At 71.9% G+C, this 56,781-nt stretch carries 50 protein-coding genes, 2 pseudogenes and 1 riboswitch (1 of these 53 only partly in view); of the genes and pseudogenes, 26 read left to right on the top strand and 26 right to left on the bottom strand.

Features of this window, described 5'->3' with window-relative positions; translation table 11 throughout:
• Positions 1-2,070, bottom strand: the 5' portion of a protein-coding gene (locus tag Acy02nite_RS41150) for a LuxR C-terminal-related transcriptional regulator (RefSeq protein ID WP_239175722.1). The gene continues 438 nt to the left of window position 1, outside the view; the window shows 2,070 of its 2,508 coding nt (coding positions 1-2,070); its start codon is at positions 2,068-2,070; its stop codon lies beyond the left edge, outside the window.
• 179 nt (positions 2,071-2,249) lie between these two features.
• Here Acy02nite_RS41150 and Acy02nite_RS41145 point away from each other — a divergent pair, with 179 nt between their 5' ends.
• From Acy02nite_RS41145 to Acy02nite_RS41120, 6 genes are all read left to right on the top strand, one after another.
• Positions 2,250-3,740, top strand: a complete 1,491-nt coding sequence (locus tag Acy02nite_RS41145; RefSeq protein ID WP_203754196.1) for a dynamin family protein — start codon at positions 2,250-2,252, stop codon at positions 3,738-3,740.
• Positions 3,728-5,533, top strand: coding sequence for a dynamin family protein (locus tag Acy02nite_RS41140; RefSeq protein WP_203754194.1), 1,806 nt, complete (start codon positions 3,728-3,730; stop codon positions 5,531-5,533). Before Acy02nite_RS41145 ends, Acy02nite_RS41140 begins: the two co-directional genes overlap by 13 nt.
• Positions 5,530-5,994, top strand: coding sequence for a hypothetical protein (locus Acy02nite_RS41135; RefSeq protein WP_203754192.1), 465 nt, complete (start codon positions 5,530-5,532; stop codon positions 5,992-5,994). Before Acy02nite_RS41140 ends, Acy02nite_RS41135 begins: the two co-directional genes overlap by 4 nt.
• A 72-nt stretch (positions 5,995-6,066) precedes the next feature.
• The gene (locus Acy02nite_RS41130) at positions 6,067-7,443 is read left to right on the top strand and encodes an MFS transporter (RefSeq protein WP_203754190.1); all 1,377 of its coding nucleotides are present in this window, start codon (positions 6,067-6,069) and stop codon (positions 7,441-7,443) included.
• Positions 7,444-7,445: 2 nt separating this feature from the next.
• A complete protein-coding gene (locus Acy02nite_RS41125; RefSeq protein WP_203754338.1) occupies positions 7,446-7,802 on the top strand; it encodes a GntR family transcriptional regulator in 357 nt (118 codons plus the stop codon).
• 431 nt (positions 7,803-8,233) lie between these two features.
• Positions 8,234-9,094 carry an NAD(P)H-binding protein gene (locus Acy02nite_RS41120; RefSeq protein WP_203754188.1) on the top strand — a complete coding sequence of 287 codons (861 nt, stop codon included), beginning with the start codon at positions 8,234-8,236 and terminating at the stop codon, positions 9,092-9,094.
• Here Acy02nite_RS41120 and Acy02nite_RS41115 read toward each other — a convergent pair.
• Positions 9,072-9,698 carry a TetR/AcrR family transcriptional regulator gene (locus Acy02nite_RS41115; RefSeq protein WP_203754186.1) on the bottom strand — a complete coding sequence of 209 codons (627 nt, stop codon included), beginning with the start codon at positions 9,696-9,698 and terminating at the stop codon, positions 9,072-9,074. The genes Acy02nite_RS41120 and Acy02nite_RS41115 overlap by 23 nt on opposite strands.
• 65 nt (positions 9,699-9,763) lie before the next feature.
• Here Acy02nite_RS41115 and Acy02nite_RS41110 point away from each other — a divergent pair.
• From Acy02nite_RS41110 to Acy02nite_RS47560, 3 genes and pseudogenes are all read left to right on the top strand, one after another.
• Positions 9,764-10,402: pseudogene (locus Acy02nite_RS41110) on the top strand (MFS transporter); the annotation flags it as partial.
• A gap of 170 nt (positions 10,403-10,572) precedes the next feature.
• Positions 10,573-11,184, top strand: a complete 612-nt coding sequence (locus Acy02nite_RS46930) for an MFS transporter (RefSeq protein WP_239175716.1) — start codon at positions 10,573-10,575, stop codon at positions 11,182-11,184.
• A gap of 214 nt (positions 11,185-11,398) precedes the next feature.
• A pseudogene (locus Acy02nite_RS47560) lies at positions 11,399-14,443 on the top strand (Tn3 family transposase).
• 97 nt (positions 14,444-14,540) lie between these two features.
• On the opposite strand, the gene Acy02nite_RS41100 reads toward Acy02nite_RS47560, so the two are convergent.
• Positions 14,541-15,542 carry an NADP-dependent oxidoreductase gene (locus Acy02nite_RS41100; protein ID WP_203754182.1) on the bottom strand — a complete coding sequence of 334 codons (1,002 nt, stop codon included), beginning with the start codon at positions 15,540-15,542 and terminating at the stop codon, positions 14,541-14,543.
• A 130-nt stretch (positions 15,543-15,672) separates the two neighbouring features.
• Between Acy02nite_RS41100 and Acy02nite_RS41095 the strand changes: the two genes are divergently transcribed.
• The 3 genes from Acy02nite_RS41095 (at position 15,673) to Acy02nite_RS41085 (ending at position 18,411) form a co-directional block, all read left to right on the top strand.
• Positions 15,673-16,257, top strand: a complete 585-nt coding sequence (locus Acy02nite_RS41095) for a TetR/AcrR family transcriptional regulator (RefSeq protein WP_203754180.1) — start codon at positions 15,673-15,675, stop codon at positions 16,255-16,257.
• Between the two features lie 142 nt (positions 16,258-16,399).
• The gene (locus Acy02nite_RS41090) at positions 16,400-17,266 is read left to right on the top strand and encodes an alpha/beta fold hydrolase (RefSeq protein ID WP_203754177.1); all 867 of its coding nucleotides are present in this window, start codon (positions 16,400-16,402) and stop codon (positions 17,264-17,266) included.
• 65 nt (positions 17,267-17,331) lie between these two features.
• A complete protein-coding gene (locus tag Acy02nite_RS41085; protein WP_203754174.1) occupies positions 17,332-18,411 on the top strand; it encodes an alkene reductase in 1,080 nt (359 codons plus the stop codon).
• Positions 18,412-18,490: 79 nt separating this feature from the next.
• Here the strand turns inward: Acy02nite_RS41085 and Acy02nite_RS41080 are convergent, their stop codons facing one another.
• The 4 genes from Acy02nite_RS41080 to Acy02nite_RS41065 form a co-directional block, all read right to left on the bottom strand.
• Positions 18,491-19,030, bottom strand: coding sequence for a GNAT family N-acetyltransferase (locus Acy02nite_RS41080; RefSeq protein ID WP_239175712.1), 540 nt, complete (start codon positions 19,028-19,030; stop codon positions 18,491-18,493).
• Positions 19,031-19,246: 216 nt separating this feature from the next.
• Positions 19,247-19,615: a hypothetical protein gene (locus Acy02nite_RS41075; RefSeq protein WP_203754171.1), complete on the bottom strand. Its 369-nt coding sequence runs from the start codon at positions 19,613-19,615 to the stop codon at positions 19,247-19,249.
• A 40-nt stretch (positions 19,616-19,655) separates the two neighbouring features.
• Positions 19,656-20,420, bottom strand: a complete 765-nt coding sequence (locus tag Acy02nite_RS41070) for a lysophospholipid acyltransferase family protein (protein WP_425548251.1) — start codon at positions 20,418-20,420, stop codon at positions 19,656-19,658.
• 35 nt (positions 20,421-20,455) lie between these two features.
• The gene (locus Acy02nite_RS41065) at positions 20,456-21,160 is read right to left on the bottom strand and encodes a DinB family protein (protein ID WP_239175710.1); all 705 of its coding nucleotides are present in this window, start codon (positions 21,158-21,160) and stop codon (positions 20,456-20,458) included.
• A gap of 38 nt (positions 21,161-21,198) precedes the next feature.
• A riboswitch (guanidine-III (ykkC-III) riboswitch) is annotated at positions 21,199-21,263 on the top strand.
• A gap of 19 nt (positions 21,264-21,282) precedes the next feature.
• Between Acy02nite_RS41065 and Acy02nite_RS41060 the strand changes: the two genes are divergently transcribed.
• Positions 21,283-21,597, top strand: coding sequence for a DMT family transporter (locus tag Acy02nite_RS41060; RefSeq protein WP_203754164.1), 315 nt, complete (start codon positions 21,283-21,285; stop codon positions 21,595-21,597).
• 11 nt (positions 21,598-21,608) lie between these two features.
• Here Acy02nite_RS41060 and Acy02nite_RS41055 read toward each other — a convergent pair whose 3' ends face one another.
• Positions 21,609-22,316, bottom strand: coding sequence for a response regulator (locus Acy02nite_RS41055; protein WP_239175708.1), 708 nt, complete (start codon positions 22,314-22,316; stop codon positions 21,609-21,611).
• Positions 22,309-23,541, bottom strand: a complete 1,233-nt coding sequence (locus Acy02nite_RS41050; RefSeq protein ID WP_203754162.1) for a sensor histidine kinase — start codon at positions 23,539-23,541, stop codon at positions 22,309-22,311. The genes Acy02nite_RS41055 and Acy02nite_RS41050 overlap by 8 nt, the downstream gene beginning before the upstream one ends.
• 131 nt (positions 23,542-23,672) lie before the next feature.
• Here Acy02nite_RS41050 and Acy02nite_RS41045 point away from each other — a divergent pair, with 131 nt between their 5' ends.
• On the top strand, positions 23,673-24,197 hold the full coding sequence (locus tag Acy02nite_RS41045; RefSeq protein WP_203754159.1) for a hypothetical protein: 525 nt from the start codon (positions 23,673-23,675) through the stop codon (positions 24,195-24,197).
• 75 nt (positions 24,198-24,272) lie between these two features.
• Positions 24,273-24,401 carry a hypothetical protein gene (locus Acy02nite_RS47385; protein WP_264653390.1) on the top strand — a complete coding sequence of 43 codons (129 nt, stop codon included), beginning with the start codon at positions 24,273-24,275 and terminating at the stop codon, positions 24,399-24,401.
• A gap of 12 nt (positions 24,402-24,413) precedes the next feature.
• Here the strand turns inward: Acy02nite_RS47385 and Acy02nite_RS41040 are convergent, their stop codons facing one another.
• Both Acy02nite_RS41040 and Acy02nite_RS41035 read right to left on the bottom strand, forming a co-directional pair.
• A complete protein-coding gene (locus Acy02nite_RS41040; protein ID WP_203754156.1) occupies positions 24,414-24,929 on the bottom strand; it encodes an RBBP9/YdeN family alpha/beta hydrolase in 516 nt (171 codons plus the stop codon).
• A gap of 134 nt (positions 24,930-25,063) precedes the next feature.
• Positions 25,064-25,657: a TetR/AcrR family transcriptional regulator gene (locus Acy02nite_RS41035; RefSeq protein ID WP_203754154.1), complete on the bottom strand. Its 594-nt coding sequence runs from the start codon at positions 25,655-25,657 to the stop codon at positions 25,064-25,066.
• Between the two features lie 120 nt (positions 25,658-25,777).
• On the opposite strand from Acy02nite_RS41035, the gene Acy02nite_RS41030 reads away from it, so the two are divergent.
• Positions 25,778-26,827, top strand: coding sequence for an aldo/keto reductase (locus tag Acy02nite_RS41030; RefSeq protein WP_203754152.1), 1,050 nt, complete (start codon positions 25,778-25,780; stop codon positions 26,825-26,827).
• Positions 26,828-26,842: 15 nt separating this feature from the next.
• On the opposite strand, the gene Acy02nite_RS41025 is transcribed toward Acy02nite_RS41030, so the two are convergent.
• The 3 genes from Acy02nite_RS41025 to Acy02nite_RS41015 all read right to left on the bottom strand — a co-directional run bounded on the left by Acy02nite_RS41025 (position 26,843) and on the right by Acy02nite_RS41015 (position 35,717).
• The gene (locus Acy02nite_RS41025; protein WP_203754150.1) at positions 26,843-27,130 is read right to left on the bottom strand and encodes a hypothetical protein; all 288 of its coding nucleotides are present in this window, start codon (positions 27,128-27,130) and stop codon (positions 26,843-26,845) included.
• 65 nt (positions 27,131-27,195) lie between these two features.
• Positions 27,196-34,518, bottom strand: coding sequence for a LamG-like jellyroll fold domain-containing protein (locus Acy02nite_RS41020; RefSeq protein ID WP_203754148.1), 7,323 nt, complete (start codon positions 34,516-34,518; stop codon positions 27,196-27,198).
• An 860-nt stretch (positions 34,519-35,378) separates the two neighbouring features.
• Positions 35,379-35,717 (bottom strand): hypothetical protein, encoded by a 339-nt coding sequence (locus Acy02nite_RS41015; protein ID WP_203754146.1) that lies wholly within the window; start codon positions 35,715-35,717, stop codon positions 35,379-35,381.
• Between the two features lie 1,042 nt (positions 35,718-36,759).
• On the opposite strand from Acy02nite_RS41015, the gene Acy02nite_RS41010 reads away from it, so the two are divergent.
• On the top strand, positions 36,760-37,056 hold the full coding sequence (locus Acy02nite_RS41010; protein ID WP_203754144.1) for a hypothetical protein: 297 nt from the start codon (positions 36,760-36,762) through the stop codon (positions 37,054-37,056).
• A gap of 386 nt (positions 37,057-37,442) precedes the next feature.
• Here the strand turns inward: Acy02nite_RS41010 and Acy02nite_RS41005 are convergent, their stop codons facing one another.
• Positions 37,443-38,678: a beta-ketoacyl-[acyl-carrier-protein] synthase family protein gene (locus Acy02nite_RS41005; protein WP_203754142.1), complete on the bottom strand. Its 1,236-nt coding sequence runs from the start codon at positions 38,676-38,678 to the stop codon at positions 37,443-37,445.
• Between the two features lie 49 nt (positions 38,679-38,727).
• On the opposite strand from Acy02nite_RS41005, the gene Acy02nite_RS41000 reads away from it, so the two are divergent.
• On the top strand, positions 38,728-39,354 hold the full coding sequence (locus Acy02nite_RS41000; protein WP_203754139.1) for a TetR/AcrR family transcriptional regulator: 627 nt from the start codon (positions 38,728-38,730) through the stop codon (positions 39,352-39,354).
• Here Acy02nite_RS41000 and Acy02nite_RS40995 read toward each other — a convergent pair whose 3' ends face one another.
• The 5 genes from Acy02nite_RS40995 to Acy02nite_RS40975 form a co-directional block, all read right to left on the bottom strand.
• The gene (locus Acy02nite_RS40995; RefSeq protein WP_203754136.1) at positions 39,355-39,918 is read right to left on the bottom strand and encodes a hypothetical protein; all 564 of its coding nucleotides are present in this window, start codon (positions 39,916-39,918) and stop codon (positions 39,355-39,357) included.
• Positions 39,919-40,037: 119 nt separating this feature from the next.
• Entirely contained in the window at positions 40,038-40,661 is a 624-nt protein-coding gene (locus tag Acy02nite_RS40990; RefSeq protein ID WP_203754133.1) for a hypothetical protein, read from the bottom strand.
• 130 nt (positions 40,662-40,791) lie between these two features.
• The gene (locus tag Acy02nite_RS40985; RefSeq protein ID WP_203754130.1) at positions 40,792-41,382 is read right to left on the bottom strand and encodes a MerR family transcriptional regulator; all 591 of its coding nucleotides are present in this window, start codon (positions 41,380-41,382) and stop codon (positions 40,792-40,794) included.
• A 778-nt stretch (positions 41,383-42,160) separates the two neighbouring features.
• Positions 42,161-42,580, bottom strand: coding sequence for an organic hydroperoxide resistance protein (locus tag Acy02nite_RS40980; protein WP_203754127.1), 420 nt, complete (start codon positions 42,578-42,580; stop codon positions 42,161-42,163).
• Positions 42,577-43,026 (bottom strand): MarR family winged helix-turn-helix transcriptional regulator, encoded by a 450-nt coding sequence (locus Acy02nite_RS40975; RefSeq protein WP_203754124.1) that lies wholly within the window; start codon positions 43,024-43,026, stop codon positions 42,577-42,579. Before Acy02nite_RS40975 ends, Acy02nite_RS40980 begins: the two co-directional genes overlap by 4 nt.
• 79 nt (positions 43,027-43,105) lie before the next feature.
• On the opposite strand from Acy02nite_RS40975, the gene Acy02nite_RS40970 reads away from it, so the two are divergent.
• Positions 43,106-43,612, top strand: a complete 507-nt coding sequence (locus Acy02nite_RS40970; protein ID WP_203754121.1) for a GNAT family N-acetyltransferase — start codon at positions 43,106-43,108, stop codon at positions 43,610-43,612.
• Between the two features lie 445 nt (positions 43,613-44,057).
• On the opposite strand, the gene Acy02nite_RS40965 is transcribed toward Acy02nite_RS40970, so the two are convergent.
• The gene (locus Acy02nite_RS40965; RefSeq protein WP_203754118.1) at positions 44,058-44,828 is read right to left on the bottom strand and encodes an endonuclease/exonuclease/phosphatase family protein; all 771 of its coding nucleotides are present in this window, start codon (positions 44,826-44,828) and stop codon (positions 44,058-44,060) included.
• A 217-nt stretch (positions 44,829-45,045) separates the two neighbouring features.
• On the opposite strand from Acy02nite_RS40965, the gene Acy02nite_RS40960 reads away from it, so the two are divergent.
• The 3 genes from Acy02nite_RS40960 to Acy02nite_RS40950 are packed head-to-tail and all read left to right on the top strand — an operon-like array spanning position 45,046 to position 47,303.
• Positions 45,046-45,807, top strand: coding sequence for a sulfite exporter TauE/SafE family protein (locus Acy02nite_RS40960; RefSeq protein WP_203754115.1), 762 nt, complete (start codon positions 45,046-45,048; stop codon positions 45,805-45,807).
• A complete protein-coding gene (locus tag Acy02nite_RS40955) occupies positions 45,807-46,280 on the top strand; it encodes a heme-degrading domain-containing protein (protein ID WP_203754112.1) in 474 nt (157 codons plus the stop codon). The genes Acy02nite_RS40960 and Acy02nite_RS40955 overlap by 1 nt, the downstream gene beginning before the upstream one ends.
• 57 nt (positions 46,281-46,337) lie before the next feature.
• Positions 46,338-47,303 carry a Rossmann-fold NAD(P)-binding domain-containing protein gene (locus Acy02nite_RS40950; protein WP_203754110.1) on the top strand — a complete coding sequence of 322 codons (966 nt, stop codon included), beginning with the start codon at positions 46,338-46,340 and terminating at the stop codon, positions 47,301-47,303.
• A 17-nt stretch (positions 47,304-47,320) separates the two neighbouring features.
• Here Acy02nite_RS40950 and Acy02nite_RS40945 read toward each other — a convergent pair whose 3' ends face one another.
• Positions 47,321-47,692, bottom strand: a complete 372-nt coding sequence (locus Acy02nite_RS40945; protein ID WP_203754108.1) for a hypothetical protein — start codon at positions 47,690-47,692, stop codon at positions 47,321-47,323.
• A gap of 182 nt (positions 47,693-47,874) precedes the next feature.
• Positions 47,875-49,545 (bottom strand): FAD-binding dehydrogenase, encoded by a 1,671-nt coding sequence (locus tag Acy02nite_RS40940; protein ID WP_203754332.1) that lies wholly within the window; start codon positions 49,543-49,545, stop codon positions 47,875-47,877.
• A gap of 152 nt (positions 49,546-49,697) precedes the next feature.
• On the opposite strand from Acy02nite_RS40940, the gene Acy02nite_RS40935 reads away from it, so the two are divergent.
• The 3 genes from Acy02nite_RS40935 to Acy02nite_RS40925 are packed head-to-tail and all read left to right on the top strand — an operon-like array spanning position 49,698 to position 53,750.
• Positions 49,698-51,077, top strand: a complete 1,380-nt coding sequence (locus Acy02nite_RS40935) for an IucA/IucC family protein (protein WP_203754106.1) — start codon at positions 49,698-49,700, stop codon at positions 51,075-51,077.
• Positions 51,074-52,621: an IucA/IucC family protein gene (locus Acy02nite_RS40930; protein WP_203754104.1), complete on the top strand. Its 1,548-nt coding sequence runs from the start codon at positions 51,074-51,076 to the stop codon at positions 52,619-52,621. The genes Acy02nite_RS40935 and Acy02nite_RS40930 overlap by 4 nt, the downstream gene beginning before the upstream one ends.
• Positions 52,614-53,750 carry a type III PLP-dependent enzyme domain-containing protein gene (locus Acy02nite_RS40925; protein ID WP_203754102.1) on the top strand — a complete coding sequence of 379 codons (1,137 nt, stop codon included), beginning with the start codon at positions 52,614-52,616 and terminating at the stop codon, positions 53,748-53,750. The genes Acy02nite_RS40930 and Acy02nite_RS40925 overlap by 8 nt, the downstream gene beginning before the upstream one ends.
• A 5-nt stretch (positions 53,751-53,755) precedes the next feature.
• Here the strand turns inward: Acy02nite_RS40925 and Acy02nite_RS40920 are convergent, their stop codons facing one another.
• The 3 genes from Acy02nite_RS40920 to Acy02nite_RS40910 are packed head-to-tail and all read right to left on the bottom strand — an operon-like array spanning position 53,756 to position 55,466.
• Positions 53,756-54,175, bottom strand: a complete 420-nt coding sequence (locus Acy02nite_RS40920) for a DUF6086 family protein (RefSeq protein WP_203754100.1) — start codon at positions 54,173-54,175, stop codon at positions 53,756-53,758.
• The gene (locus Acy02nite_RS40915; RefSeq protein ID WP_203754098.1) at positions 54,172-54,798 is read right to left on the bottom strand and encodes a hypothetical protein; all 627 of its coding nucleotides are present in this window, start codon (positions 54,796-54,798) and stop codon (positions 54,172-54,174) included. The genes Acy02nite_RS40920 and Acy02nite_RS40915 overlap by 4 nt, the downstream gene beginning before the upstream one ends.
• A 23-nt stretch (positions 54,799-54,821) precedes the next feature.
• Positions 54,822-55,466 (bottom strand): class I SAM-dependent methyltransferase, encoded by a 645-nt coding sequence (locus Acy02nite_RS40910; protein WP_203754095.1) that lies wholly within the window; start codon positions 55,464-55,466, stop codon positions 54,822-54,824.
• Positions 55,467-55,613: 147 nt separating this feature from the next.
• On the opposite strand from Acy02nite_RS40910, the gene Acy02nite_RS40905 reads away from it, so the two are divergent.
• A partial coding sequence (locus tag Acy02nite_RS40905) for an erythromycin esterase family protein (RefSeq protein WP_203754092.1) occupies positions 55,614-56,781 on the top strand: 1,168 nt, incomplete at its 3' end.

The raw sequence follows: 56,781 nt of genomic DNA, 5'->3' as shown, positions 1-56,781 counted from the left end.
CCCGGCGGCGATCAGGCAGCGGATCTGTTCGCGCAACGCGACCGGTTCCCAGCTGTCGGCGGCGGCGCCGAAGCCGTTGCCGACGGCCCAGGCGGTCAGGGTGCGCCGGGCCGGGCCGGGCAGCCCGGTCGGGATCGGCGCGTTGTCCCGGACGCCGAGGTCGTGTGCCGCCCACCGGGCGGTGATCGCGTGCAGCCCGGCGAGCAGGCCGTCACCGGCGTCGCCGGTCTCCCCGCGTTCGGGTTGCCCGTCGAGCCAGGCGGCTTCCCGGGCGACCCAGTCGGCGGCCGGGTGCCGGGGCACGTCCTTGAGCCGGGCGCGGGCCGCGGCGAGCAGCCCGGTGTCGGCCTCGATCAGGGCGGTGGCCGCGGTCGCGTACGCCCGGGCCTGCTCCGGCAGGGCCAGGTCGGTCAGGTTCGCGGCCTGCCGGACGACGGTGTCGGTGCCGGCGCTGGGCCCGTGCAGGGCCAGGGCCCAGTCGGCGGCGGCCAGGAACCGGGTCTGCCAGCCGTAGGCGAGGGCCTGCCCGGCGGCGTCGGCGGCGCGGCGCGCGGCGGCGGCGGACTCGGCGAGGCGCCCGTCGGCGGCCAGATGCTCGACCAGCAGCCACGCGCTCCACCGGCTGATCAGCGGATCACCGGCCGGGTCGGCGGCCGCGGCCAGGTCGGTGTCCCAGCCGGGCACGCGGTGTGCGGCGCGCACGGCCGCGATCGCCGCGGCGACCCCGGGCAGCGGTTGCGGGTGCCGGGCGGCGACCTTGTCGGCCAGGTCGAGGGCCGACATCGGCGCGGTGTCCAGGGCGGACAGCAGCAGCACCCGGTCGCGGGCGGCGACGACCGCGGCCGCGGCGGCGTCCGGCACGCCCCGCACGGCGCGGACCGCGGCGTCCGGGTCGCCGGCCTGCAGCAGCGCCTCGCCGTGCAGCACGGCGACCTCCAGGGCCAGGGGTGCGGCGGCGCCGGTCGGCCGGGCCCCGGCGGCGGCGAGCACCGCCGCGGCGTCGCGGGCACGCCCGGCGACCAGCAGCGCGTCCGCGGCGGCCAGGCGGACCCGCAGGTCGACGGGGGTGTTCAGGCCGCAGGCGAACAGCAGCAGCGCCGCGCGTTCGCCGCCGCCGGCCTGGTCGGCGGCGAGCAGGGCCTGCCGGTACGCCCCGGCGTCGTCGCCGGCGGCGGCCAGGTGCCGGGCTGCTTCGGCGGGCGGCGTCAGCTGTGCCAGGCGCTGGTGCATCTCGGCGCGGGCACCCGGGTCGAGCAGGCCCGCGGCGGTCTCGGCGACGTAGGCCGACACCGGGGACAGCGCCCCGCCGGGGTCGGCGTCGACCAGGCCGGCGGCTTGCAGGTCGGCGGCGCCGGGACCGAGCAGTCCGGCGGGGGCGGGCCGGCCGAGCAGCCCGAGCGCGGCCAGCGCGGTCCGGGCGGGGCGGGGCAGGTCGGCCAGGGCGGTCGCGATCGCGTACGCCAGCTGGTCGACGTCCTGACCGGCCGGGGCCTTGCCGGCGGCTGCCTGCCGGGCCAGCGCGATGATCGCCAGGGGGTTGCCGCCGGCCCGGGCGACGACCGCGGTCAGCGCCGGGTCGTCGAGGCGGGCGGCGGTGCGCCGGGCCAGGGCCAGGGCTTCGTCACCGGTCAGCGCCGGCACGCTCAGCCACGCGGTGGCGGCCTCGCGCAGCGCCTGGTGCGTCTCGTCGGGGATGCGGTGCGGGGTGCGCAGCGCGACCAGGACCCGGCAGGTGCGGGCCAGGTGCGGCAGCGCGGCGACGGTGGCCGGGTCGCAGTGCTGCACGTCGTCGAGCACGAGCAGCCCGCCGCGGACCCGGGAGCGGACCGCTTCGGCGAGCAGGTGCACGTCGTCGCCGGGCAGGCGGGCGCGCACGGCCCGGGACAGGGCCAGGGCGGGAACTCCGGCGAGCATGGCCAGGCCGCCGCCGGCGTGCACGGGGCCGGGGACCGCGGCGGCGATGCGCTGCAGCAGGGTGCTGCGGCCGCAGCCGGGCGGGCCGGTGAGCACGACGAGGGCCGGGCCGTGACGCAGAGTGGAGGATGCGGCCAGGTAAGGCTCGTCCGCCACTAGTGGTCCTCCTTCTCTGGCACGAACACGGGATCCCCCAGGCGGCACCGGCATCCGTAGTCTGTGCTGCGAACGAAGAACCGAACCTGCTTCCCGTGCGAGAAAGGTCCCCGTTGCGTGACGCCGACTGCCGCCTTCCGCACATTGTCGCTGACAGTGTGCTTCGCTGACGAGTCACGGTGACCGGACCACTCAGCCAACGTTTGGCTACTCTGTGTCACGAGATCGTTACGGATTTCGACTCCGATGCTGGTGGCCAGGTACGACAGATCGGCAACCGTCTCCACGAACCGTTACGGGTCGCTATCGCCGGTCGCTTGAAAGCCGGAAAGTCGACACTAGTAAACGCTCTCATCGGCAGGCGTGTCGCCCCGACCGCGGCCGGGGAGTGCACTAGAGTCGTCACCCGGTTCCGGTACGGCCCCGCCGACCGCGTCGACGTCGTCACCCGCGACGACCAGCGGCACAGCCTGCCCCTCGACGACGACGGCATGGTCCCCGCCCGCCTCGGCGTGCCCGCCACCCGCATCGCCTACGTCGACGTCACCCTCACCAATGACCGATTGCGGACACTGACCGTCGTCGACACCCCCGGCCTGTCGTCGACCGACACCGCCTCCAGCGACCGCGCCGCCCAGGTCGTCGGCGACGCCCCGTTCGACGAGCACATCGACGCCGACTCCGCCGCCGAGGTCGCCGCCGCCGAAGCCGTCGTCTACGTCTTCACCCAGGCCGTGCGCGCCGACGACGTCCACGCCCTCGACGCGTTCCACGACGCGTCCGCCCGCCTGGCCGCCGGCCCGATCAACGCCCTCGGCGTCCTGGCCAAGGTCGACACCCTCACCGGCGGCGCCGACGACCCCTGGCCGGTCGCCCTGCCCCTGGCCCGCCAGCAGGCCGGGCTGCTCGCCCGCACCGTCGGCGACGTCGTCCCCCTCGCCGGGCTGCTCGCCGAGACCGCCGGCGCCGGACGCCTCACCCGCGCCGACCGCGACGCCCTCGCCCAGCTCGCCGCCCTGCCCGCCGACGACCTGCAACTGCTGCTCGCCTCCGTCGACCTGTTCCGCACCCTGCCCGCCCCCGTCCCCGCCGAACGCCGCGAACGGCTGCTGGGCCGCCTCGACCTGTACGGCATCGGCTTCGCCTGCGCCCAGCTGACCACCGACCCGCGCCTGGGCACCGGCGAACTCGAACGGCGCCTGCTCACCGCGTCCGGCCTGCCCCGGCTGCAGCAGAGCCTGGACCGCTCGTTCGGCTGGCGCGCCGACGCCATCAAAGCCGGCTGGGCCCTGACCCGCCTGGAACGCCTCGCCGGGCACACCGCCGACCCCCGGCTGCGCACCACCGTCCGCGACGCCCTCGAAGACGTCCTGCGCGACCCCGCCTACCACCGGCTGCGCCTGCTCGACGCCGCGCAACGCGCCGCGTCCGGCGCCGTCCGGCTGCCCGCCGACCGGGAGAGCGAACTGATCCGCCTCGCCACCAGCGACGACCCCCGCCACATCCTCGACCTGCCCGACGCCGGGGAGAAAGAGCTGATCGCCGCCGCCGCCCGCTGGCGCGCCTACGCCGTCGACGGCGCCGGCCCCGCCCAGGCCCGCATCGCCCACATCGCCCACCGCGGCCTGCAACTGCTCGCCCAGGAGGTCCGGACCCGATGCGCGACCTGACCCCGCTGATGGACGCCGCCGTCCGCGACACCCTCGCCTACCTGCGCACCGTCGACATGGACGCCGCCGCCGACCTGGCCCAGCTGCGCCGCACCCAACTCACCCGGCCCGGCGTGGTCGTCGTCGGCGAAACCAAACGCGGCAAGAGCTCCCTGGTCAACGCCCTGCTCGGGGTGCCCGGCCTGTCCCCGGTCGACGCCGCCGTCACCACCGCCACCTACCTGAGCTTCGTGCCCGGCGACACCTACCACGCCCGGGCCTGGCTGCCCGAGGGCGGCGAACCCGTCGACGTCGACGACCTCACCGACTGGGCCGCCGGTAAACGCCGCGCCCGCCGCATCGAGGTCACCCACCCCGCGCCGCTGCTGCAATACCTCACCCTGCTCGACACCCCCGGCGCCGGCGGCCTCGACCCCGCCCACGCCACCGTCGCCCTCGACGCCGTCCGCCGCGCCTCCGCCCTGCTGTTCGTCGCCGACGCGTCAGCACCGCTGTCCGAACCCGAACTGCGCTTCCTGGCCGAGGCCGCCGAACGCGTCGACGCCGTCGTCTTCGCCCTCACCAAGATCGACGCGTTTCCGCAGTGGCGGCGCATCGCCGACGACAACCGCGCCCTGCTGCAGGCCCACGCACCCCGCTTCGCCGCCGCCCCCTGGTTCCCCGTCTCCGCCCGCCTCGCCGAACTGGCCCTGGCCGCCGGCGGCACCCGCCAGGACACCCTCGCCGACGCCTCCAAGATCCCCGGCCTGCAGCACGCCCTGATCGAACTCGCCGGCCGCGGCCACCAACTGCAACTGGCCAACGTGCTGCGCGCCGCCCGCGGCGAACTCGGCCGCCTCGAAACCCAGGCCGAGGCGAAACTGCAGACCGCCACCGCCGACCCGGCCCGCCAGGCGCAACTACGCGCCGACCGGGCCGCCCTGGCCGCCCGCAAACGCACCGAGAGCCGCCAATGGTCACTGCTGCTCGGCGCCGAGGTCCAGCGCGCCCGCGTCGAAACCGTCGGCGCGCTGCGCAGCCGCATCGCCGAACTCCAGCAGGACCTGTCCACCGGCATCGACAAGATGCGCGGCCCCGACCTGGCACACCTGCCCGACCACGTCGACACCCAGCTGCAAGCCGTCGCCGCGCAACTGTCCGAACGACTCGAGACCACCTTCACCCAGGTCGCCGCACACGTCCTCGACGAAGCCTTCGACGACGACGACCGCGACACCGTCCTCGGCAAGGTCAACGCCACCCTGCGGCACGCCCTCGCCGCCACCCCGCCCCGCGACGGCTCCGGCGACAACCTGCTCATCGCCCTGTCCGCCGGCGGCATCGCCTTCATGGCCGGGCGCGGCGCCGCCCTCGGCCTGTCCGTGCTCGGCGCCGCCGGCGGGCTGCTCGTCCCGGTCGCCGGCCTCGGCCTCGGCCTGGCCGCCGGCGGCTACGTGCTGTACCGCCGGCGCGTGCACACCGACCGCCAGCACGCCCGCACCTGGCTGCGCGACGTGCTCGCCGAAGCCCGCGCCGCCCTCGCCGACGAGGTGTCGGTCCGCTTCACCGACCTGCAGTACGCGCTGTCACTCGCCCTCGACGACGCCGCGGAACGACGCCTCAAGGACCTCGACGCGCAGATCGCCGAGATCGACGCCGCCGCCGCCGAGGACGCCGGCGGCCGCGCCCGCCGCCGGGCAGCGGCCCAGCAGGAGCTTGACACGGTACGCGTACGGGTACGGCAGGCCGACGAGGCCCTGCTGCGGGCGCGTGCCCTGACCCCGGCGCCGATCGACGACGAGAGGAACAGATGAGCGACCACTGGGGCGGCTTCGACCACCACGACGACGACCACCACGACCTGCCGGACCTCCCGGACGGCCCCGACCTGCCCGAAACCCACGAACTCCACACCCCCGACCTCGACCAGCACGACGACTGGGACCACCACGACACCCCCGCCGCCGAGCACGACACCGCCCCGCCCGACCTGCCCGAGACCCACGACACCCTCACCACCGGCGACGACTTCCCCCCGCACCTCGACGTCGGCGACCTGCCCGAACCCGTCGACGGCTTCCCCTGGGTCGACGCGTCCACCCTCGGCGCCCCCGCCGCCTGGACCGCCGGCACCGACCCGATCGACGCCCACGACCTGGCCGCCTACGCCGGCATCGACATCCCCGACGGCGCCGACCCGTGGACGATCCTGGCCGCCTCCGACGACCCCGCCGTCGCCGCCCTGGCCCGCTGGTGGACCCCCGATGAACAGTGACGCGGGTCTCCCGTGAACGAGCACCGGATGGCATCATGTGCGCGCACCGACTGACACCCAGGAGCGCACACGATGGCCGTCACCGGCACCCCGACCCCCGCCACCGCCGGTAAGCGGGAACGCCGAGGCTGGTACCTCTACGACTGGGCCAACTCGGCGTTCCAGAGCACCGTCATCACCGTCTTCCTCGGCCCGTTCCTGACCAGCGTCGCCGAACAGGCCGCCGGCTGCCCCCTCGGCACCGACGACTGCGACGGCGTCGTGCACCCCCTGGGCATCACCGTCGCCGCCGGCAGCTACTACCCGTACCTGGTGTCGCTGTCGGTGTTCCTCACCGTCTTCGTCCTGCCCGTCATCGGCGCCATCACCGACCGCGCCCCCCGCAAGAAACCCCTGCTCGCCGGCGCCGCGTTCCTCGGCGCCGCCGCCACCATCGCCATGGGCCTGGTCACCGGCCAGCGCTACCTGCTCGGCGGCATCCTGTTCCTGATCGCCAACATCGCGTTCGGCGCCGCCATCGTCGTCTACAACTCGTTCCTGCCCCAACTCGCCGAACCCGACCAGCGCGACCGCGTCTCCAGCCGCGGCTGGGCCATCGGCTACCTCGGCGGCGGCCTGCTCCTGGCCCTCAACCTCGTCGCCGTCACCCTGCTCAGCGAGGACGACAACCCGCAACGCACCCTCGACCTGGCCCGCTGGTCCATCGTCTCGGCCGGCGTCTGGTGGGCCGCGTTCACCCTCCTGCCGCTGCTGTGGCTGCGCGACCGCCCCGGCGCCCAGAGCACCACCACCCGCGGCAACGTGCTCACCGACGGCTTCCGGCAACTCGGCCACACCGTCCGGCACATGCGCGCCTACCCGCTCACCCTCGCCTTCCTCGGCGCCTACCTGATCTACAACGACGGCATCCAGACCGTCATCACTCTCGCCAGCCAGTTCGGCACCGAAGAACTCAAACTCGAACAGTCCACCCTGATCATCACGATCCTCATCGTGCAGTTCCTCGCCTTCGGCGGCGCCCTGCTGCTCGGCGCCGTCGCCACCCGCCTCGGCGCCCGCAACACCATCCTGATCAGCCTCGCCCTGTGGCTCGCCGTTGTCGCCGCCGCCTATTGGCTCCCCGAAGGCGAACCGATCCCGTTCATGATCCTCGGCGCCGGCATCGGCCTGGTCCTCGGCGGCAGCCAAGCCCTCAGCCGCAGCCTGTTCTCCCAGCTCATCCCCGAAGGCCGCGAAGGCGAGTACTACGGCTTCTACGAGATCAGCGACAAAGGCACCAGCTGGCTCGGCCCCCTGCTGTTCGGCCTGATCTTCCAGCTCACCACCAGCTACCGCCTCGGCATCGTCTCCCTCGTCGTGTTCTTCCTCCTCGGCGGCCTCCTGCTCGCCCTCGTCCCGATCCGGCGGGCCATCGTCGCCGCCGGCAACACACCACCCACAATCGTCTGATGCTGCACATCCCCATCGACCCGGACGCGCCGACCCCGCCCTACGAGCAGGTCCGGCTGCGCATCGCCGCCCTCGCCGCCGACGGCACCCTCGCCGCCGGCACCCGGCTGCCCCCGGTCCGCCAACTCGCCACCGACCTCGGCCTGGCCGCCAACACCGTCGCCCGCGCCTACAAAGAGCTCGAACAGGCGGGCCTCGTCGAAACCCGCGGCCGCCTCGGCACCGTCATCACCGCCCGCGCCACCGGCACGTCCCTGCGCGCCCAGAACGCCGCCAAGACCTACGCCGACACCATCCGCACCCTCGGCATCCCACCCGAGACAGCATTGGCCCTGGTCAAGGCCGCCCTGGAAACCTGAGAACCGACAACCTTTCCTTGCCTGCCTCCGCTGTGGTCCGGACCGTCGCTCCCGCGGGGACCCTTGCGGGCTCCGCAGGGCGCTGACGCGCCCAGAACGCGAAACCCTCCAGGGCGACCTGCGCGGTGGGGCACGCTCACCCCGAACACCAACCCCGGCGCCGCGCCACCGCACTGCCCGCCGGTGCCGCCTCCCGGCTGGCGCTCACGGGTGCCTCACCGCGGCGAAGCACCCGTGAGCACCAGCCGGGACCGCGACGCCGCTGCCACCCCGGCCCGAAACGCGCTCCCGCCCCTCGGCTGGTGCTCACGGTCGTTATCCATCCCTCATGACAACCGTGAGCACCAGCCGGAAACCGCGACGCCGCCACAAACCGGGGCCCCGCCGGCGGTCACCGGATTTTGTCGTACCCCACGGGTAGGCAGTAAGGCATGAACATCGCCGTCACCACTCCCACCGGCAACGTCGGCTCCCGCGTCACCCAGCTGCTCGTCCAGGCCGGCATCCGCCCCCGCCTGCTGCTGCGCGACCCGGCCACACTCGACCCCGCCCTGCACGACCTGACCGACCTCGCCGTCGGCGACCTGCGCGACCCCGCCTACGTCCACGCCGCCACCGAAGGCATCGACGCCCTGCTCTGGGCCACCCCGGAAAACGTCTTCGCCGACGACCCCCTCGCCGAGATGGCCACCATGGTCGACGCCGGCACCGCCGCGGTGCGCGCCCACGCCGTGCCCCGCGTCGTGCTGCTCAGCAGTGTCGGCGCCGAGCTCGGCACCGGCGCCGGCCTGATCGACGGCCTCGCCCGCAGCGAACACGAGTTCACCGCCACCGGCGCCCGCGTCCTTGCCCTGCGCAGCGGCTACTACTTCACCAACCTGCTGGCCTCCGCCGACGAGATCCACGCCGGCACCGTCACCACGACCAAACCCGCGGACGAGCCGATGCCGTGGGTCGACCCCCGCGACGTCGGCGACATCGCCGCCGCCCGCCTGCTCAACCCTGCCTGGCCCGGCGGCGTCCAGGCCGTCCACGGCCCCGCCGACCTCACCTGGGCCGACGTCGCCGGCCAGCTCGGCGCCACCCTGACCGTCATCCCCGACACCGAGATGGCCGACCGCCTCACCCTGGCCGGCATGCCCCCGAAAGCCGTCACCGCGGTCCTCGCCATGACCTCGGGCCTGCGCGACGGCTTCACCCCGGAACAACCCCGCACCCCGCTCACCACCACCCCCACCACCCTGAAGGCGTGGGCCGCCGCGGCGCTGACTACTCCGGCAGCAGGCCGCTGATCAGGGCACGCAACCCCATCTCGTAGGTGTCCTGCGCGGCCAGGGCCGGCCACCGCTCACCGATCGCCGACAGGTGCGGGGTGTCCGCCGGCGCGAACACCACCGGCGGCCGCGCCCGCGAACGGATCCGGACCAGGATCTCGCCGACCGTGTAATACCAGAGACTGCGGAACACGTGCACGGCCCGCTCCGGCGTGCACCCGCACTCCACCGCCGCGCCGACGATCACCTCGACCAGCTGCACCGCCGGCCCGCCGAGGCGCCCCAGCAACCCGTCCGTGGTGAACTCCGCCGCCGCCCACGGCCACCCCGCCAACGCCTGGCGGATCGTGGTCGCCGCCACCACGATCCGCTCCCGCGGATCCTCCGGCAGCACCGGCAGCGGCACCTGCCGCGCATACTCCGACAGGACCAGGACCAGCAGCTCGTCCTTGTCCCGCACATGGTGGTACAGGGTGGTCGCCCCGATCCCGAGCTCGGCCGCCAGCCGCCGCACCGTCACCTTCTCCCACCCGTCCGCATCGATCAGGCGACGCGCGGCGGCCAGGATCTCCGGGCGGGACGTGACCGGTGGCCGGCCGGTACGGCCGTGGGTGGCGGGCATCGCCCCATTCTTCCTGGCACATCGGCGGCCCTCACCCGCCGGGCCTTCCCTGCTATTTTCGGAACATGTTCCGAAAGTCGAGTGACACCCTCACCCTCACCGCCGCCGCCACCGTCCAATTCCTGATCTCACTGGACCTGTCCGTCGTCAACGTCGGCCTGCCTGACATCGCCACCGGCCTGCACTTCAGCCCTCTCGGCCTCACCTGGGTCATCCACGCCTACGCCCTCACCTTCGGCGGCCTGCTCCTGCTCGGCGGAAAAGCAGCCGACCGCTACGGCCGCAAGACCGTCCTCCTCACCGGCCTCACCCTCTTCGCCACCGCCTCCCTCGCCGGCGGCCTCGCCCAGCACCCCGCCGCACTCGTCACCGCCCGCGCCGCCCAGGGCATCGGCGCTGCCGCCCTCGCCCCCGCCGCCCTCGCCCTGCTCACCGCCACCTTCCCCACCGGCCGCCGCCGCGTGCGCGCCTTCGGCATCTGGGCCGCCACCAACGCCGCCGGCGGCGCACTCGGCGTCCTCATCGGCGGCCTGCTCACCCAATACGCCGGCTGGCGCTGGATCATGTTCATCAGCGTCCCCCTCGCCACCACCGCAGCAGCCCTCACCTGGCGCGGCGTCCCCGCCGACACCCCCACCGTCGCCACCGGCCGGCCCGACATCCCCGGCGCGCTGCTCGGCACCGCCGGCATGACCCTGCTCGTGCTCGGCATCGTCCGCACCGACCCCGCCACCGTCGCCGTCGCGGTGGCAGTGCTCGCCATGTTCGTACGCACAGAGAAAAGAACCCACCGCGAGCCACTGATCAGACCCGGACTCCTCACCAACCGCGCGGTCACCGCGCCAACCTCTACAACCTCCTCCTCGGAGCAGCCATGGCCGCCTCCTTCTACTTCGCCTCCCTCTACCTGCAACACGTCCTCGGCCACGGACCAGCACGAACCGGCATCGAATTCCTGCCCTTCGCCCTCGCCGTCATCCTCGGATCCGTCGCCGCGATCAAGCTCGGCTACCGGCTCCCGCCCCGCACCCTGCTGATCATCGGCGGACTCCTCACCGCCGCCGGCTTCCTCTGGCTCGGCCGGATCAGCCCCGGCGGCACCTACCCGCACGACGTCCTCGGCCCGTCGCTCCTGGCCGGCACCGGCTTCGGCCTCAGCCTCGCCCCGGTCGTCTCCCTCGCCACCGCCGGCGTCGCCACCCACGAAACCGGCACCGCCTCCGGCCTGCTCAACAGCTCCCGCCAGCTCGGCGCGTCCCTCGGCCTGGCCGTCCTCGGCACCGCCGCCGACCACCGGCCCACCCTCAACGACGGCTACGCCCTCGGCCTCACCCTCGCCGCCGGGCTCCTGCTCGCCGCCGTCCTCGTCGCCACCCTCGTCCTGCCGAGAAGCACACCGGCCCCCGCCGGCGTACCCGGCAACGAAAGAGCCCGACACAGCCGACGAGGCGTACCCGGCGACGAGAAGGCCGGACACCGCCCTTGAGAGGACGTCGCGGGCGGCCGGTGCTCACCGTGGTCACCGGGCACGAAACAACGACGGTGAGAACCAGCCCGCGAGCTCGCGGCGACGCGCCCTCCCGGGCCTGCCCGTAGTTTTCAGACCAAAACAACGGTAAGAACTGAGGGTTGATCAAGGTCTGTCCCGAGCCCTAGCGTGCCGTCCGTTTGGTGACGGTCGATGCTCAGGCGGTGGGTTCGTGGCGACTCAGGATGTGTTCTCGGCGGAGGAACTGGCGCGGCTTCGGGGCTTCCCGGAGATCAACCGGGCGGAGCTGATCCGGTACTTCACGTTGACCGGTGCGGACGAGGCGTTCGTGCGCCAGTTCCGGACCGGCCGCAACGTGCTGGGTGTGGCGGTCCAGCTGTGCACGCTGCCGTGGCCCGGGTTCGTACCCGATGAGGTGGCGTTGGCGCCGGACGCCGTGGTGGGCCGGTTGTCGCAGCGGCTCGGGATCGCGATGGGTGAGCTGCGCGGGTACGGCGAGCGCGAACAGACACGTACGGATCATCTGCGGGAGGTGGTCGGCTACGCCGGCTGCCGGTCGATGGACAACGCCGTGTGGAAGGACCTCGACGAGTTCCTGTTCGCCCGGGCGATGGAGCACGACTCGCCGAAGCTGCTGTTCCGGCTGGCCTGCGAGTACCTGCTGTCGTCCCGGGTGCTGCGGCCCGGGGTGATCCTGCTGCTGCGACGGGTGGCCGCGGCTCGGGCTCACGCGAGGACGGAGACCTGGGCGCGGGTGAAGCACCTGCTCTCCGGCCGGCGGTGCGCCGAGCTGGATCTGCTGTTGGTCCCGGACGCCTATCTCGGCCGGACCCCGCTGGCCTGGCTGGGTGTGGGGCCGACGTCGTCGAGCCCGGCCGCGGTGAAGACGGAGCTGGAGAAGCTGGCCTACCTGCGGCGCCTGGACGCGCACACCGTGGATTTGTCGATGCTGCCGGCGGAGCGGCGCCGGTTTCTGGCCGGGGTGGGCCGCCGGTTGACCGGGCAGGCGTTGCAGCGGCGCGAGCCGGAACGCCGGTACCCGATCCTGCTCACGCTGCTGTCGCGGTCGGCGGTCGACGTGCTCGACGAGACGCTGCTGCTGTTCGACCAGGCGATCAGCGGCCGGGAGGCCGCTGCGAAGCAGAAGGTCGCCGAGGCCCTGGCCGAGCGGGCCAAGGGCGGCGAGAACCGGCAGGCGTTACTGGACGAGATCCTGACCATCGTGCTCGACACCGCGATCGGCGACGAGCAGATCGGCAGCATGCTGCGCACCAGTATCGGCTTGGACCGGATGCGCGCGGCGTGGGCCGAGCGCCGTGAGCGGCCGCCCCGCGATCACGGTCAGCTCAGCATGTTGGACGCGTCGATGTCGTACCTGCGCCAGTTCGCCCCGGCCGTGCTGGCCGCCGTCGAGTTCGACGGCGGGCCCGGCACCGAGCAGCTGATGCAGGCCGTCGGGATCCTGACCGGTCTGTACGCCACCGGTGCCCGGAAGGTCCCGGCCGACGCGCCGGTCGGGTTCGTGCCGACGAAGTGGGCCGGCTACCTGGTCGCCGCGGAGCAGGCCGGCGACGTCACCGCGTACCGCCGGTACTGGGAGCTGGCCGTGCTGGTCGGCCTGCGCGACGGGCTGCGCTCCGGCGATATCTTCGTGCCCGGCTCGCGCCGGTACGCCGATCCCGCGTCGTTCCTGCTCACCCCGCAGGCATGGGCGCCGCAGAAGGTGGAGTTCTGCCATCTGGTCGGCAAACCGGTCGAGGCCGCCGACGCGCTCGCCCAGGCCCGCGACGAGCTGCACACCGCGCTGGCTGACCTGGAGACCTAGCTCGCGAAGGGCAACCCGGGCGAGGTCCGGCTCACCGACGACGGCGAGCTGATCATCCCGCCGCTCACCGCCGAGGACGTACCAGCCGAGGCCGACGCGCTGCGCACGGAGTTGGCGGGGATGCTGCCGCGGGTGCCGATCGCGTCGGTGCTGGTGGAGGTCGACGCCCGGACCGGGTTCACCGACCACCTGGTGCACGCCGGCGGGAAGGTCGCCCGGCCGGCCGAGCTCAAACGCAACCTGATGTACGTGATCATCGCGGAGGCCACGAACATGGGCCTGTCCGCGATGGCCGAGTCCTGCGGCGTGCCGTACGACGTGCTCGCCTGGACCGCCGAGTGGTACTTCCGGCCCGAAACCCTGGAAGCGGCGAACGCCGCGGTGGTCAACTACCACCACCGGCTGCCACTGACCCGCGCGTTCGGGTCGGGAACACTCTCGTCGTCGGACGGGCAGCGGTTCCCGGTCAAGGGCAAGAGCATCACCGCCCGCCACCTGTCCCGGTACTTCGCCCGCGGGCAGGGCGTCTCCACCTACACCCACGTCTCCGACCAGCACTCCACCTTCGACACGAAGGTCATCGTGGCGACCGCGCCGGAGTCGCACTACGTCCTCGACGGGCTGCTGGGCAACGAGACCGACCTACCGGTCTTCGAGCACGCCACCGACACCCACGGCGCAACCCTGGCCAACTTCGCCCTGTTCGACCTGGTCGGCAAGCAACTCTCGCCGCGGATCCGGGACCTCGGGAAGATCACCCTGTACCGGACCGGGCCCCGCGCCGACTTCCTGGACCGGTACCCGCGCGCCGGGGCGCTGCTGACCCGGCGGCTGAACCCGGACCTGATCACGGACATGTGGGACGACCTGCTGCGGGTCGCCGCGTCCGTGCAGGGCGGGCACGCCACCGCGGCGCTGGTCGTCGGGAAGCTGTGTTCCTCGAAACGGCAGCAGAACGCGCTGACCAGCGCGATCAAGGAGTACGGGGCGCTGCGTCGCACGGTCTACGCGGCCCGGTACCTGGCCGACGAGATCTATCGGCGGCGGATCTCCCGGCAGCTGAACAAGGGCGAGAACCTGCACGCCCTGCGCCGCTCCCTGGCCTAAGCCGGCGAGGGAGCGCTGCGGCGCCGGCACCACGAGCAGCAGACCGAGCAGATGTGGTGTCTGACTTTGGCGACCGACGCGATCGTCTGCTGGTCCACGGAGTACCACGGCCTCGGCGTGGCCGCCCTGCGTAGAGGCGGCCGCGACGTCGACGACGAGGTCCTGGCGCACATCTGGCCAACCCACCACGAGAACGTGCACTTCTACGGCACCCATTCCGTCGACATCGACGGTGAACTCGCCCAGCTCGACACCGACGGTTACCGGCCCCTGCGGTTGCCCGGGTATGGGGTTGGCGAAGATCGGTACAACGGTCAGCACTGATAATGATCTTGTCGGGTGGGGCTACGTAGACATTGCGTTCCCGATGGACCGCCCGGGAGGATTTGCAGTGGCGTCGTTCGGGATGCCGTGGCGGCGATCAGGTCATCGCGATGACGATCTTTCCCCGGGCGGCGCCCTTCGCGATGTGGGCAAGGGCTTCCGGGGTGGAGGCGAACGGGTAGACGCGGTCGACGACCGGGCGGATGGTCCCGTTCTCCACGAGGGCGGTGATCTCGCTGAGCTGTTTGCCGCTGGCCCGCATGAACAGGAACGAGTAGTCGACACCGAGCTTCGCGGCGGTGCGCCTGGTCTGCAGGCTGAGCAGGCGGGTGGCGATCTTGAGGACGGGGTTTCCCCCGATCTCGCGGGCGAACTCCGGGTCGGGAGGGCCGGCGATGCCGATGACCTTGCCGCCGGGCTTGAGGATGCTCATCGACTTCGCCACGCTCTTGGGGCCCTGACTGTCCAGGACGACGTCGTAACCCTCGAGCACCGTCGCGAAGTCCTGGGTGCGGTAGTCGATGACGATGTCCGCGCCCAGATCTTTGAGGGAGTCGGCATTCTTGGCGCTCGCGGTGGTGGCCACCGTGGCGCCGAGGTGTTTGGCGAGCTGGATGGCGATGGTGCCGACCCCGCCGGAGCCGGCCTGGACGAGTACCTTCTGGCCGGGCCGCAGGTTCGCGCGTTCGACGAGCGCCTGCCAGGCGGTCAGGGCGACCAGGGGCAGCGAGGCGGCTTCGGTCATGGTGAGGTTGGCCGGTTTGAGTGCCAGGTCGTCCTGGCTCACGGTGAGGAACTCGGCGAAGGTGCCGATCCGGTCCTTGTCGGGACGGGCGTAGACCTCGTCGCCGGGCTGGAACGCGTGGACCCCGGCGCCGACCCGGACGACAACGCCGGCCAGATCGTTGCCCAGGACCAGGGGCAGGCGGTAGGGCAGGATGAGCTTGAACTCCCCTTCTGCGATCTTGGTGTCGAGCTGGTTGACGCCGGCCGCGTGGATACGGACTAGGACTTCGTCGGCGGCGACTCCGGGCTCGGGCAGGTCGGCGAGCCGGAGGTTCGGCTTCTTGTTGTAGCGGTCGATGACGTATGCCTTCATGGCGTTCTCCGGGTGAGGTCGTGGGTGCAGGTGACGGGCGCTACAGGGTTCGCTGAGCCAATTGTAGTATGGTCGTAATCCTAAAGGGTCGGAACATGACATGCAGCACCCGTCGGGCGAGGGAGGAACCGTGGCGCGCTACGGCACGGAGCACAAGGAGGCGACGCGGCGGCGCATCATAAAGGTCGCCGGCCGACGCTTGAAGAAAGACGGCCTCGATGGCTCCGGCGTGACGACGTTGATGGCCGACGCCGGGTTGACCAACGGCGCCTTCTACGCACACTTCGCGTCCAAGGATGCTCTGGTCGCCGCGACCATTACCGATCAGCTCCAGGAGCAGCAGGCGTTGTTGCGGCAGCTCGCGGACGAGCCGGACGGGTTCGCGCGCTTCGTGCGGGCGTATCTCTCACCCGGGCACCGCAACGACGCCGAAAGTGGCTGCCCGTCCGGAGCCCTGCTCGACGAAGTGGCCCGCAGCTCGCCGGAGATCCGCCGGGCCTACAGTGCCGGCATCCTCGGCGTGGCCGACGACCTGGCCACGCTGATGGCGCCGGGCGCCCCCGGGACCGGGCGGCGCCGAGCTCTGGGATGCATCGCCATCCTCGTCGGGACGCTGCAGCTCGCCCGGGCGATCGATGACCCACAGGAGTCCGAGGCGGTGCTCGCCGAAGGAGCGCGAGCCATCTCCGCCCTGCTCGCGACCCCCGAGCACTGACTGACGCGGGTCGCCGGATCGCACTTCGGCAGGTGTGCGATCCGGCACCCTTACGCCGCCATAGAAGTATGGTCATAATATAACCAAAGGTGACGACGATGTCGGGTGTCACCGGGGCGATCAGCACACGGAGGACACGCTCATGACAATCTCGTCCGGCCACACCGAGGGCATCAGCGCCGGTTACCGCACCGCCCCGACACGGACACTGACCGCCGGAGGCGTCACCTGGGCCTATCGCGTCCTAGGCACTCCTGGTGACGTTCCGTTGATCCTGTTGCCGCACCTGGCTGCGGTTCTGGACAACTGGGACCCTGCGGTGGTCGACGGGCTCGCCGCCGGGCGGCAGGTGATCGCCTTCGACAACCGCGGGGTCGGCGCCACCACCGGCGAGACACCGAACAGCGTGGAGGCCATGGCACGCGACGCGGTGACCTTCATCCGCGCGCTGGGCCACCAGCAGGTGGACCTGCTGGGCCTGTCCCTCGGCGGCATGGTCGCCCAGGTGATCGCCCACCGCGAAGCGCACCTGGTCCGCAAGCTGATCCTCGCCGGCACGGGCCCGGCCGGCGGCACCGGCATCACCAAGGTGACCCGCCTGTCGAACCTGGCCCTGCTACGCGGTGCTCTGGCCCGCCAGGACCCGAAGAAATACCTGTTCTTCACCCGGACCGCAAACGGGCGGCGCGCCGCGGACGAGTTCCTCGCCCGGCTACAGGAACGCGCCCAGGACCGGGACACCCCCGTCGCGCTGAGCACCTACCGGGCACAGCTGCGCGCCGTCAGCCGGTGGGGCCGGGCCCGCGCCACGGACCTCTCCCTGATCCATCAGCCCACCCTGGTCGCCAACGGCGAACAAGACGTCATGGTGCCCACCGCGAACTCCGTCGACCTGGCCGAACGGCTGCCGAACAGCGAACTCGTCCTCTACCCCGACGCCGGGCACGGCGGCATCTTCCAGCACCATGCCGCCTTCACCGCCACGGCCTTGGCCTTCCTGGCCCGCTGACCACCCCCACCCCATGGCATCGCCAGGCTGGCGATGACCGTCCGATCGCGCAAAGGACCCCCGCTATGACCTCGTCCTCCGCTCTGTGGCAACCGTTCACCCTGGGCAGACTCCAGCTTGCTCATCGGCTCGCGCTGGCGCCGATGACCCGCAGCCGCGCTAACGCCGACGGCACCCCGGGAGAGCACGCCGCGGACTACTACGGCCAGCGCGCTTCCTTGGGTCTGGTGATCACCGAGGGTGCCCAGCCGTCCGAGGACGGCCAGGGGTACCTGAACACCCCGGGTATCTACACCGCGGAGCAGATCGCCGGCTGGAAGCCGGTCGCCGACGCGGTGCACGACAACGGCGGGCACTTGTTCATCCAGCTGATGCACGTGGGCCGGATGTCTCACCCGGACAACACGCCGCATCACCGCCAGCCGGTGGCGCCCTCCGCGATCTCGGCCGAGCAGGACATGTTCACCGCGACAGGTCCGCAGAAGACTCCGGCGCCGCGGGAACTGAGCACGGCGGAGATCCACGACGTGATCGGTGAGTTCCGTCATGCCGCGGCCAGCGCGATCGCCGCAGGTGCGGACGGGGTGGAGATCCACGCCGCCAACGGATACCTCCTGCACCAGTTCCTCTCCCCGAACGCGAACAAGCGCACCGACGAATACGGCGGATCGGTCCAGAATCGGGCCCGGTTCGTCATCGAAGTCGCCAAGGCCGTCGCGCAGGAGATCGGCGCCGACCGCACCGGGATCCGCATCTCCCCGGCCTTCCCCCTCGGCGGACTCGACGAGGGCGACACCGAATCGGTCCGCGCCCAGTACCGGTATCTCGTGGGTGAGCTGGCCGAACTGGGTTTCGTCTACCTCCACGTCCATCACCTCGGTGACGACGAACTACTGCGCTCGTTGCGCGACACCTGGCCGACCGCTGTTCTCGTGGTCCGTTACGGCCGCGAGCGGGAGCAGATCGCGGCGGACATCGACGCAGGCCTCGCCGACATCGCACCGCTCGGACGATTCGCACTGGCGAACCCCGACGTCGTCGAGCGGCTGCGCACCGGCGCCGCCCTCAACGAGGTGGACCCGGCCACCATCTTCGGCGGCGGCACGGCCGGTTACACCGATTACCCGGCTCTCACCGAAGCCTGACTCCACCCAGGCCGTCAAGCCGATCGATCCTCGACCCGCGACCAGAACAAGGGAAAACACACCAACGGTCGTCACGCCGCTACCCGGTGACACCGATCGGCTTACGCATCCGCACCAGCGGGACCGGAGCACCACCCGCATCGTCGGCCAACCGCTCCACCGCCACGAACCCCGCCGCCCGATACAGCGGCTCCCCCGACAACGTCGCCATCAACTCGAGCACCGCGAAACCCTCCGCCGCGGCCGCCGCCTCACTCAACGCCAGGATCAACCGCCCGACACCCCGGCGCGCGAAACCCGGACGCGTGTACATCGCCCGTACCTTCGCAGGCTCCCTGCCCGGATCCAGCAGCGCCGCATCCCGGCCCACCAAATGATCACCGCCGTAGAGCGTCGCCCGCCGGCTCCACCCGCCACACCCCACGATCAGGCCCTCGGCCTCGACCACGAAATACGTCCCGTCGTCGATCAGCGCCGTGTCCAACCCCATGATCGCCTGGCTCGACGCGATCTGAGCCTCGTCCAGGAACCCCTTCTGCAGTTCCCGGATCGCCGCCCCGATCAGCACCTGCAACTCGGCGAGATCATCCCGGACAGCCAAACGATGCGTGAGCTCCACGACCGGCAGTCTGCTCACCTCGCCGACTTCGCGCCAGCCGATTTCCCCCTGCCGCCGCGATGGCGTCATCACCCGGCAACGCGACGACCGACACCCGAGCCGCGCCGCTCCCGGACCAACGCCGAAACCAAAAGGTTGTCCCGTCGGCGAAGCCGGCCTTTTCAGGTGTTGAGTGCGGCTTGCCGCACTGCCTCTACGGCATCCTAGGATGCCGCGTCACGGGCCCCAGTCGAGCTGCGCATCCGGGACACCGACCGCGCGGCCGTACGCCACCGCCTCGTCCCGCCCCGCGACATCACCCACCGCATACCGGAAGATCCGCCCCGCGAAGACCACGACGTGCTCCCCACCCGAGCGGAAGTCCGCATACCAGCCGCCCTCCGCCGACAGCCCCGCGCTCAGCGCCGCCGCCAACTCCTCGGCACGCTCCGCCGGCGCGGCCACGTCCAGCAACGTCCACACCCCCGGCTGCCCCGGCCCCGGCGCGGACACCGCCACCCGCGACACCCGCGTCAGCTCCAGCCCCGGCACCACCAGCGCAGCCCCGGGACGAAGACCCTCGGCGACGATCCGACCCTTCACCATGCCGCCGATCCTGCCACCGCGGCAGGATCGGCGGACCCGCTCAGGGCCGAGGACGCACCCGCGAACTGTCCGCCGGCCGCGACCTGTCGACGTACCGCGGAACCTGCATCTCCCCGGCCCGCAGCGGCGCGAGAGCCGCGTCGATCCCCTCCATGATCAGCCTGGTCGCGCGCATGGCCTGCGCCCCGGGCGTCCCCGTGACAGCGGACAGATCCACCGGCTCCCCGAAACCCACCGTCACCACCGGCCGGCGCACCAGAGCCCGCAGCAACGCCCGCCCGAGGTTCTTCGGCGCCTCGTACGGCAGCACCGCGTGCGCACCCCACTGCGCCACCGGCAGCACCGGCGCACCGGTCAGCGCCGCCATCCGCGCCACCCCGGTCTTCCCGCGCTCCGGCCACATCCACGGGTCCAGCCCGATCCGCCCCTCCGGGTAGACCAGCACCATCGCCCCGTCCTTCAACGCCTGCGCGGCCGCCGGCAGAGCATCCGCCACCTGCGCCTTCCCGCGATCGACCCGGATGTGCTCGCAGGCGCGCATCGCCGCGCCCACCACCGGCGTGTCGAACACCCCACCAGTGATCATGATGCGCGGCGCGATCCCCGCCTTGTGACACGCCGCCACCATCACCAGCGGATCGAACGGGCTGACATGGTTCGCCGCCAGGATCACCGGCCCGGCACGCAACTGCGCGGGAACAGTCCCGCGCACCCGCAACCGGCACACCGGGGCGATCACCACACGGGACAGGGCGAGCAGGAACCGCCACAGCAGGGGCGGTCGCCAGGTAGTCGACATCTCCATAGGCGGGCCATGATGGCAGACCCGCGCACCGACATCTACCGGCCGGTCAGCGCATCCAGGTCACGCTCGGCGAACAATCGGTGCTCCCACTCCTCGGTCAGGATCGCCCCCAGGCACCGCCGCACCGGATAGGCCGCCGGCGGCGGATACCCGGGCGCGTCCACCGGCGTCGTCACCCCCTCCAGATCAAAGTCCTCGAGCAATTGGCGTACGACGTCAGCCCGCTCCCGCCGCACCACCAGCACCTCGTTCAGCGACGGCCGGACCGACCGGTCCCACGGCACCACGCCCGGCATCTCCTCCATCTCGTCGTGCGGCAACCCCAGCGGCGAATACGGCGACGGATCACCCAGCACCGCCCGCAACACCCACACGTCCGTGGCGAAGATCAAATGCCGCAACGTCTCGATGAACGAGAACTCCCCGTCCACCCGCTCGTGCAGCAACTCCGGCCGCAGCGCCCGGGCCCGTTCCACCGTGCCCGCCCACAGCCGCTCCAGAATCGCGTACGCCTCCCGGAAGCCCTGCGCGTCGACCGGCTTCATCCTCGCCCGCTCCGGATACCGCCGGTTCAGCTCCGCCTCCACCAGCGGCGCCACGTCCACCCCGTTGACCCGCAGACCCCGGATGTCCCCGTCGATCTCCGCGTTCACCAGGTACGCACCCCGGAACCGCGCCCCCTCGAACAGGCCGTTACGGAACCACGCACCGGAGAAGTCCTGGTTGATGAATTCGGTCACGGACACATCCTCCCGGCGGTGCTAGCGTTTGTCACGACACCGCGACAGGCGGCTGTCCCGGACGAGTTGCGCGTCGTACCCGGCCTGACAAGACGACCGCCTTGAAAGAGGTGCCCGTCGTCATGGCCTGGATCGTGCTCGTCGTCTCCGGTCTGCTGGAAACCGTCTGGGCCATCGCCCTCGACCGCAGCGCCGGCTTCACCAAACCCCTGCCCACCGGCATCTTCGCGGTCGCCATCGTGCTCAGCATGCTCGGCCTCGGCTACGCGCTGCGCACCATCCCGGTCGGCACCGGATACGCCGTGTGGGTCGGCATCGGCGCCGTCGGCACCGCCGTCGTCGGCATGGTCGCCCTCGGCGAGAACGCCTCCCTCCCCCGCATCCTCTGCCTGCTCCTGGTCGTGGGCGGCGTGGTCGGCCTCAAGTACGCCCACTGACCGGCCGCCGGTCACCGTCCGGGCACCACCAGACCAGCCTCGTAGGCGCACACGACGAGCTGAGCTCGATCGCGGACCGCCAGTTTGAACAGCAGCCGGCTCACATGGGTCTTCACCGTGTTGAGGCTGACGGTGAAGTGCTCGGCGATCTCCGCGTTCGACCTGCCCGCCGCGACCTGGACCAGCACCTCACGTTCGCGCTCGGTCAGTTCGCCGAGCGCTTGCGGTGCGGCCGCCACGGTGTCACGGCCGGACGTGCCTCGCACGAACTCCGCGACCAGCCGGGTGGTCACCCGCGGGGTCAGCAGCGCCTCGCCACCGGCGACGATCCGGACAGCGCTGAGCAGGTCTTCCGGCGGGGTGTCCTTGAGGACGAAACCGCTTGCTCCGGCACGCAACGCGGCGAAGACGTGCTCGTCCTCGCCGAACGTCGTGACTATCAGTACGCGGGCGTCGATGCTGTCGTCGTCGGCGATGTGCCGGGTGGCTTCGAGACCGTCCATGACAGGCATGCGGATGTCCATGAGCAGGACGTCCGGCTGCAGCGCGCGGCTCTGCCGGACCGCCGTGGCACCGTCGGCGGCCTCCCCGACCACCGTGAGCCCCGGTGCGGTTTCCAGCAGCACCCGGAAGCCGGCTCGCACCAGCGCCTCGTCGTCCACGACCAGAACCCGGATCGGCTCAGTCGTGCCGCCGGAGTCGACCACCAGGTCAGCCACGGCGCTTCCCCTCGGCGCGATCAGCGGGTGCCGTCCGGTTCACCGGTCGTGCGGGGAAATGAACGCGCACCGCGTAACCACCGTCCGGGCATGGGCCCGCCGCGACGGTGCCCTCGTACAACGCGACACGGTCCCGCATCCCGGTCAGACCGTGCCCGCTGCCCGGCCCGGCCCCCGGCGAACCGCCGGCCGGGGCAGCGTTGAGCACCGAGATGCTGAGCCCTTCCGGGTCGCCGGCGACCTCGACGGAGGTCGCCACCCGACCGGCATGGCGCACCACATTTGTCAGCGCCTCCTGCACGACGCGATAGGCCGACTCCTCGACCGGTGGCGGGGCACCCGCCTTCTCCGACAGGGCAAGCGTGATCGGATAGCCGTCATCGCGCAGATTGCCGACCAGCGACCGGAGGTGGGCCAGCGTCGGTCGTTCGACGGCCGGGCCGGCCGCCAGCGCACCCGCCGTGCGCAACGGATCGCCCGGAGCGTCCCGCAACGACTGCAACACTGCTCGCAACTCGTCCAAAGCGCCGCGGCTGGCCGTCTCGATCGCCGACAGCGCGGCCAGCGCCTCCTCCGGCCGCTGCTCGAGCACCATCCGTGCCACACCCGACCGGACCGCGATCATGCTCAGCGTGTGCGACACGATGTCGTGGACGTCCGCCGACACCCGCACCCGTTCCTCGGCGCGGACCCGGCGCTCGGCCTCCCGGGCCCGCTCCTGCGTCTCCGAGCGCAGCCGCCGCTCCGCCTGCCGACGGGTATGGAACGCGTACCCCACCAGCCAGGCCGGAACCGCGAGAACCAGTTGGATCGCGTTCTGCCCGGTGGCCGGATGCACCTGCATCGCGGTCACCTCCGCCACGGTGACCAGCCCGACCGCGGCCACGCTCGCCCGCAGCGACACAGCACGCGGAAGCCGATCGGCCACGGTCAGCACCGCGATCCCCAACGCCGGGCCCGCATTGCTGTGAAACACCGTGAACCCGACATCGGCCAGCGCCGCCCCGACCAGGACCAGCGACACCGTGGCGAGTACCGGCACCGGCGCCCTCCGGCGCACCGACAACGGCACGGTGGCGGCGAGGCCCAGAACGACGATCGCCGCCGTCGGGCTGTGCCCGGAACCGCGGATCAGCACCGGCAGCGTGAACAGCCCGAACGATCCGAACGCGAGAGCGATGTCGAGCAGATCGGGCGATGGCAGAACGGTCCGGCGCAATCGCATGTGGATCACCCTAGCGAGAGCCATCGATCGCGGCGTCATGCTGCAGGATGACGAGGCAACTTCCGAATGACGTCCCGGATCATGCGCCAGCATGACGCCCGGGCCGGACGGGCCGGCGGAGTGTAGGGGCCATGACAGACCACCGGCTGCAGTTGTCCCGCCCCGCCGTCATCACCGCGACCGTTTCCACCCTCGTCGGACTGGCCAGCGGGGTTGTGGTGTACCTCCACCGTTCCGAACCGGTCGAACAGCATGTGCCGGGCACCGAGGCGTGGCTGCCACATCTTGCCGTCCTCGCCGTCGTGGCAACCTGGTTCGTGGTGGCATCGCGCCGGAGCCCGCTCGGCTGGAAAGTGATCTTCGCGCCGCTCGGCCGCCCGATCGCGGCCCGCATCACGGCGACTTTCCGGGCCCGCTTCCACGTGCTGAGTCCCCTGCGCTACCTGGCCGTCGCCTTCCTCGTCCTGCTCGAGGTCTACATGGCCTGGCGCATCGGCGAGCAGGTCTTCGCCGGGCTCGACCCGAACTTCATCCACAACGCATGGGGCGGCCCGTCCTACCTGGGTGCGATGTTCTGCCACTACCTCGACGGCGCCCTGCTGTACCCGATCTGCCACTCCCTGCTCCGGCGGATCACCCTTCCCGTCACCCGGTAAGAAAGACCGCGGCGACGGTGAGCGCAGCCGCCGTCCGGCCTCCCGGTCGCCGCGGCCGGCACGGCCCAGCAACCCGTGCTGCGAGCAAGCGGCACCCTCGACCTCGCCGCCGGCAGGACCCGCGCCCTGACCGGCGTCGGCGACGACCTGCTCGGGACCACCCTGACCGACGGCGACGGCCGCTCCCCGTCCGCCGGTTGCTGAGATCGCCGTCGTTCAGCGCAGCGAACTCAGCAACCGATCGAGCAGCTCCTCCCCCTGCGGCCACGGCCCGAACCCGGTGGCCGAGTCCAGATGCCCGACACTCCCGGCATCCACCAGCCCGGCGCCCCACTCACGGGCGAACCGCTCCTGCTCCCCGAACACCGCATGCGGGTCGTTCCGGCTCGCCACCAGCACCGACCGGAACGGCAACCGCCGCCGCGGCACCTCCTCGACGTACGGCGGTGTCACCAGCAACGCCCCCACCACCGGCGAAACGTTGTCCACACCGGTGCGTTCGCGGTCCGCCCACAACGCGACGGTCACACAGCCCGCGCTGTGCGCGACCAGCACCGCCGGCTCATCACTCTCGCCGAGCACCCGCCGCAGGTCGGCGACCCGCGCGTCCGGCACGTACGGCGGCCCGGGCGGCTCCGGCGCCCACCGGTACCCGTGCTCCCGGGCCCACCGCCGCGACCAGTGATCCGGCTTCGCCACGCCCCGCCCGGGCACCAGCAGCACACGTGTCATGCCCCGATTGTCACCGGCTTCCTCCTGCAGGGGCCTGCGGAGTTCGTACCCAAGAAATGGTGGTTCGTCGGCGAAGCCGGCCTCTGGGTTTCTTGGTGCGACTTGCCGCACTGCTCCTAAGCCATCCTAGGATTCTAGGAAACGAGTGGTGACAACGGGTCAGGGATGGATCGCAGGCCGTCGACGACGATGGTGAACATGCGGTCGAGTTGAGCTTGCTGTTCGGGCGCACCCGCGACCGCCAGCAGACTGGCGATGATGGCCCCGACGTCGACCGGGTCGATGCCGGCACGCAACTCCCCCGCCCGGGCCCCGGCGTCCAGCAGCATGCCGAGGATCTGCTGGACCTGGTCGCAGACCGGGCCGGTGCCGAACCGGCCCGCGGCGCTCATCGCGACGAGGGCCTCGACGATGCCGCGCCGCTCGGCCGCCCACTCGGCGAAGCAGCCCATCCACCGGTGCAGCGCCTCCGCCGGAGGCTCGGCGGCGAGCAGGGTGAGCGCCTGCTCGCGCAGCGGGCGGATCTGGTCGCGGTACACCTCCTCGACCAGGTCCTCGCGCGTCGGGAAGTGGCGGTACAGGGTGGCGTTGCCGACCCCGGCGCGTTTGGCGATCGCGTCGAGTGAGATGCCGGGCTGCCCGGAGGCGAAGACCTCGGCGGCGGTGGCGACCAGGTGTTCCCGGTTGCGGCGGGCGTCGGCGCGCAGTGCGCCGGGTGGAGGAGGCAAGACCATCACCATCGTCGGGTCGTAGTAACCGGGGACTCCCCCACTAACGGGGAGGTCCCCGGTTACTGTACCGTCGGCTAAGCGGGGATCTCCCCGTTTTAGCGTCACGAGAGGAACACCATGTCGCTCACCCTCGACACCTACCGGCGACTGGGCCACTCCGGCCTGTGGGTCTCACCGCTCGCGCTGGGCGCCGCCACGTTCGGCAACGAATGGGGCTGGGGCGCCGGGCAGGACGACGCGCGCCGGCTCTTCGACCTCTACGTCGAGCGCGGTGGCAACTTCATCGACACCGCCGTCACGTACACCGAAGGCAGTTCCGAGCGGATGCTGGGCGAGTTCGCCAAGGGACGCCGGGAGAGCCTGGTGCTCGCCACCAAGTACACGACACTGCGGACCCCGGGCGACCCCAACTCGGGCGGGGCCGGGCGCAAGAGCCTGACCGGGGCGGTGGAGACCAGTCTGCGCCGGCTGGGGACCGACTACCTCGACCTGCTCTACCTGCACGTGTGGGACTTCACCACCCCGGTCGAGGAGATCCTGCGGGGCCTGGACGACCTGGTCCGGCAGGGCAAGGTGCTGCACGTCGCGATCTCCAACACCCCCGCCTGGCAGGTGTCGCGCATGCAGGCGATCGCCGGCCTGCGCGGCTGGGCCCCGCTGGTGGCGCTGCAGCTGGAGTACAACCTGCTCGAACGCACCGGCGAACGCGACCTCATCCCGATGGCCCGGGAGATGGGGCTCGCCACCGTCCTGTGGTCACCGCTCGCCGGTGGGGTGCTCACCGGCAAGTACAGCCGGCGCAACCCGGTCCCCGCCGACAGCGCCCGCGGGGACTTCAACGTCGCGCTCGGCGGGGTCACCGACCGCAACCTGGCCATCGCCGACGTGGTCACCGAGATCGCGGCGGAGCTGGGCCGCACGCCGGCGCAGGTCGCGCTTGCCTGGGCGCTGGGCCGGCCGGGGGTGACCGCGCCGATCATCGGGGCTCGCACCCCGGCTCAGCTCCTGGAGAACCTGGGGGCGCTGGAGGTCGTCATGGACTCCGCCCAGCTCGCCCGGCTGGACGAGGTCAGCGCCGTCGACCTCGGCTTCCCGCACGCGATGCTGGCCGGCGAGCACATCCGGATGCAGACCCGCGGCGACCTCAAGCTCGACCTCACCCGCTGACGAGCCGGGCGGACCCTAGCCCCGGCGGCCGGGCAGCAGCCGCCGGTACCACGGCGGCGGCGCGGGCTGCTCGGTGAACGGGTCACGGCCGAGGGCCCCGACGAACGCGGCGCTCAGGTCGAGGCGCTCACCGGGCGGCGGGTCGCTCATCTCGGCCAGCAGCCGCTCGACGGCCGGCATCTCCTCCACCGGGATCCACGCCACGTAACGCCGGCCCCCGGTCAGGAAGACCAGTTCGACCTCGTCACGGTCCGGCCTGATCTGCCACTCGCCGTCCCGGATCCCGTCGATCACGATGCTCACGCCCTGAATATAGACGGATCAGGGCGGCGCCCGGGAAGGCGCCGCCCTGACGATCGTCGATCAGATCACCGGCAACTGCTGCCGGCGTACCGGCCGAAGATCCGGCGCTTCAGGCGGCGTACCCCGTTGCAGTAACGCCGGGCCCAGGGCCGTGCCGCGTCTCCCGCGGCCCGGCGGAAGCCGCGCCAGTCGTTGCGGAAGTCGTGGTAGCCCATCCAGCCACCGACGCCGGCGGCGATGTACTTCCACCGCCGCTTGGTGCGCAGCGGGTGGAACGTGGCCTTCCAGCCGCGCTTGCGGACCGACCGGTAGAACTTCCAGCCGGACCGGACCGCCCGGTAACCGGTGCGCGCCTCGCCGACCCCGCCCCAGAAACTGGCGACCGTGCCGAACATGCGCACCCCGTGGAAGGTCATCCGCCAGTACGGGTTGCGGCCCCAGCTGCAGAACTTCCAGCACCACCGGCGGCCGTCCAGGTCGGAGCCGTTCACCGGGTCGGCACAGGTGTACTCGTAGCTGTTGCAGCTGCCACCGGGCACCGGGTCGGTCGACAGGAACCGGCCCAGCGCCGGGGAGTAGAGACGCACCCCCATCAGGATGATGTCGGCCATCGCGTCGCCGGAACGCTGCTTGGCACCCAGCCAGCCGTAGCGCAGATCGGTCTGGCCCGGCATCGGCGTGCCGAACTCGTCGTAGTCGAACACCTCCGGGGACCCGTCGGTCAGGTCCACGGTCACCGCGACATCCCCGTGCAGGCTGCTCAGCTGCAGCTTCACCCCGCCGGCCGAGGACACCGAGGCGCCCAGGTCACCGTCGGGCCCGGAGACGTACCGAGTGCTGACCCCGGTACCGGCGTCCTCCACCACCCAGCGCGGCTCGTCGGTGTCGTCGCCGTAATGGTTCAGCGTCGCCGACGTACGGTTCCACGTGTCCCCGGCCTTGGTGTCGGTCAGCGACGCGCGCAGCCGCATCGACGGGTCCAGCGTCCAGGTCTGCCGGGCGTCGCCGACCTCCTGGCTGCGGACCATGTCGTTGGCGTGGTACCCGATCGTCATGCCGCCCGGGGCTACCGTCGTACGCCCGAAGGCGTCGTAGGTGTATCCCGCGTCGGTGAGACGGTCGGCGCTGTCGTACGTGTGATCGGTGGTGCCGGACGCCGTGCCGGTCTGGCACCCGCCCGCGGCGCCGGGGGCGTACGTCGTCCTGCGGGTGCGGTTGGTGCGGTCGTCGTACCCGTACACCCGGGTGACGCAGCCGTCCGTGGCGTCGCTGTGCTGGCGTGCCGAGGTGAGCCGGCCGAACCCGTCGTACGCGAACGTCGACCCGCCACCGGTGTACTCGTGCTGGACCTGCTGCCCGGCGGAGTTCTCCACGACCGACTCGGCCCACAGCACCATGCCGTCGGCGTCGCGGGTGTAGGTCCGCGAGACCGGCTGCAGGTTCGCGTCCAGCCGGTCGGTGCGGGTGAACCCGCCCGGATACTTCAGTGTGGTGAGCTGCCCGTCCGGGGAGTACCGGGCCTGGAACACACCGGCCGAGGCGTCGGTGGTCGAGGTGAGCAGGCCACGCGGGTCGACCGTGCGGTCGTAGGCGTAGCTGGTCGTCCCGGTCGGGTCACTGACCCGGATCTGGTTGCCGTACCGGTCGTACTCGGTGATCGTCTTGGCCCCGTCGGCGTCGGTGTACCCGACCGTGCGGCCCAGCGCGTCGAACTGCCGGGTGATCACGTCCGGGCCGGCGGTGGTGACCGCGGGGCGGCCACCGGCCTGCTCGTACGTGGTGCTCACCGTGGGAACCGCCGTGCCGAGGCCGCCCTCGACACCGGTGCTCACGACCCGGCCCGCGCCGTCGTACTGCGTGGTCGTGGTCCGGGTCTTGCCGTCCGCGGTCTCGACGACCTCGGCCTCACCACCGAACCGGTCGACCCGGGTGACCCGCCGGACCGGCAGCGCGCCGGTCATCCGGTCGGGGTCGTGGCCGGTGACCGCGCCGGCCGCCCGGGTGACGCAGACCTGCCCGGACCACTCGGGACGGTTGCCGCAGGCGCTGTCCGCGCTGTTGGCGCCGGCCGTCCAGTAGACGGTCCGGGTGGCGCGGGCGTCGTCGCCGGTCGACCCGATGCCCCACGACGCGGTCACCTTGCCGTCGTCGCCGAACACCGTGTAGGTGGTGGTGCTGTCGCCGCCCGGTGAGGCCTCGACGGTGACCTTGGTCGGCTGTTTGACCTCCCAGCCGGACTTGCCGCCCTTCTCGGCGCCGTAGCCGTTGCGGCTGACCCGGACGTCGGCCATCGGATAACCGTCGATCAGCGCCCCGGTCGTCTGGGTGGTGACCAGGTGGTACGTCGCACCGTCCGGTTTGCCCTCGTCGTAGGCCTGCACCGTCCTGGCCCGGCCGATGACCGTGTCGCCCGCGGCGAGCGCGGCGAGCGGCCCGCCGCTGTCCGGGTCGGCCAGTGGCCGTTCCAGCACCAGCGACCGGGTCGGGCCGACGGTCTCGAGCAGGTCGAGGCCGTCGCTGCTGTACCGGTTGACGGTGGACAGCGCCCGGGCGCGGGTGGCGGTGTCCGAGTCGGCCAGACCGAGCTCCGCCAGGTCGGCCGCGGCGCCGGGCAGGGTGCCCAGGGCCAGGGCCCGCTCGGAGGACTCCAGGGTGCGTACCGCGTTGCCGAACCGGTCGTACTCCTTGGTGTCGATCTCGCCGCCCGGCGTCGCGGTGTTCACCTCCTGGCCGCCCGCGTTGAGATAGTGGACGTCGGCGTACGTGTAACCGCCGCTGCCCGGGCTCGCCGGGCTCGCACTGCTGCGGGCCGGCACCTGCTCGGGCACGAACACCGCCGTGGCGTCCGTGGGCAGGTCGCTCTGCCCCCAGGTGGAGACGGCGGCGAAGTTCATGTCGTACGGTCCGCCGGCCGCCCTGGTCAGCGGCACGTTGTAGACCAGCGTGGTCGCCGTCTCGCCGTCGGTCTCCGACGTGCTGCCCTGCTTGAGGGCGGCCCGCCGGACCCGCACGACCCGCCCGGTGTTCTCGTCACCGGCCAGCGTCGCGATCTGCGCGTCGGACAGCGCCGAGCCGTAGACCCGGACATCGTCGATACCACCGGCCCACAGGTTCGTGGCGGCGCCGGCCCACTTGGCCCGGCCGACCACGTACCCACCCGTGGCGTTCCAGCCGCCGGTGGCCGCGGTGGTGCTCTGCGGGACACCGTTGACGTACAGCTTCATCTTGCCCGACGCGGTGTCGTAGACCCCGGCCAGATGGGTCCACTGCCCGAGGACCGGCGCCCCGTTCGAGGTCGCCCGGACCGCTGTCGAGTCGTCGTTGTCGGCGGTGGTGCGGGAGAACGCCCACCGGTCGGTGTCCTTGACGTAGTTGAGGAAGAAACCGCTGGTACGGCTGCCGTCCTTGGAGACGATCGTGCGGTTGGCCGACTTGTCGCTGATCCGCGCCCACGCCGAGACCGTGTAGGACGCGGTGTTCGACAACGCGGTGCCGGCCGCGGTGACCTGAGCGCCGGCGGCACCGTTGAAGACCGCGGCCTGGTCCCCCGGGTTCTTCGGGTCGTTGCCCTGGCCCCAGCCGACGCCGATGGCAGTGCCGTTACGGCCGGCGCCGGAGGAGTCGGCGGCGGTGCCGTCGAGGTTCCAGCGCAGCGCCGCCGTGTCCGCGTCCGGTGCGGCGTAATCCACCGACCAGGGCAGCTCGCCCGGGGCTCCGGCCTTGATCACGCGTCCGGCCGCGTCGTACTCGTAGGTCTTCTTCAGCGCCGGGCTGATCCGCGGATCCCAGGACTCCCGCAGTCGTCCCAGGTTGTCGTAGGTGTACTTGACGATGTCGACCGCGTTCTCGGCACCGGCCACCGGGTCCCAGGACCACAGCTTGACGGTGGAGACCCGGTCGGTGACGTCACCGAAGACGGTCGGGCTCAGGCCCGCGGTGGTCGTGGTGGCGTAGACGTACTCCAGGACCTCACAGCCGCGCGGCAGTGTCGTACCGGTGCAGCCGTTGGTGTCCACCCCCGGGTCGGCCGGGTTGACCACCCGCTTGAGCAGCAGGCGCCCGCCGGTGGTGTCGTAGACGTAGCGGGTCGCCGCCTTGTCCTCGTCGGTCCAGCTCGAGGAGGCCGTCCACACGCCGCCCTGCTGCTTGAACTCGGTGACCGCGCCTTCCAGGTCGGCCACCCGGTAGGTCGACGAGTCCGGTGCGGACAGGGTCAGCTGCTCACTGCCGGGCTCCGGGGTGAAGGAGGTGCCGTCGGCGTTGCGGGAGAAGGTGACCCAGCCGCCGCCGATCGTGTCGAGTCGGGCGACCGACTTCCACGGGAAGGTCAGCGTGGTGTAGTCGCTCTCGGCGGGACCACCGGTCGCGCCACCGGCCCACGACGGGCCGAACGGTGACACCACCTCGGTCACCGAGACGTTGTCCCAGTAGACCTTCTTGCCGCTGCCGGCGGCGTTGCCGTTGTAGAGCCGGAACAGCGCCTCGGTGGCGCCGGCCGGCACGGTCATGTCGACCGACAGTTCCTGCCAGCCGTCGGTGTACGCGGCCATCGGCGAGGCCACCGGGGTGTACGCGGTGCCGTTCTTGAAGAAGCCGACGACCCGCAGCCCGCTCGCGGCGTTGTCCGGGGCGAGCGTGGTGGCGGCCGGCACGTAGATCCAGGCGGTGGCCCGGTACGTACGGCCCGCCTGCATGCCCAGCCGCAGCCCGCCGGTGTCCCCGCCGAGCGCGACGTAGGTGTCGTTGCTCGTGCCGGACGCGGCCGGGGTGATCTCCACCGAGTCGAGCGGGGTGACATCACCCTGCCCGCGGGCGGTGGACCGGGCGGCCGTGGCGGTCGAGGGCACGGTGAACCCGGTCAGGTCGGTGGAGACCTGCTGCTGGTTGGCGGTCAGCTTCTCCGGCATCGCCTGGTAACCGTCGTTCGGCCCGCGGGACGAGGCGGCCCGGGTGACGGTCAGGCCGAGCTCGTCGGCGTCCGAGGCGTCCAGGCTCAGGTCACCGGTGAGCAGGTTGACGTCGCCCGGCCCGATCTCGTCGCCGGCCCCGCCGTCACCGCTGGAGTCGACGGTCACCCGTACCCACGGAGTGTCGTAGACCGGTGTGGTCGAGCTCGCGGTGAAGATCCGGGCCCGCACCTCGACGACCCCGCCGACCAGGCCGAGGGTCTCCGAGGCGTTCCAGACCGCGTAGCCGCCGAGCCCGGCGATGCTGACCGGTGCGGCAGCGGTGGCGGTGATCGGGGCGCCGGTCGCCGAGGTCAGGTTCGCCGACGGCACCGGCAGGGTGGCCCCGCCCGGCCCGCGGCGGTACTCGTAGTACGCCCGGGTGTACCCGGCCACCGGTGTGAAGATCTCCAGTTTGGTCCGCTTGACGATGTTGGCGCCGGGCAGCGGCTGCGCCAGGGCCGCGCTGCCGGCCGAGAAGGTGTACGTGTTGGCCGCCGAGAGGTTGCCGGCCCGGTCCTTGGCCTGCACGGTGAGGGTGCGCTGCCCGTCGCGCGGGCTGAGCGTGACCGTTGCCGTGCCGGTCGCCGCCAGGGTGGTGGCGGAGGCGTCGGTGTCCAGGCGGTACACGAAGGCCGCCAGGTCGGTGCTGCCACTGGCCGGGGTCAGCGTGAACGTGTCGGACTGGCCCGCCCCGCCGTGCGGCTGGCCGTCGTTGAGGTAGATCCCCGCCGACACGAACGGCACCAGCGGTTTCGTGGTGTCGACGGTCAGGTCCGTCCAATCGGTCCAGACGCCCGCGGCCTCCGGGTCCCGGGCCCGCACCCGCCACTGGTAGGTGGTGCCGGTGGCCAGGTCCGAGGTGAGCTGCCAGGCGGCGGCCGACCCGTTGGTCCAGCCGCCGGAGAGCACGCCGGAGGAGGCGACGGCCGCGCCGGTGGCCTTGTCCCGCACCTCGAACTCGGCGGTCAGCGCCTGACCGGCGTTGACGTCGGCGAGCTTGGCCGACAACGTCGGGCGTACGCCCGAGGTCTGCGCGCCGGCCGCGCAGGCGGAGTAACAGGGGGCGACGGCCTGCGCGGTGGGTGCGGCCGGCGCGCTGTTGTAGGTGATGGTGACGACCGGCGGGTGCGCCGCCTCGGAGGAGTCGAACTTCTTCCAGCCCGCCGAGGACGTCTCGCTGGTGCCGCGCAGCATCACCGTGACGTCGCTGCTCTGCGCGGTCGCCGCGTACTGCAGCGCCGGGCCGACCTCGACGTAGACGTAGCCGTCGCCGCAGGACGAGCTGTAACCCTTGGTCTCGGTCGAGGTGCCGACCTTCTCCCGGGCGGCGGGCTGCGCGGTCCAGCGGGTCGCGGCGTCGGCCCGGTCGGTGCGCCACGCCTCCCACGACGCCGCCGTGCACGACCAGGAGTGGGTCTCCCAGAGCCGCAGCTTCGCCGACATGATCCGGGCGCCGGCCAGGCCGGTGGTGCCGAACCGCAGGTAGGAGCGGGCGGTGAAGGAGCCGCCGTCGTCGACGTGGCCCAGTCGCAGCTCGTCCGCACCGGACTGGTCGCTGGAGTAGCTGTTCTGCACGAAGGCGTCGAACGCCACCGGCAGGGAGGCGGGCGGGTCGATGGTGACCGGGAACGTCAGGTCGGCCCGTTCCACGAAGCCCGCGTCGGCGGTCAACTCCATGGTGGCCCGTCCCGCCCGCTTCCCGGTGACCCGCAGGCCGACCGGGGCACGGTTGACGTGGATGCCGGAGAGGGCGCCGACCTTCGCGTCCCACATCTCCGGCGCCTGCGCCCGGCCGATCACGCGGCCCTTTGCGTCGGTGAAGTCGAGGCCGCCCCGGCCGTCGGCGGAGGCGGTGAGCTTGCCGGTGGTCATCGGCAGGCTCAGCTTCGCGGCCCGGCGCAGCGCGGCGCGGTCCTTGGCGACGAAGAACTGCTCGTAACCGGTGCTCTGGGCACGAACCACCAGGTCGACGCCGGGTCGCACCTCGGGATAGGTGGCGGTTGGCCCGTCCAGCACCGGCTCCGGCAGCGGACCGGTCCAGGACACGCCGGTCCGCTGCGCGCCGCTGCCCAGCGAGACGACCTCGTGCTGGCCGGCGCCGCTCTGCGGACCGCTCAGGCGCAGCGCGCGGGCGTGCACCCGGGGCACGACGGAGCCGTCGGCGTCGCGGATCAGGGTCAGGTCGACGTCGTCCCAGCGGGCGCCGTTGCGCACCCGGACCGGGGCCATCGCCCGTTCCTCGGTGAGGGTGCCGTCCGGGTTCACGAAGACCCTGGTGGTCTCCGACCGTTTGCCGGTCGCCTCCACCGGGCCGGCGCAGAGTTTCGCCGCGATCGCCGCGGACGCGAGGTCCACCCGATCGGACGGGCAGGATTGTGCGGCCGGATCCTGCCGCGCCGGAGCGGCGGCAGCCGGTGAGGTGGCTGGCAGATCGGACATCGTCGCCGCGAGGATCACGGCCGTCGCGAAACCGACGGCCCTCGTCCCCGTTGAATAAAAGTGCGCACGCGCAAGCGGCATGCGGCTCTCCCCCGTCCCGTGATTCACCGAGTCACATGATCGGGAGGACGCTAACACCAGATCGATACATCTGAGTATGCGAATCAGTCGTCCTTTCGGACACTTCACGATCAAGAACCGATTGCTCGCGTACGGCCGGAGCCCCGCTCTCCGGCGAGCACCCGCCCCGCCGACGACCCGCACAGCCCGCGCCCACCATCCGGGCCCGCGCGGCCATCACGTGCCGGTGCCCGCCAACCGTCTATTCGCGGCAGCTCACCAGCATTTTCTCGAACGCCAGTCGGCCGTAGGGCGAGGCGCCGCAGTTGCCCCCCTCGCACCAAGCACAGGGGTGGAGCGCAGTCGCCTCGTAGGTGCCGAGCCGCATCACGCCGATGCCGTGCGCGACGGCGTCCGCCTCCAGGGCGGCGGCCAATAGGCGCCGGCCGGGCCCGATCGCGCGCTTGTGGCGCGACCCACAAGTGCATGTAGCTCGGCGGTTCCCGCGGACAGCCGCGTCCAGAGCCCACAGCCGGCCGCCTAGCCGTCCTCACGCGCAAGCAGCATCGTCGGCGTCAGCGGGACCGGTGAGCGTGCGGAGGCTGTACCCCTCAGGGAATCTTGCCCCCAGTTCAGCGCCGTAGCGTAGGCAGAACGTAGATCCGGAAAACCCCCGGCCCGACGGAAAACGGCACCCGCTTGCCGCCGGGTGCCGTTTCCTGTGCCCTTCTTTCGGTTCAGATCCGCCTGGGACTGCCACCGTCCTGCCGGAGTGGGAGCCTGGAGGGCAGGGCGGAGAACTATCCGCCGATGATCCAGATGCGTTCCTCGGTGCCGTCGTCGTGTTTGACGGTGAGCCGGTTTTTGTTGGGGCCGAGTACCTGCTGAATGATCTCCAGCACTTGCACTCCGCGGTTGATCAGCTCGGACTTGTTCGGGCCTTGGCCGTCGGCGACCATGCGCTCGAGCGCAGCGACCGCCTGGGGTGTGAGATTAACAGTGGTACGCGTCAGTTGACTGCCGCCGCCTCGACCGCCAGGCGGTTCCGGCCGAGACGTGGGCGGGGTGGGCGGCGTAGCGGCGGTGCCGGTGGTCTTCTCAATGGTCTCGGGATCGATACCGGTAGCGAGATCGGTCACGTCCATCCCTCCTTTACCTACCGCTGAATGACCATGGTGACCCCATCGGGCTCCGCCGGGGCGGACGCGCCGGCAGCAGCCTGCGAGGTCTTGGCATGGTGCCGGCGTGATGGGGCGCCCCTGGCTGACGCCCGAGGATCGCGAGCGCTGCCGCCGTAGCCATAGAGCCGACGGCCGCCGCCGCGCTCGGCTCAGACATGTCCAGTGCTGCGGCACCGAAGGACAGCATGGCAGCAAAGGTGATGACGATGACCACCATCAGCAATCTGTGGTGGCTGCTGAGTGCAGGCGGTTCGACCGCGATGTGAGTGGGTGGTGACTGGATGGGCACCCTGACCTCCTTACGTCAACAGGTCGTGACCGGACTGCCAGCGTGCGCATCGCCGGGCATCGATGACAACCATGATCACTGATCATCTCCCGGGGGTACGACCGAGAGGCGATCCCTCTACATATGCATACGCCAAGACTGACGGACAGGCATACCTATTGCCAAGAGTAGAGTCGTACGTTCCGGTGATAGCCGCTGGCTAGCGGCAATCGTTCACTCAGTTTCACGTCATGCTCACATTGAGTCATAACCTGCCAGCTCAGATGCCGGATTGATCACCTAATCACCACCGGAACGACACGCACCGTCCATGCCTGTGATCTGCAACACAATCTGAGCAGCTCTCACATAGCAGGGGCCGGCACGCCCAGATGTATGAACGAATGAGTGGACACGCGACCATGCATTGGTGCGTTTACCGGTACCCTGCCACTCGGGAGAACGTTTCTGTTCACCCACTCCCCCGTGGTGAAGGAGGTACGGATCATGGGCGGTGTGCCGGAGGATTCGGGTATGCCGAGCTCGATGCGCCGGGCGCCTGACGGTACGGCCCTGCCGGCCGAGCAGAACATAGAGATCAAGAGTGCTGCGGAAGCAGGCAGCCCTGACACCGAGGTGACAAGCACCGAGGTCGCACCAGCGGGGACGGCCCCGCCCTCACAACCAGAGCTCAACCTCACGAACGAACCCGTTCGCCCTTGGGTGGCCAACGTGAGATCCCTGCACGAGACCAGGGACAAACACGAGTTCTGGCTCGGACCCTTGAGGATCGTCGTCTACTCGGCGGAACACGCCGAGGACACCTCATTCCAGGCGGCCGGCACCAGCATGCTGCGGTTCACCTACGGCGGCCTGTCCACCGGAGTGGTCACCGCGGGGGTCAGCGAACTGCTCGCCGACCCCTCCGGTACGGACCTGCTCTACTTGGGCCTCGGGTCCGGGTCGGGGATCATCCTGCTCGGTGTAGCGCTCAACGGCTACCGGATCATGCGCGACCGCAGGCACTGAAACCGCAGCCGACGCGATCGAGCGGGGGCCCATCCCGGCGGGGGAGGATAGGTATCCCGCTCGATCGCGTCGATGGCGTGATGGTTTGCTGCGCCTGGTTCGTCAACCGACGGCCCCGGCCCGGCGGTGACTGTCCCGTAGGCCTTCGAAATGCCCACCACGGGGCCGGCGGAGATCAAGAGCGCGGCGACAGTCACCACAGCCCTGCGGTCGACGCACATGCCCGGAAACACCCGCGATACGACCGCCGTACGCTGACGATGCGGTCACCTGCAGACTTTGCGCGTTCGACTCCGCGTCACCATGACGGCTCCACGAATGGCAGAGACGGAGCTCGGCACGCCAATGGTCGCGCCAGCTGCGGCAGCAGATTGCGAGACAGCCGCTCAGGCCGGGGTGAACAGCAGCGACACGTTCTGGCCGCCGAAGCCGAACGAGCTGCAGATGGCGGCCCCGATCGCCTGCTTGCGCGGCTCGCCGGTGACCACGTCCAGCCGCACCGCGGGATCCTTGGTCTCCAGGTTCAGCGTCGGCGGGATGACCTGCTCGGCGACCGAGAGCATCGTGATGATGCTCTCGACCGCGCCGGCCGCCCCCACGAGGTGCCCGATCGCGCCCTTCGGAGCGGTGAGCACCACGTCGTCGCCGAGTGCCGTCCGGATGGCCACGGCCTCCCCGGCGTCGCCCACGACCGTCGAGGTGGCGTGACAGTTGAGGTGGTCCACGTCGCCCGCGGTGAGCCCGGCGGTCCGCAGCGCGGCCCGGATGGCCCGGATCTGTCCTTCGCCGGACGGCTCCGGGCCGGTGATGTGATACGCGTCAGCGGTGATCCCGAAGCCGGCGAGCCGGGCCACTGGCCGTGCGCCGCGCGCCGCGGCGAACCCGGCCCGTTCCAGGACCACCACGCCGGCGCCCTCACCCAGCACGAACCCGTCGCGATCGACGTCGAACGGCCGGGATGCCCGCTCCGGCTCGTCGTTGCGCTTGGAGAGGGTGCGTGACTGGGCGAACCCGGCCAGCGTGATCGGCGCGATGCACGCCTCGGCGCCGCCGGCGACGACCACATCGGCCTCCCCCGAGCGGATCAGCCGAGCCCCCTGGGCGATCGCCTCGGCCCCGGAGGCGCAGGCCGCCGACGTCGTGTAGACCCCGGCCCTGGCGCCGAGCTCGATGCTGATCCACGCGGCGGCGCCGTTGGGCATCAGCATCGGCACGGTCAGCGGCGACACCCGCCGCGGGCCCTTCTCCTCGATCACGTCGTCCTGCTCGAGCAGCGTGGTGACGCCGCCGATGCCGGTGCCGATCACGACGGCCAGGCGCTCGCCGTCGACACCCGGCGTGCCCGCGTCGGCCCAGGCCTGGCGCGCCGCCACGAGCGCGGCCTGCTGGCAGCGGTCCATCCGTCGCGCCGGCACCCGGCCCAGCACCGTGTCGGGGGAGACAGCCATCGGGGCGCCGATCAGCGTCGGCAGCTCCTCGCGATGGGCGTAGCCACCCAGCAGATCGTCGATGCGCCGCACGCCCGAGCGGCCCTCCAGCATGCCCTGCCACAGCGAGTCGACATCCCCGCCCAGCGGCGTCGTCGCACCCAGCCCGGTGATCACCACATCGTCCGCGCCCATCGGGCCCCCTTCCGTCCGGATCGTGCCGCTAGTTGTATAGCATACAAAAATGACGGACAGCCCGAGCGGCCCCGGACCCCGCAGGACACGCGCAGCCCGGACAGCGGAGCCACCACGCGCCCGCGGCCGGCGCACCCGCGACGCGATCCTGCGGGCCGCCGAGACCCTCTTCGCCGAGCGCGGCCCGGCCGCGGTGAGCGTGGCCGACATCGCGGGAGCGGCCGGCGCCCACCCGAACCAGATCACGTACTACTTCGGCTCGAAGGACGCGCTCTTCGTCGAGGCCGCGTTCCGGCTGCTGCTGCACCAGGCGCAGCGGCTCGAGCCGATCGGGCTGCGCAAACGGACCCCGGAGTCGTTCCGGGCGGCCCTGGCCCGCACCGCACTGGCCCTGCCCGCCGTGCCGGTCGCGGTCCACGCGATGTCGGTGAGCCGGCTGCGGCCCGAGCTGCACGCCTCGGTGCAGCAGAGCCTGTCGGTGCTGTTCCTTCAGGCCGAGCGCTACCTGTCCGCGGTTTTGGAGCGCCGCGGCTGGACGGTCGACCGCCCGGCGGCGGTGGAGGTGCGTACTTTCTGGACCACCGTCTTCGGTGCCCGGCTTTTCACCGAGAGCGGCTACAGCGGCGAGTCGGCCGACGTCGACCTGGCCGGCGTGCTGACTGTCCGGGAGGCCTGATCAGCGCGCCGCGGCCAGCAAGGTGGCCAGCTCGGCCCAGCGCCGGGTGACCGTCGCCCAGGGCGGGACATCCGGGGCGGCCGAGTGCTCGCTGCCGGCCCCGCCATCGTCACCGCCGCCCAGGAACAGGTGGCGGTGCTCGACCGACTCCAGGTACGCCAGAACGTCCAGGCGGTCGTCGACGAAGTGCGTGATGCCGAGCCGCTCGCACACCGGCGCCTTGTCCCGCCGCTCCCGCACGAAGTGCACGTTGCCCGCGGCGATGCCGGTGCGCGCGAAGAACCCGTGGTGGGCCAGCCAGTCCCGGGTGTTCGCGGCGACCTTCGGCCCCGCCTTGGACACGAGGTGCACCCGCCCGCCGAACGTCGCGCCCGTCAGTGTCGCGAGCGCCTCGAAGACCCCGTCGACCGCCGGGGTCTCCAGGGGCCGGCTGCCGAAGAACGAGGTGTCCTCGTCGCGCCCGGCAAGCCTGACGATCACCCCGCCGACGTCGACCCCGAGGACCGGAAGGCGCGCCGGGCCGGGCCCCCGATAAGGTTTGCGTCCCGTGGTGTGCCGGGCCATCGCCGCTCCCATGGTCCTGTGAGATCGCCTTGTCCTGTTGCGACTGCTCGGTGCTGTGAGATCGCCGCTGATCCGGCGGCGGAACCGCCGGCCACGAGGCTATCCGCTCCGGCCGGGGGTCAGGTGCTCGTTCCGCGGGCGACCTGCCGGCGGGTCTCGTCGGCGAGCGCCGGGTACGTCGCGGCGATCACGGCGAAGACCGTGTTGCGGATCGCCACGGTGGCCTCGGCCCGGCCGACCCGCGCATACATCCGGTCCAGCGTCGCGTTGTGGACGGTGGTCCGGTGCCGCAGGTAGCCGACCATCCAGCGGCGCAGGGTCGCGGCGTCGGTCTCCGCGGCGGTGGCGGGTCGCGCGCGGGGGCCGGGCCGGCTCCGGACGACCTCGTTGCGGTGGGCGACCGCCAGCCCGGCCAGCGTCTCCATGGACATCACCGGCACCCGGATGTCGAGCGCCGCGATGTCGGCCAGCAGCTCGGCGCGCTTGGCGGCGGCGACGGCCCGGCTCCGGGCGGACCGTTGCACGAACCTTTCGCGCCAGCGTTGCCACGGCTCGGTCTGTTCCGCGGCGACGACCCGTTCCAGCCGGAACAGCCGCATCGGGCCGGCCGTGCGGAACGCCGGATTCGGCACTGTCCGGTCGGGCTCGCCGAGGAAACGCCGGATCGCCGCCACGGTCCACCCGCGCTCGGCCAGCGCGCTGCCGCTCATCCAGCCCTCGCCGGCGTCGTGCCGCACCTGCATGCACGTCATCTTGTCATGGGTCAACGTCAATCGCAAGGTTGTGGCTGCCCGGGGCGCCTCCGGACAGCCGATCGGGTCACGCGCGAGCGTCACGCCGCCTACGACCTGACTTCCTCTGCATACGGCGAAGTCACTCGGCTTGCGGCATCCAGCGGGCTCGTTCGGCCTGCAGCGCCTCGCGCTGCTCCGGCGTCAGGCGCGCCGTCGCCTCGGAGCGCTGCCGGTTCATCGCGGCCAGCTCCTCCGGGCTCAGCGACGCGGCGAACTCGTGCCGTTTGCGCTGCATCTCGGCGAGCTGTTCCGGGGTGAGGGGCTGGGACATCGTGGTCATCTCCTCGATCAACTGCAGGAAGGTGGTCGTCGACGGCTCGGCCATGCTGCCGAGCGCGCCGAGCACCCCGATCAGGCGGGCCCGCAGACTCATCCCGCGCCGGATCCGCTCCTCGGTCTCGGCGAGCTGCCGCCGGAGCAACCCCGTCGGGTCGCCGGCCGCCTCGCCGAGCGTGTCGCGGATCTCCGGCAGGCTCAGCCCGAACCCGCGCAACGCCAGGACGACGTGCAGTTTGCGCACGTCGTCCCCGGTGTAGCACCGGTGCCCACCCGCGGTGCGGGCCGACGGCACGAGCAGGCCGAGCCGGTCGTAGTGGTGCAGCGCCCGAACCGTCACGCGCGTCGCCCGTGCCAGTTCCCCGACGCGCCACTCGCGCTGGGATTCCTCCATCGGACCTCCTTTCCCGAGGTACGCCGTGAACGCTAGGACCTGACGCGGGGTCGGGTTCAACCCCGATTCTGCGATGGTCGCGGCGATGATCGACATCCTGCGCATCAACCGGATACCCGGCGACCGTCCGTCGTGCCTTTCCGCACGGGGAGGCGCTGGTCGTCGCGAGTGTCCCCCACTTGATGGTCCGAGCCGAAAGTCCGTCGGGGATTGACGGGTGACTGGGTTGGTCAGGGTTTCGGGAGTGATGGGGCGGATGTGGATGTCGCAGACGAAAGTCGAAGGCGCGCTCGAGACTGCCGCTGAACCAGACCTGGCTTTCGTAGCTGTTGCTGCCGGCCACGTAGGTTGCGGTGCCCCAGTGGTGGGCGGACCCGCCGTAGCGCAGCTACTGCCCGGCCCTCCAGATGGAAGTTCGCCGCGGCCGACCTTGAGGACCTCATGGCCCGGATCGAGCGACACGAACAGAAAGGGCAGAAACCCAACCATCCGCCGGCTGCGATCACCAGCCTGCCGTATTGGCCCTGGCCGTAAAACCCCCGAAGACCTTACCGAGCGTACCAACTTAGGCACCCGCGTTCGCGTTGTGGAACCGGGGGTGGGGCGCTTGCGGCGCGGAAAGCGGCATCGGAGTGACCGGCTGCGCCGCGGATCGCGTCACAGCCGACAGGTGAAGCCGGGCCAGCGAGGCAACTCGGCGTCGGGCAGCGAGTCAGGGCGCTAACGAGCCGGGGCCCGGGCAGCGACTTCGCTGCCCGGGCCCCGGGTCACACGCTGGTCAGGCGAGGTTGAGCTGGACCTCGACGTTGCCGCGGGTGGCGTTCGAGTAGGGGCACATCTGGTGGGCGCCCTCGAGGATCTCCTTCGCCTGCTCCTCCGGCAGGCCGGGCAGCTCGGCCTCGATCGTCACGCTCAGGCCGAAACCGCCGCTGGGAAGCTGGCCGATGCCGACGTCGACGGTGATCGCGGTGTCGGTGAGGGTAACCTTGTGCGCGCTGGCGACCCGCTTGAGGGCACTGTGGAAACAGGCCGCGTAGCCGGCCGCGAACAGCTGCTCCGGGTTGGTGAGGGCGCCGCCGGGGCCGCCCATCTCCTTCGGGATCGCCAGGTCGAAGTCGAGGACACCGTCGCTGGAACGGACGTGGCCGTTGCGGCCGTCACCGGTCGCGGTGGCGGAGGCGGTGTAGAGCGCGGTCATGCGGGGTCACCTTTCGTGGGAATTGCGGGAGGGCGGTTCGCTCGGACGAGCAGGCTCCGCAGTTGGATGAGCTCGTCGTCGGTCAGGTTGACCGAGCAGAGCAGCGCCTGGGTGAGGTCGCCGATCTCGTCGCGCAGACGCTGACCGGTTTCGGTCAGGCTGACCAGGACGGTGCGCTCGTCGTCGGCGCCACGGGCGCGGGTCAGGTGCCCCTGCGCCTCGAGGCGTTTCAGCAGCGGAGAGAGGGTGCCGCTGTCCAGCCGCAGGGTGCGACCGAGATCACGGACAGTGATGGGTCCGTCGTGCCAGAGGACCCGGAGAACCAGGTATTGCGGGTACGTCAGACCGTGCGGGTCGAGCAGCGGACGGTACAGCGAGGTCATCGCCCGACTGGCCGCATAGAGCTGGAAGCAGATCATCTCGTCCAGTGCCGCGCTCTCCCGCATGCCCAGAACAGTAGTACACGATTAAGTTGTGCGCAACCGATTTCTGGCGTGGGCCACTACGACGTGTGATCATCGCGGGATGCCGGGCATCCGATTCGTGAAACTTCCCCCCGCCGCCCTGTCCGCCCTCGTCGACGGCGACCTGGAGGCCGCGAGCAAGGCCGCCGGAACCCCGCTCAGCCAGTACCTGGTCGACGAGAGGTGGCTGTGGGAGATCCGCCTCGAGGACGTGCGGCGCAACCCGGAGGCCGCCGACTGGATCGCCCGCGCCGCGGTCACCGACCCTGGCGGGATCGTTGTCGGTCACGGTGGCTTCCACGGCCCACCCGACGCGCACGGCGTGGTCGAGGTCGCCTACTCCGTCGACCCGGCCCACCGCCGTCAGGGCTACGCCAAGGCGATGCTGCGCGCCCTGCTCGGCCGCGCCGACGCCGACCCGCGCGTCACCGCCGTCCGCGCCAGCATCCGCCCCGACAACGCCGGCTCCCGCGCCACGATCAAGGGCTTCGGCTTCCGCAAGATCGGCGAGCAGTGGGACCCCGAGGACGGCCTCGAAGACGTCTACCTCCGCCCCGCAAAACCCTGACCCCGACCATTGGGTACGCCGTGAGCCCCGCCCCGTGCCCTCGGCCGCCACCTCGGCGCGCCCGGGCTGGTTCTCACCGTGGTAGTCCATCCCGAACAACCACGGTGAGACCCAGCCGGAACCGCGACCAGCGCCACGACCCGGTGCGTCCGCCGGCTGGCGCCGACAGCCCTGAGCACCAGCCGCGACCGGCCGGCTGGCACTGACGGCTGGAAAACCAGAACGTGACAACCGTCAGCACCAGCCGCGACCGGCCGGCTGGCACTGACGGTTGGAAAACGGGGACGTGACGACCGTGAGGGCCAGCCGGGGAGCGGGGGCGCAGCGGTGGGGTGGGCGGCGGCGGGCCTCGCGTGGGCTCGCACGAGAAGGGCGGCCGGGCCGGCGGGCGGGACGCGGACGGTGGTGGGCGTCGTGAGGGCGTACGCGCGAAGGGGGTTGATCCTCAGCGGTCCAGCCGGACGACCAGAGGACGATGGTCGGAGACGGCCGGGTGCGGGGTGCGGACCTGGACGACGCGGCCCAGTGCGGAGGCGCCGCGCGGGTCGGCCAGGACGTGGTCGAGCTGGGTGCGCGGGAACGGGCTCGGGAACGTCGCGGCACGGGCCAGGGGGCGCCAGCCGGTGAACGCGCGGACCGGCCCGGTCGGCATGTTGAGGTCGCCGAGCAGGATGCGCGGAGCCGGCAGCGCGCGCATCGCCCGGACGACGTGGCGCAGCTGGCGCACGTTCCAGCCGGGCACGAACGACAGGTGGGTCGTGCCGACGCTGAGCGGACCGTCCGGCGTCTCCAGGACCGCAGCCAGCAGCACCCTCGGCTCGTCCTCGAGCAGCAGCAGCCCGTCGCCGGTGAGCACGGGCGAGCGGACCGGCGCGGCCGGCAGCTGGGTGATCTGCCAGCGTTGCACCGGGAAGCGACTGACCAGGGCGATGCCGTACTGCGGGTGGGCGATGTCGGCGTCGGCGTGCCACGGCTGCCAGGTCTGCCCGGGCGTGCCGACCACGGCTGCGGCGAACCGGTGGGCGGGCGCCTCGAGGGCCTGCGCGCAGAGCACGGTCAGGTCGAGACCACCCGAGCGGGGCTGCGCGCGGTCGACCTCCTGCAGGCCGAGCACGTCCGCGTCGAGGTCGGCGACGGCGTCGCGGACCCGGTCGGCGTGGACCGCGCCGTCGGACAGCGATCTGCCGTGCAACAGGTTGAAGGTGGCCAGGCGCACAGGCCGACCCTAGTCAACGCACCCGCCGGGCAGGAGACCGGCACCTCGCCACGCCGCCGGGTCGCGCCTGGCCGCGCTCGCAAACCCACGCTCACCTGCTGACACACCGCGCCCGCTAAGGTGTCCGGATGTTCACCAAGGCGCTCTGCTGCTCGATGGTCGTCTTCATAGGCGTCGCGATGTTCGGCATGTGGCTGCAGAGGATGCGCGGCCGTAAGTGATCATCACGCTCCTCGTGGCGGCCGCCGCTGCCGGCTGGGTCGACGCGGTCGTCGGCGGTGGCGGTCTGCTGCTGCTGCCCGCCCTGCTCGTGGCCGCCCCGCAACTGCCGCTGCCCACGGCGCTGGGCACGAACAAGCTCGCCGCGATCTGCGGGACGAGCACGGCGGCGTTCACGTACGCGCGCCGCACCAAGATCGACTGGGGGGTGGCGGGGCCGTCGGCCGCCCTCGCGCTGCTCTGCGCCGGATGCGGGGCGCTGCTCGCCGGGTCGATCCCCGCCGCGGCGTACCGGCCGGCCGTGCTCGTCGTCCTGATCGGCGTGGCGATCTTCGTGACCGCGCGACCCGCCATGGGGCTGGCCGAGCACATGGAGAAACGCACTCCCACCAGGAGGGTCGTCGCGGTCGCGGTCGCCGGCGGGGTCGTCGCGCTCTACGACGGACTGATCGGTCCGGGCACCGGCACGTTCCTGGTGCTCGCGTTCACCACGATCGTCGGCGCGGACTTCGTGCACGGCTCGGCCATGGCGAAACTGGTCAACACCGGCACCAACCTGGGCGCGCTGATCGTCTTCGCGGCGACCGGGCACGTGCACTGGGGGCTCGGCGCGGGCATGGCGGTCTGCAACATCGCCGGTGCGGTCGTCGGCGCGCGGATGGCGCTGCGCAAGGGCTCGGGCTTCGTCCGGATCGTGCTGCTGGTCGTGGTGCTCGCCCTGATCGTCAAGCTCGGATTCGATCAGATAAGAATGAGCTGATGAGCGACGAGTCCGAGAAACTGATCGCCGAGATCGAGGAGCAGGAGCGCCGCCTGGTCTTCGACAAGTTCGACGAGGCCGACGCGTGGGCCCTCGGCTGCCTGCTGGTGAACCTGGCGACCCAGCGCGGGCTGCCGGTCGCGGTCGACATCCGGCGCGGCGAGCAGCAACTCTTCCACGCCGGCCTGCCCGGCTCGACCGCCGACAACGACGTCTGGATCGCGCGCAAGGTCCGCGTCGTCTACCGGTTCGCCGGCTCGTCCTATCTGGTCGGGCGGCAACTCGCGGCCAAGGGCAGGCAGCTCGACGCCGCCATGGGGGTCGATCCGGCACTGTTCGCGGCGCACGGCGGGGCGTTCCCGATCCGGATCCGCGGTGTCGGGGTGGTCGGTGCCGTGACCGTCTCCGGGCTGCCGCAGGCCGAGGACCACGCGCTGGTCGTCGAGGCCCTCGAGACGTTCCTGGAGGACTGACTCTGCCGTCAGCAGATCCGTTTGGGGCCGGGACCGGCCGTCGGGCAGGCTCGGCCCATGCGGATTCTGATCCTCGGGGGCAGCGGGTTCGTCGGTCGCGTCCTCGCCGAGACGGCGGTGGCGGCCGGTCACCACGTGACCGTTTTCAATCGTGGCCGTCGTGACCCGGTGCCCGGCGTCGAGGTGCTCGTCGGCGACCGTCTCGCCGAGGGTGGCCTCGCGGCGCTGCGCACCGGCACGTGGGACGCGGTGGTCGACACCTGGTCGGCGGACGCGACGGCGGTCGGCACCGCGGCGGCACTGCTCGCGGGACGAGCCGGCCATCTGACGTACGTCTCCAGCCGTTCCGTCTACCGGTGGCCGCTCGACGGCGTGCTCTCCGAGGAGGCGCCGCTCTGCGATCTCGACGATCCGGGCTATGCCGGGGACAAGCTGCGCGGCGAGCGGGCGGCCGAGGCGTTCGGCGGCCCGGTCCTGTTCGCCCGGGCCGGGCTGATCCTCGGCCCGCACGAGGACGTCGGCCGCCTGCCCTGGTGGCTGAACCGGCTGCACCGGGGCGGCCCGACGCTCGCGCCCGGGCCGCGGGACCTGCCGTTGCAATACCTCGACGTACGGGATCTGGCCCTGTTCCTGCTCGCCAACGTCGGCGCCACGGGCCCGTTCAACCTGGTCAGCCCGCCGGGGCACACCACGATGGGCGAGCTGCTCGACACCGCCGCGCAGGTCACCGGCGGCCACGCCGAGCTGCGCTGGACCGACCCGGAGACGATCCTCGCGGCCGGGGTGGAGCCGTGGACGGACCTGCCGATCTGGCTGCCGCCGGGCGAGGACCACCACACCATGCACGAGGGCGACGTCGGCAAGGCGCTCGCCGCGGGCCTGCGCTGCCGGCCGGTTCGCGAGACCGTGGCGGACACCTGGCGCTGGCTGTCCACGCTGGCCGGCGACGTCCCGCGGCGCACCGACCGACCGGCGGTCGGCCTGGACCCGGCCGTCGAGGCGAAGCTGCTCAGCGCTGCCTGATCGCCCGGCAAAGCTGCTCAGCGCTGCCTGATCGCCCGGCACGCCTGCTCCAGGGCTTCGCGGACGCCGTCGCGCCAGCGCTCGTCGGTCACGTCGGGCAGGGCCCCGGGCGCGGCGCGGGTGTCCATCGCCTGGACCGCCATGCGTTTGAGCAGCGCCTGACGGTAGGCGCCGAGGATCGCGGCGACGAGGGCGTCCGCGCCCCGCAGCCGCTCGGCCGCACCGGCACTGACCTCGACCGCGACGCCACCGTCCGCGGCCACCTGCACCAGCACCACCCCGTCGTCGTCGGTGCCGGTCTGCGCGGCGCCCGGCCGCAGATCCGGCCCGGGGCCGACGCGCATCCGGGCGGGCTCCGGCCGTGGCGCGACTGCGAAATCCCTGTCCACGCTCGGGGAAACCCCGCCGGAGCCGGCCGCGCCCACGTGCGGGTGACACGATGCGGTGATCGCGAATTCGGCCGCCGCCGGTGAACCGGCGGCGGCCGGACGGGGTGTTACCACCCGGGCCGCGCGCCGCCCGGCTGCGGGCGGCGCAAGCGGGCGGCGCAAGCGGGCGGCGCAAGCGGGTGTTACAACGAGCGGGCCGCGTGCCGGCCGGCCGCGCGACCGCTGAAGATGCACCCGCCGAGGAACGTCCCTTCGAGGGCGTTGTACCCGTGCACGCCGCCACCGCCGAACCCGGCCACCTCACCCGCCGCGTACAGCCCGGGCAGCACCTGCCCGTCCGCCCCGATCGCCCGGGAGTCGAGATCCGTCTGGATCCCGCCGAGCGTCTTGCGGGTCAGGATGTGCAGCTTCACCCCGATCAGCGGCCCGGCCGCCGGGTCGAGCAGCCGGTGCGGCGTGGACGTGCGCCCGATCCGGTCGCCGAGGTAACGCCGCGAGTTGTAGATCCCCTGGATCTGCGCATCCTTGGTGACCTTGTTGGCCAGCTGCCGGTCCCGTGCCTCGATCTGCGCGCGCACGTGCGCCGCGTCCAGCAGCGGCGTCCCGGTCAGCTTGTTCATCCCGGCGACGAGCTCGTCGAGCTCCGGGGCGACCACGAAGTCCTCACCGTGCTGCTTGAACGCCTCCACCGGGGCGGGCGCGCCCTTGCCGAGCAGCCGATCACGCAGGAACGCCTTGCGATCCTTCGCGGTCAGATCCGGGTTCTGCTCCGAGCCGGAGAGCGCGAACTCCTTCTCGATCATCTTCTGGGTGAGGATGAACCAGGAGTGGTCGTGCTCGGCCAGCTCCGGCGTCGTCCGCAGGTAACGCAACGTGCCCAGGGTGTCGTAACTCGGGTAGTACGGCTGCGGCAGCCGGCGGCCGAGCGCGTCGAACCACATCGGCGACGGCGCGGACAGGATCCGGATGCCGTGCGCGGGCCAGATCGGGTCCCAGTTGCGGATGCCCTCGGTGTAGTGCCACATCCGGTCCCGGTTGACCAGGCGCACCCCGGCGTCCTCCGCGATCCCGAGCATCCGCCCGTCGACGTACGCCGGCACGCCCGTGATCATCGTCCGGGGCGCGGTGCCGAGACGGGCCGGCCAGTACTGACGGACCAGGTCGTGGTTCGCGCCGATCCCCCCGGTCGTCACGATCACGGCCTGCGCCCGTACCTCGAAGTCGTCGATCTCGTCCCGGTTGGACGGGAAGCCACGGGCGGCGTCGTCGTCCTTCAACACCTTCCCGCGTACGCCGGTGACCGCGCCACCCTCCACGATCAGCTCGTCCACGCGGTGCCGGTGCCGGAACCGCAGCAGGCCGGACGCGGCGGCCCGGTGCGCGGACGCGGCGAACGGCTCGACCACGCCCGTCCCGGTCCCCCAGGTGATGTGGAAACGCGGCACCGAGTTGCCGTGCCCGCCGGCCCGCAGGTCGCCACGCTCGGCCCACCCGGCGAACGGCAACCAGGTCAGGCCGAGCCCGGCCAGCCAGGAGCGCTTCTCCCCGGCGGCGAACTCGACGTACGCCCTGGCCCACTTGACCGCCCAGGAGTCCTCGTCGCCGAGCCGGTCGAAGCCGGCGCTGCCCCGCCAGTCGCTCCACGCCAGCTCGACGCTGTCGCTGATCCGCGCGCGGCGCTGCTCGGGGCTGTCGACGAAGAACAGACCGCCGAACGACCACCACGCCTGCCCGCCGAGGTTCGCCGCGTTCTCCTGATCGAGCAGCACCACGGTCTTCCCGGCGGTGGTGAGTTCGTGCGCCGCGACCAATCCGGCCAGTCCGGCACCGACCACGATGACGTCCGCGTCCACGACGACCCCCTCCACTCCCGGAAACATCAGTGCCCCGGAATGTATCCGATACGTGAACAGGATTCGTGACACGCCGAACAGGCACTGTGTCCTCGCTCGCCCCGCAAAACCCCGGCACGGACACTACGGCCGATCACGGCGACAATGGTGGAGTGCCGCACGACATCCCCACCTCCGGCCCGGCGCAGACCCGCGCCGCGCTCGAGAATCTCCGGCCTGACCTGGTCGAACGCTACGATGCGGCACTCCCGGGGGCGCGCGCCGCGGTGCTGCGCCGGCTGCACCTGGCCCTCGACCGTGAACCTCTTCCGGGTGCCGGCACCGACCACCCCGAGACCGATCCGATCGAGCTGACCGAGCGGCTCTGGCCCGGCACCCCGTTCGCCGCCGAGATCGCGAACAGCGTCGCCAACCTCGCGCTCGCCCGCGCCAACCGCGTCCCGCGGGTGCTGCCGGCCGCCGGTGACCCGGACGGGCTCGGCAGGATCGAGCAGCTGGAGACCGACGGGCACCCGCTGCACCCCTGCTGCCGGACCCGCGCCGGGATGACCGTGGCGGACGTTCTCGCGTACGGGCCCGAGCACCGCCCGGTGATCCGCCTGCGCCGGCTGCGGGTGCCCGCCGAGCGCTGGCACGGCACCGCCCAGCCCGTCCTCTACGCCCACCCGTGGCAGGCCGCCCGGCTGCTGCGCCGCTACCCGTGGCTGACCGACGCCGGGCCGACCCGGCCGGTGCGCCCGCTGATGTCGCTGCGCACCGTCGCACCGGTCAGCGGCGGGCCGCACCTCAAGACCGCTGTCGACGTGCAGATGACCTCGGCGGTGCGGACGGTCTCGCCCGCGGCCGTGCACAACGGGCCGATCCTGAGCGCGGCGCTGCGGGAACTCACCGCTGACCTGCCGATCGACGTCCTGGCCGAGACCGAGGCGGGCGCGGTGATCACCGACGACGGGCCGGACCGGCACCTCGCCCACCTCGTGCGGCGCGCGCCGAGCCTCGGGCCGGGAGAGACCGCCGTACCGCTGGGGGTCCTCGCCTCCGCCCTGCTGGACACCGTCGACGACCCGTACCGATGGCTGGCGGAGCTGACCGCGGTGTTCTTCGCGCCGCTGACCACCGTGCTGCGTCGCGGCGTCGCCCTCGAGGCGCACGGGCAGAACTCCCTGGTCGTGCTCCGCGACGGTCACCCGGTCCGGGTCCTCTACCGCGACCTGGGCGGCGTCCGCGTCGACCGGCGTCTCGGCCTCGACCTGCACGGTGACCTGCTCACCGACGACCCGGCCGTGCTGCGCACCAAGGTCGCGGCGGCCGCGCTCGGCACCGTCGCGACACAGCTCGTCGACGCGTTCGCCGAGCACCACGGCGCCGAGCCGGACCGGCTGTGGGAGATCATCGCCGCCGGCCTACGCGACAGCCCGGACCTGCTGACCGGATCACTTCCGGTCAAGGCGACCACCGCCATGCGCCTCGCCGCCGACCCGCTCGACGACATCTGGACTTACCGGCCCAACCCCATGGCGGTGTACGCATGACCTCCAGCCTCACCACCGGACGCCTCGCCGCGGCCGCCGCGCACACCCAGGCGGCGCTCGCCGTGCACGCGCCGCACCTGGTCGCCGGGTTCCTCGACCACCTGCCCCACGCCGCGGAGACAGTCGGGCGACGGTTGCGGGGCGCCCTCGCCCGTGAAGGCCTGACCAGCGACGACGACCGGGGCGCGACGCGGCACGCATTCCATCGGGTCGAGTTCGCGCGCTCCGGCGTCGCCGACCCCGCGGAGCTGCTCGGCGATCTCGGCGCCCCCGGGTTCGCCGCCGAGATCCGTAACGCCGTCATCAATCTGGCGATCGCGCTGTCCCGGCCCGGCCCGGCCCGCGGGGGCGACGCGGACGAGGCGGCGATCGCCGGGGAACGGCTGGCCATTTCCGGTCACAACCTGCACCCCTGCGGTCGTACCCGGCTGGGGTGGGACACGTGTGACGTCCTCGCCCACGACTTGGAAGCAGGGGAGACCGCGGTGCGATTCATCGCGGTTCGCGATGCGGCGCATCTCGGGGACGATCTGAGCGAGTTATATCCGGACATTTCGTCCTTGAAGCCCGGCTATCGTGCTCAGCCGGTCCATGCCTGGCAGCACGCCCTGGTCCTTGACCGCTACCGGCATCTGTTCGCCGACGGCACGCTGCGAGAGCTGGACGGCGAGCTGCCGGCCGTCCCCACCGCCGCCCTGCGCACGCTGCTGCTCCCGGCGGCGGCCGACGGCACCCGCCGCTACCTCAAGGTCTCCCTCGACATCCAGGTCACCTCGACCCGGCGCAGCATCTCGGTCGCCAGCACCCGCAACGGCCCCGCCGTCTCCACCCTGCTGCACCGCTTCGCCGCCGGCGAGCCGACCCTGCTGCTGATGGCCGAGACCGCCGGCGCCGCCGTCCCCGCCGGCTCCGGCCGCGACCTCTCCGCCATCCTGCGCGACGGCCTCACCGGCCGCCTCGCACCCGGGGAGGAGGCGATCCCGGGCAGCGCCCTCCCCTACCGCATGCGCGAGCTGATCACCCGGCACGGCGGCGGCCCGGCGGCCTGGCTGACCGATTACGCCCAGCTGCTGCTGCCCCCGCTGCTGCGGCTCGCCACGCACGGCGTCGCCCTCGAGGCGCACCTGCAGAACTGCCTGCCCACGTTCGTCGGCGGCCGCCCGCACCGGCTCGCCCTGCGCGACTTCGCCGGCCTGCGCCTGCACCTACCCCGCCTCGCCGCCGCCGGGCACCACATCGACCTGTGGCCGGGGTCGGTCGTCGGCACCGACGAGGCGGCGGTGATGCGCGCCAAACTCGGCTACACCGCCTTCCAGGCCCACCTCGGCGAGATCGTGCTCCACCTCGACCTCGACGAACGCGCCGCGTGGCGGATCATCCGCGACGTCGTCGACGAGACCTACGACGGCCTCGACTCACCCGCGGCCCGCGAGGACCACGCCGCGTACACCGCGCCGACAGTGCCGCACAAGGCGCTGGTCCGCATGCGCCTGGCCGACAACGGCGACATCTACCTCCCGGTGGAGAATCCGCTGCATGGCTGAGCTGCCCTCGCACGTCGCCGCCGCGCTGCGCCGCCTCCCGGCGCCGGCCTGCGCCTACGTCTACGACACCGGGGCGCTGCGCACGGCCGTCGCCCGCCTGCGGGCCGCTCTGCCACCCGCCACCACGGTGCTGTACGCCGTGAAGGCCAACGGGCACCCCGACGTCGTACGGACACTGGCTTCCGCCTGTGACGGGCTGGAGGTCGCGTCCGGTGGCGAACTCGACCTCGCCGTCCGGGCCGGCGCCCGCCGCATCGTCTTCGGCGGCCCCGGCAAGACCGACGCCGAGCTGGCCGCCGCGGTGCGGGCCGGCGCGCTGCTCAACGTGGAGAGCCGCTTCGAGGCCGAACGGATCGCCGCGCTCGGCCTCTCCGGCGACATCTGCCTGCGGATCAACCGCAACGACGTCGCCGTCACCGGCAGCCACGCGATGACCGGCACCCCCACCCCGTTCGGCATCGACGAGAACCAGCTCGCAACGGTCCTCGACACCCTCCCGAGCAGCCTGAACGTCATCGGCTTCCACCTGCACGCCGTCTCGAACAACCTCGACGGCACGGCGCACGCCGCGTTCCTGCGGGACGCGATCACCTGGTCGATCACGACCGCTTCGGCGTACGGCATCAGCCTGAAGGTCGTCAACGCGGGCGGCGGCCTCGGCGTCGACCACACGTCGGCGGCCACCATCGACCTGGCCCCGCTGTCACAGGTCGACGTGCCCCACGGCGTCGAGCTGATCCTCGAACCGGGCCGCTTCCTGGCCGCCGACGCCGGCTGGTACGCGGCCGAGGTGCTCGACCTGAAGACCACCCACGGCCGCACGTTCGCCGTCCTGCGCGGCGGCACCCACCACTTCCGGCTCCCCGCCGCGTGGGGTTACAGCCACCCGTTCACGATCCTGCCGGTGGACACCTGGGATCGGCCCTACTCACGCCCGTCCGTGACCCACGTCCCGGTCGACGCCGTCGGCGAGCTGTGCACCCCCCGTGACGTCCTCACCCGAGGCCAGCACGTCGACCGTCTCCGCGTCGGCGACCTGCTGGTCTTCGCCCGGACCGGCGCCTACGCCTGGGACATCTCGCACCACGACTTCCTGCGCCACCCCGCCCCGGAGTTCATCGTCCTGTGAACGGGTCAGTCCGTGATCGACCACTTCAGTTCCTCGACCCGGGCCAGCACGGCCGTCGCCTTCTCGATCGCGTATTCGCCGGCCGGCACCTTCCGCGCCGCCTCGAGATCCCCGGCGGCGGTCTCCACCAGCAGCGGGACGTCGCCGCCCGCGGCCCGCAGGAACGCGACAGCCATCGGAAGGAACCCGCCGGCCAGGTCGACGATCACGGAATGGGTGGCGTCGAGATAGCGGCGGGTCAGCGCCGCCACGAAATCCTGATACACCGGCAGGTCGACGTCGTATTCGTCGTACTCCAGATCGACGATGCCGTGCGGCCGCCCCGCGACCACCGTCATCGCCCCGGCGGTCCGGTAGAAGAGCTGCGCGGGCGTCGTCGCCGGATTCCACACCGACACGCCGCCCACCATGAAGTACTGGCTCACCGGCCATCCCTCCTCGCGGCGCCCAGGACAGCGCCCGCCGCGCTCAGCACCAGTAGTCCGGCGCCGACGGCGCTCTGCACGTGCGGTTCGGTGTCACGGATCGCCAGCACCGACACGAACGTGCCACGCTCGACCGGCCGGGGCCGATTACGCCGCGCGGCGTCGGCCGCCTGCCAGCACAGGACGCCCAGCAGTGCCACCCCGGCAGCCGGGAGCAGCAGCGCCCGTACGTCGCGACGCCGGGCCACCGGCACCAGGGCGCCCCCGAAGCAGGCACACGCCAGCCCCAGGGCGACACTCACCGCGATGTAGCGCCGGTACGCCGCGGACGGCTCGGTCAACCGCGCGAGGATCTCCTCCGGGGTGGCACCGGTCACCGGATCGGACGAGCCCGTCATGGGATCCGGCCAGCTCGACACGTGCACGCCGACGACGACCCCGAGCAGCAGCAACCCGGCCCAGAGCGCCAGCCGCACCGGGACCGGCGCGGCCCGCGTCCACGGATGGACCGCCAGAACCGCCAGCACGCCGAGACACCCCACAGCCGCCATCGGCGCCGACCCCAGCAGCGCGCCCGTCACCCCCAGCACCGCCGCGACGGCGAACGACAGCAGCAACCTCATCGGAGCACAGTAGACAATCCCCCTCACCTCTCGCGATCCGCCGACCACCAGGAATGCGTCGCGTCGAGCCATCGGCTCAGGTGGAGGCCGGCCTCGGCCAGCTCGTCGCGCAGTCGCGCCTCGGTGATCCGATACGCCGTGAACCGCTGGGTCCAGGAGCGCGCATCGAGGCGGTACGTCGTCTCGGCCGTCACGTGCTCCGCCGTGGACCGCACGAGCCGCACCCTGCCGTGCACCGGACCGAGCCGGCCCTCCCGATCGACCCGGCCGAACCAGGACGGCGGCAGCCACTGAGCGATCAGCATCCCACCGGGCACGAGGTGACGTACGCAGGCCTGGGTGAGAAGGCGGCGGTCGTGCGCCGTGCTGATCAGGTTCGCGGCCAGCAGCACGACGTCGAAGCGCTCCCCCAGCCGCACGCTCTCGATCCGGGCGTGCACCGGGGTGACGTCACGCAGGTGGCCGAGCATCGCCGCGGACTCGTCGACGCCGGTGACGTGATGGCCTTTCGCGGCCAGGGGGTTGGCGAGACGGCCGGTGCCGCAGCCGAGCTCCAGGATGCGGGAGCCCGGTGGGATCGCCTCGTGGATCAGGTCGGGCTCGTGGCCGGCGGGCAGGTGACGGTAGACCTCGACCGGGCACCCGTCCGGCGTCACCTCACTGCTCATGCCGCAACTGTGCCACCGGTTGGTAAGCCTCATCGCACCACGCCTAGGGCATCCTAGGATCCTAGGATATGTAGCTTTGCCCTTAGGGCAGACCGATAGGTTGGCGGTCTGGACGGCATCGGAACCGACGCAAGGGAGCGCCGACCCATGAACGCGATCACGATCACCACGGTGGACGATCTGGAGCCGCTGCGGACGATCATCGGCGGCGCACGGGTCGTCGGCATCGGCGAGTCCGCCCACAACGTGAGCGAATACCAGCGGGTGAGGCACCTGCTGGTGCGGTTCCTGACTGAGCGGCTCGGCTTCTCCACCGTGGCCCTGGAGTCCGGGTTCAGCGAGGGTCTCCTCGTCGACCGCTGGGTGCGCGGCCTCGAGGACGGTGACGTCGCGGAGATCGCCGGGCGCGGCCTGACCTACGGGTTCGGCGCCACCGAGGAGACCCGCCGGCTGCTGTCCTGGCTGCGGGAGGACGGGCGCGTGCGCTTCGCCGGCCTGGACCTGCCCGCCGACCTGGGGTCACTGCTCCCCGCACTGGATGGGGTCGCGCGCTTCCTCGCCGACGTCGACCCGGGAGCATCGCAGATTCTCGACCAGCTTTCGGCGTACGCGAAGAGCTGGTCGAGTCCGTACACCATGGCGGCCCTCTCGGCGTACCGGGAGATGCCGCCCGCCGACCGCGACGCGCAGACGATCCTGCTGTCCGAGCTGGCCGCGCGCGTCGACACGATGCGCCCGCTGTACCCGGCGGCCGGGTTCGCCACCGCCCGGCACGAGCTGCGCCTGGCCGTCCTGCTGGACCAGATGCTGCGTGCCCAGGTCGCGGCCATGGGTGGCTCCGGCATCCACGCCGCGGTGAACGTGCGCGACACGGCGATGGCCGAGACCGCCCGGCAACTGCTGAGCGACGGCGGCCGCGTGGTGATCTCCGCGGCCAACACGCACCTGCAGCGGATCCCGATCCGGCTGGGCGGCACGTTCGAGGTGGCCGTCCTCGGCAGTCACCTGGTGGCCGAGCTGGGCGACGACTACGTGTCGATCGCGCTCACCTGTGCCCGTGGCCGCACCCCCACGCGACGCCCGGCGCCCGGCACCGAGCGCGGCGTCGAGGTGCTCACCGTGGACCTCGACGAGCCCGCGCCGGGCAGCGTCGAAGCCATGCTGACCTCCGACGCGGTCGATCCGCGGATCACCGACCTCCGGCCGTTGCGAGGCACCGCGGACGGCCCGCAGCGTTTCCGGAACCTCGACGGTTACCTGGAACTGCCCGTCGCGGACGCCTTCGACCTGGCGGTCCTGGTGCCGGAGCTGAATT

This window comes from Actinoplanes cyaneus, from assembly GCF_016862095.1.
Taxonomy (GTDB): domain Bacteria; phylum Actinomycetota; class Actinomycetes; order Mycobacteriales; family Micromonosporaceae; genus Actinoplanes; species Actinoplanes cyaneus.
The sequence above is the reverse complement of the archived record's forward strand: the minus strand, read 5'-3'. Positions and strand labels throughout refer to the sequence as shown.

Excerpts from the sequence above, each read along its gene's own strand:
- Acy02nite_RS41140 (WP_203754194.1), top strand. The coding sequence starts at position 3,728 with ATGCGCGACCTGACCCCGCTGATGGACGCCGCCGTCCGCGACACCCTC.
- Acy02nite_RS41135 (WP_203754192.1), top strand. The coding sequence starts at position 5,530 with ATGAGCGACCACTGGGGCGGCTTCGACCACCACGACGACGACCACCAC.
- Acy02nite_RS41130 (WP_203754190.1), top strand. The coding sequence starts at position 6,067 with ATGGCCGTCACCGGCACCCCGACCCCCGCCACCGCCGGTAAGCGGGAA.
- Acy02nite_RS41120 (WP_203754188.1), top strand. The coding sequence starts at position 8,234 with ATGAACATCGCCGTCACCACTCCCACCGGCAACGTCGGCTCCCGCGTC.
- Acy02nite_RS41115 (WP_203754186.1), bottom strand. The coding sequence starts at position 9,698 with ATGCCCGCCACCCACGGCCGTACCGGCCGGCCACCGGTCACGTCCCGC.
- Acy02nite_RS46930 (WP_239175716.1), top strand. The coding sequence starts at position 10,573 with ATGGCCGCCTCCTTCTACTTCGCCTCCCTCTACCTGCAACACGTCCTC.
- Acy02nite_RS41100 (WP_203754182.1), bottom strand. The coding sequence starts at position 15,542 with ATGAAGGCATACGTCATCGACCGCTACAACAAGAAGCCGAACCTCCGG.
- Acy02nite_RS41090 (WP_203754177.1), top strand. The coding sequence starts at position 16,400 with ATGACAATCTCGTCCGGCCACACCGAGGGCATCAGCGCCGGTTACCGC.
- Acy02nite_RS41085 (WP_203754174.1), top strand. The coding sequence starts at position 17,332 with ATGACCTCGTCCTCCGCTCTGTGGCAACCGTTCACCCTGGGCAGACTC.
- Acy02nite_RS41075 (WP_203754171.1), bottom strand. The coding sequence starts at position 19,615 with ATGGTGAAGGGTCGGATCGTCGCCGAGGGTCTTCGTCCCGGGGCTGCG.
- Acy02nite_RS41070 (WP_425548251.1), bottom strand. The coding sequence starts at position 20,420 with ATGGAGATGTCGACTACCTGGCGACCGCCCCTGCTGTGGCGGTTCCTG.
- Acy02nite_RS41060 (WP_203754164.1), top strand. The coding sequence starts at position 21,283 with ATGGCCTGGATCGTGCTCGTCGTCTCCGGTCTGCTGGAAACCGTCTGG.
- Acy02nite_RS41050 (WP_203754162.1), bottom strand. The coding sequence starts at position 23,541 with ATGCGATTGCGCCGGACCGTTCTGCCATCGCCCGATCTGCTCGACATC.
- Acy02nite_RS41045 (WP_203754159.1), top strand. The coding sequence starts at position 23,673 with ATGACAGACCACCGGCTGCAGTTGTCCCGCCCCGCCGTCATCACCGCG.
- Acy02nite_RS41040 (WP_203754156.1), bottom strand. The coding sequence starts at position 24,929 with ATGACACGTGTGCTGCTGGTGCCCGGGCGGGGCGTGGCGAAGCCGGAT.
- Acy02nite_RS41030 (WP_203754152.1), top strand. The coding sequence starts at position 25,778 with ATGTCGCTCACCCTCGACACCTACCGGCGACTGGGCCACTCCGGCCTG.
- Acy02nite_RS41020 (WP_203754148.1), bottom strand. The coding sequence starts at position 34,518 with ATGTCCGATCTGCCAGCCACCTCACCGGCTGCCGCCGCTCCGGCGCGG.
- Acy02nite_RS41005 (WP_203754142.1), bottom strand. The coding sequence starts at position 38,678 with ATGGGCGCGGACGATGTGGTGATCACCGGGCTGGGTGCGACGACGCCG.
- Acy02nite_RS41000 (WP_203754139.1), top strand. The coding sequence starts at position 38,728 with ATGACGGACAGCCCGAGCGGCCCCGGACCCCGCAGGACACGCGCAGCC.
- Acy02nite_RS40995 (WP_203754136.1), bottom strand. The coding sequence starts at position 39,918 with ATGGCCCGGCACACCACGGGACGCAAACCTTATCGGGGGCCCGGCCCG.
- Acy02nite_RS40990 (WP_203754133.1), bottom strand. The coding sequence starts at position 40,661 with ATGCAGGTGCGGCACGACGCCGGCGAGGGCTGGATGAGCGGCAGCGCG.
- Acy02nite_RS40985 (WP_203754130.1), bottom strand. The coding sequence starts at position 41,382 with ATGGAGGAATCCCAGCGCGAGTGGCGCGTCGGGGAACTGGCACGGGCG.
- Acy02nite_RS40980 (WP_203754127.1), bottom strand. The coding sequence starts at position 42,580 with ATGACCGCGCTCTACACCGCCTCCGCCACCGCGACCGGTGACGGCCGC.
- Acy02nite_RS40975 (WP_203754124.1), bottom strand. The coding sequence starts at position 43,026 with ATGCGGGAGAGCGCGGCACTGGACGAGATGATCTGCTTCCAGCTCTAT.
- Acy02nite_RS40970 (WP_203754121.1), top strand. The coding sequence starts at position 43,106 with ATGCCGGGCATCCGATTCGTGAAACTTCCCCCCGCCGCCCTGTCCGCC.
- Acy02nite_RS40955 (WP_203754112.1), top strand. The coding sequence starts at position 45,807 with ATGAGCGACGAGTCCGAGAAACTGATCGCCGAGATCGAGGAGCAGGAG.
- Acy02nite_RS40950 (WP_203754110.1), top strand. The coding sequence starts at position 46,338 with ATGCGGATTCTGATCCTCGGGGGCAGCGGGTTCGTCGGTCGCGTCCTC.
- Acy02nite_RS40930 (WP_203754104.1), top strand. The coding sequence starts at position 51,074 with ATGACCTCCAGCCTCACCACCGGACGCCTCGCCGCGGCCGCCGCGCAC.
- Acy02nite_RS40925 (WP_203754102.1), top strand. The coding sequence starts at position 52,614 with ATGGCTGAGCTGCCCTCGCACGTCGCCGCCGCGCTGCGCCGCCTCCCG.
- Acy02nite_RS40915 (WP_203754098.1), bottom strand. The coding sequence starts at position 54,798 with ATGAGGTTGCTGCTGTCGTTCGCCGTCGCGGCGGTGCTGGGGGTGACG.
- Acy02nite_RS40910 (WP_203754095.1), bottom strand. The coding sequence starts at position 55,466 with ATGAGCAGTGAGGTGACGCCGGACGGGTGCCCGGTCGAGGTCTACCGT.